The sequence below is a fragment of the Maribacter sp. MMG018 genome, assembly GCF_018100785.1.
Classification (GTDB): Bacteria; Bacteroidota; Bacteroidia; order Flavobacteriales; family Flavobacteriaceae; genus Maribacter.
Map to the genome: position 1 here is coordinate 1,614,801 of NZ_JAGJEC010000001.1, position 57,671 is coordinate 1,672,471.

Genomic DNA, 57,671 nt, shown 5'->3' on the forward strand with positions numbered 1-57,671 from the left:
TCCTGTAGGTACAGACTGTGACTTCCCGCACCACAACCAATATCTAAAACAGAACCTTTACATAACTGTAAAGCTTTTTGTTCTAATGGAGGCATTTGATCGTAGCCCCTAAATAAATAGGGTAGTGGAAGGGTATCCTCTTCGTCTAAAGATGAATAGGTCTTTATATCTTCGGTGTAATTTCCTCTTTGGTAATCTAATAGGGCCTTGCCCAATATATCTGTTTGCAATCTATTTGTTTTTGTACTACAAAAATCCCTTTTTTTAGAACCACTTTGCTAGTTTTGATGCATTAATTTTGAGTTATGGAAGAAGTTTTGCGACAATTACCGATAAAGGCAAAGGAGAAACATACGGAAAACAAGAAGTTTTTTGCAAAACTAAGAAAGAGACCGCCCAAGAATTTAGACTATCAAATGCAAGAAATGCATGAGCGGGAATTTGAAAGAACGGATTGCTTAACCTGTGCAAATTGTTGTAAGACTACCGGGCCATTGTTTACAAATGCAGATATTGAACGAATATCTAAATTCTTTAAACTAAAGCCTAGCAAGTTTATAGAAACCTATTTAAGAATAGATGAGGACAACGATTATGTGCTACAACAAGTGCCCTGTACTTTCTTGGGCGTCGATAATTACTGTTCTATATATGAGGTAAGGCCAAAGGCATGCCGTGAATTTCCACATACCGACAGAAAGAAGTTTCAGCAGATAAGCCACTTTACGCTAAAAAATGTATCCATTTGCCCTGCGGCATTTAATATTGTGGAAGAGATGAAAAGAAGAATAAACATGTAGGGGAAGCTTTGTTCTTAGATATAAACTACTGTTGTACTTATAGTTTCTATAAAACCAAGTATTGTCTATAGAACCGTGATCTTGTATATTTAAGACATGGAGCAGATTATAGACTATTTTGAAAACATACCTACTTTACACCGCTCTTTAATATTGGTCGGCGGTATTACCTTTTTCTGGATTTTAGAGGGTATGGCCCCACTTTTTAATGTTAAGTACAAAAAATGGAAGCATGCCGTGCCAAACCTATTTTTTACATTGACCACGATAATCGTGAATTTTCCACTTGCTTTTCTATTGCTTAAAACTTCCGATTGGGTCGTTGCCAACGATTTCGGAATAATTAATTGGCTGCCACCAATGCCGTTATGGTTATATGCCCTATTGGGACTAATGTTGTTGGATCTGATAGGTGCTTACCTTGCCCATTGGGCAGAGCATAGAATAAAACCTTTGTGGATGGTACATTTGGTACATCATTCCGATCATCATGTAGATACCACTACGGCCAATAGGCATCATCCCCTAGAGTCGCTTGTAAGGTATGTGTTTACCCTGATCGGAGTATTTGTGGTCGGGGCACCCGTGGGTATTATTATGTTGTATCAAAGCTTGTCGGTGGTGCTGTCCCAGTTTAACCATGCCAATATTAAACTACCTGTAAAAGTGGATAGGTATTTGAGTTGGTTTTTGGTTTCTCCAGATATGCATAAAGTACACCATCATTATGTATTGCCTTATACGGACAGTAATTATGGGAACATTTTTTCTATTTGGGACCGTTTGTTCGGTACCTATAGATATAAAGAAAGAGACACCATCATTTATGGCGTTGACACCTTCCCCGACGAAAATGAGAATTCAAGTATCAAAGGTCTGCTACGACAACCTTTTCATAAATATAGAAGGCCTACTACTGCCGCTTCGAACCAAGATTGATCATTCGTAATACGGCGCGCTGGCCTATCCTCGTAAGAGGTTACTCGTACATTAAATATTTTGCCCTTATTTTTTTGAACTTTGACAAATCGTCCGACCAGGTCCGTTGAATTTCCTTTGCAGAAAGGCCTGCTTCTATTTGTTGTTGAAGTTCTGTGTTTCCGGCATGTTTTGTGAATCCGGAGGTAATAAAAAAATGACTCTTGTCAGGGGTGTTGTTGTAGGCATCTACGATCCATTGTAAAGAAACCTCGCTCATTCTTTCATAATCTGATAGGTCTTTACCGTAACATGTTTTTCCTTCTTCCTTCGGGTGTTTGGATCCAAAATTTGGTTTGGGTACATAAGAAAAACTGTAGGCCGTAGAATCCATAAAAGAAGCTCCATATCTTTGAAATTGAAATTCGGTTCCCCGTCCGGCGTTTACATTGGTGCCTTCAAAAAGCCCCAAACTAGGGTATAGGTTAATGGCCGTGTCGTTCGGTAGGTTGGGCGAAGGCCTTATCGGTAAATGGTAAACAGTAGTGTGTGTCCAATTCTCTAATGGAACGACCGTTAAATCTACTTTTTGTGAACTTTTTAACCAACCCTCGTTATTGATCATTTGCGCATACTCGCCAATGGTCATCCCATATACCAATGGTATCTCTGTCATCCCTAAAAATCCGGTGTGCTCTTTTTTCATCGTAGGCCCGTCTACATAATGGGCATTGGGGTTGGGGCGATCAAGTACAATTACAGGAATGTTACTGTCGGCGCAAGCCTCCATTATTAATTGTAAAGTGGCTATATAGGTGTAAAAACGTACGCCGACATCTTGTATGTCGAACAATACAACGTCTAGTTCGTTTAATTGCTCTGTAGAGGGTTTTCTGTTTTTGCCATATAGCGATATTAAGGGCAACCCTGTTTTTTTGTCGGTACCATCGCTTACTTTTTCACCTGCATCGGCCTGGCCCCTAAATCCGTGTTCGGGCGCAAATACCTTTTTTATCGTTATTCCAGCATTTAAAAGTGAATCTACCAAATGGGTGTGCCCCTGTTCATTAAAAATAACCGATGTTTGGTTGGCGACTATCCCTACATTTTTGTCTTGTAACATGGGAATGTAGGCCTCGGTTCTGTTCGCTGCTACCCGAACAGGTTTCAGTGTGTCGGCAATTATTGTGGTGCTGATATTTTCAGTTTTTTTATCATTTTTATCATTTGTGTTTCCACAAGAGATACATAACAAAAAAGATAAAAAAAGGGTATTTTTGAAATGGTATAAAAATAACATCATTTGAACCTAGAATTTTTTATCGCCAAACGGCTTATTACGGGTAAGGAGCATAAAATTAGTATTTCCGCACCAATAATAAAAATAGCTATTGCAGCCATTGCGATCGGTGTGGTTATGATGTTGATAGCCATTGCTACCGGAGTAGGCCTTAAATATAAGATACGCGAGAAAGTAACAGCTTTTAATGGGCATGTGCAAATCACGAACTATGATAATAATAGTTCAGAGGTTTCTGTAGTACCCGTTTCTAAAAATCAGGATTTTTATCCAGAGTTTAAAGATGTAGATGGTATTGTCCACGTACAGGCGGTGGCTACAAAGGCAGGTATTATAAGAACACCAGATACTTTTGAGGGGGTGATTGCCAAAGGAGTTGGGCAAGACTTTTATTGGACGCCTCTAAAGGAATATTTGGTTAAGGGTTCTTTGCCCGACTATACCGGAGAATTAAATAGCGATGTGCTTATCTCCCAAATAACGGCCAACCGTCTAAAGTTGGATGTAGGTGATTCTTTCTTTACTTTTTTTCTGCGCGACGATGATACCGAAAAGATTCCGAATCAGCGTAAGTTTATTGTAAAGGGAATTTATGATAGTGGTTTTGAAGAGATAGATAGTAGGTATATTTTTATAGATATTCGCCATATTCAGCAAATGAACAAGTGGAAAGAGGATGAGGTAGGTAATTTTGAGGTCTTTTTGGAGAGTTTTGATGATATAGACGAAAAAAGTGCTGAAATCTACGGAAAAACACTCTCTAATTTGGATACCAAAACCTTGAAGGATAAGTATTATAAGATTTTTGAATGGATAGGTCTCTTCGATTTCAATATTGGCCTTATCATCGGTATTATGATCATAGTTGGGGGCATAAATATGATTACCGCCCTTTTGGTGCTGATTTTAGAGCGTACGCCTATGATCGGTATTTTGAAGGCATTGGGTACCACAAACTGGAGCATTAGAAAGGTCTTTTTGTACAATGCCGCCTATTTAATAGGGGTAGGGCTGTTTTGGGGAAACCTGATCGGGTTGGGACTTATCTTTTTACAGAGTAAATATCGAATGTTCAAATTTCCAAATCCAGAGGAGTATTATATCGAGTATATTCCTGTTCATATTGATGTGGTAACGGTGCTGATACTAAACATAGGGGTGTTGTTCCTGTGCCTTGTAATGTTACTGATACCTTCTTATATTATTACCAAGATAACCCCTGTTAAAGCGATTAGGTTCGAATAGTTGTCCGTAGATACCGGTTTTCTAGGTGTATGCGGTATGGAGTTTCCTCTTTTTAATTTCGTATTGCCCTAGTTTTGGGTAAATTTGGTACAACCAAACAATTATGATGAAAAAGTTATTTGTATGCCTGGTATTTCTGGTATGGGTGCTACCTGTTTCGGGGCAAAAACTATCTAGAACCGAAAAGAAGATTATTAAAAGTATAGAAGCGAACAACGCTGAGGCCATTCGGTTTTTAGAGAAGGTGGTTAACATTAATAGTGGTACCCTTAATCTAGAGGGGGTCAAAAAGGTCGGCAGCGAATTCGGTACCGCTTTCGAGTCCATCGGTTTTGATACGAAATGGATACCGATGCCCGAAGAATTGAATAGGGCCGGTCATCTTTTTGTGGAGACCAAGGGGTCTAAAGGAAAGAAAATATTATTGATAGGCCATCTAGATACAGTTTTTGAAGAAGATAGTCCCTTTCAGACCTTTACCATGATAAACGATAGTATAGCCCATGCTCCGGGAGGTAACGATATGAAAGGCGGAAATGTAATTATCCTGTATGCCCTAAAAGCGCTACAGGAGAATAATTTATTGGAAGATGCCCAAATAATCGCGGCATTTACCGGGGATGAGGAAAGTGCGGGAAAACCTTTGGAAATTAGTAGAAAGGATTTGATAGAAGCTGCGAAAAGAAGTGACATTGCCTTAGGTTTTGAGACTTCTACCGGATTTAATTATGCTACCGTGGCCAGAAGGGGATCTTCTGGTTGGAAAGTTGAGGTAGAGGGCAAAAGAGCACATTCTTCGGGTATTTTTAATGATGAGGTAGGGGCTGGGGCCATTTTTGAAATGTCACGAATACTTCATCGGTTCTATACTGATGTAAAAGGGGAAGACCTGTTGACCTTTAATCCAGGAACTTTGCTGGGCGGAACATTTGTCGAGTTTGATGATATGACCAGTAAAGGAACCGTTTTTGGAAAAACAAATGTTGTTGCCCAAAAGGCCGAAGTTAGAGGTGGTCTTCGGTTTATTTCAGAAGAGCAGAAAGAAAGAACACGTGAAAGTATGCGGAAAATCGTTTCAGAGAATCTTCCCATGACCTCCGCCAAAATTACCTTTACGGATAGTTACCCTGCCATGGGCCCTACTGATGGTAACAAAGCCCTGTTGGCAAAATTGAATCAGGTGAGTTTAGATTTGGGCCAAGGAGAGGTAATGGCGTATGATCCAGGAAAAAGAGGTGCGGCCGATACTTCTTTTGTTGCACAATATGTAGACTGTTTAGATGGTTTGGGCACTATGGGGTCTGGGGCCCATACGCCCGAAGAAACCGTAAACCTGAATACAATAGAGGCGCTGACCAAAAGAACGGCCATTTTGATCTATAGATTAATAAACCAATAATATGGTCATACTTTCTTTAGGTAACCAAGAAGTTACCATAGATAATGGTGAGCTGATCAGTTATAAGGTGAACGGCCACGAATATATACACCAAAAGGGAAGTCCGGGGTGGCGTAGTTCGGATACCGAAATGTTTCCGATCATAGGTCCTACCAATGAAGCGGATTTTACAGTCGAAACGGAAAAAGGAAAAGCTGTTCAAGATCAGCACGGACTGCTGCGGGAAATGACCTATGAAAAGCAAGAGCATTCAAAAACCAAAGTGGTGTATAAAAAAAGTTATACAGCTAACGATACCGTAAAAAACTCGAAATTTCCAGAAAAATCTACCAAAGCAGCGCTTTTTTGGCCTTATGATTTTGTTTTTGAGAAAACTTTTGCCCTAGGCGAAGAGGGTTTGGGGGTCACGTTCCAAATTTCGGGAGAAAAACGAATGCCCTTTATGTTAGGGTACCATCCTGCATTCAATTTAACTACCGGCGATGTAAAAATAATAGCCGGTGAAAAAGACATTACATTGCCCGAAGTTTTGGCGGTTGGTAGTAGGGCCATGCCCGTTTTGAGTACCTCTAAAATATCCCTAGTCGATGGCGAACATGGTTTAACGATCACGACTCAAGGTTTTCCTCATTTTATGCTATGGACAGAAGTGTCAAACATGGTTTGTATAGAACCCATTACTTTTTATCCATATGCGGTAGACCAGAAAGATTTACATTGGGGATTCGACTATTTATCGGACAATAACGGAACTTTTCATGTGTTTCTGAAACCATCATAATGTCAGTTTTTAAGTGATACCAGCAGATGGCCTATAGCGAATATTTAGTGGATCGGGTTAGAAATCGTTTAAGGGGAATCGGTTTTCTAGAGGAAAAGAAAATGATGGGAGCCCTTGTGTTTATGCTGAACGGGAAGATGTGTATTGGTGTTGATGTGGATAAGGCTACAACTAATGATCGTTTGATGGTAAGGGTAGGAAAATTGAATTACGGGAAGCTTTTGGGTGAAAAGGGTAGCAAACAAATGAATTTTACGGGAAAACCTTCGAAAGGATTTCTTTATATATATCCAGAAGGCTTTGATTCTGAAGAAGACCTGGATTTTTGGGTAGAACAAGCGATTAAATTTAATAAGTTACTGGTGTAGTTTAGCAAGTGTAATCTAATTGATTAATTTTGGGGAGTGAGGCGATTTTTACCTTTTTTGGTTTGGATAACCACCTATAAAAAAGAATATTTCACGAAAGACTTAATAGCGGGTCTTACTGTCGGAATAGTGTTGGTACCCCAAGGTATGGCGTATGCCATGATTGCAGGGTTGCCACCGGTATATGGTTTGTATACCTCGTTATTTCCCATTTTAACATACGTGTTTTTAGGAACTTCTAGGAAAGTTGCTGTGGGGCCGGTTGCCATGGATTCGCTTTTGGTGGCGGCAAGTCTTTCGACCCTCGCTATTTCAGGGGTAGAGAACTATATAGCCATGGTTTTGGTTCTTACACTAATGGTAGGGGCCACCCAATTATTGTTAGGGATCTTACGGATGGGGTTTTTGGTCAATTTCTTGTCCAAACCGGTTATAAGTGGGTTTACTTCCGCGGCCGCATTTATAATAATGTTCAGCCAATTAAAACATTTGTTGGGGTTAGAAGTGGCCGGAAGTAACAAGTTTCATGAAATCATACAGTTTACTTTTGATAAGATAACGGATACCAATCCTGTAGATTTGGCTATAGGTCTCATAGGAATCTTAATCATTCTCGCCTTCAAGAAATGGAGAAAGAGTTTTCCGGCCATACTTTTGGTCGTTGTACTGGGGATCGTAGCTGTATTCTATTTAGACTTGGGTGAGTACGGTGTAAGATTGGTAGGTGAAGTTCCCAAAGGCTTTCCATCCTTTTCGGTACCCAATGTTAATTTTGTGAATCTAGAACAGTTATGGCCAATGGCTTTAGCTTTGGCGCTGGTGGGGTATTTAGAGACCGTTTCAATAGGTAAGGCCATGGAAGAAAAGAGCGGGGAGGAAACCATTGACGCCGATCAAGAGCTTGTGGCATTGGGCAGTTCTAATATCGTTGGTTCTCTTTTTCACGGGTATCCTTCAACGGCAAGTTTCTCTAGGTCTGCCATTAACTATGCCGCAGGTGCGCAAACCAATTTGGCAGGTCTGTTCAGCGTTGTGTTGGTAGTGCTTACATTATTGTTCTTTACGCCCATATTTAGGTTTTTGCCCAATGCAGCTTTGGCAAGTATCATTATGGTTTCCGTTTTTGGTTTGATCGACCTTAAATACGCTAAAGTACTTTGGGCGGATAGAAAAGATGAGTTTGCGGTATTGTTACTGACTTTTCTGATTACTCTTTTTGTTGGCATAACCCAAGGTATTCTGATCGGGGTGCTTTTGTCGTTGTTGCTAATGGTGTATCGTACGTCAAAACCCCACTTTGCCGAATTGGGCAATGTAAAAGGGTCCGATTATTATAAGAACATCAAAAGGTTTGATGATGAGGTGATAATACGAAAAGATCTCTTGATCGTACGGTTCGACTCTCAATTGTATTTTGGTAATTCGGCATATTTCAAAAAAGAGTTGTTGAAACAGATAAAGGGTAAAGGCCCAGACCTAAAAGCGGTTATTTTAAACGCGGAGGCCATTAATTATATAGATGCCACTGCAGCGGATACACTTTCAAAGCTAATACACCAAATTCATGAAAATGGACTGCAATTTTATATAGCCGGGGCTATTGGTCCTATGCGCGATATTATTTTTAACAGTAAAATTATTCATGAACTACAAAAAGAGTTCTTGTTCGTAAAAACGAAAGAGGCCGTTGATTTTTATGATAATCCAGATAAGGTTCCAATGATTACCACCAGGGTCGCCCATGAGAACAGTAAGCTCAAATAGTTGCGTACCTGTTGGTGTTGTCCATATCCTACTAACCCTTTAAGGTTCATATTATGACCAATGTCATAAAATGAAAGCATGCAACCGATTATTTTTATCATTGAGAATTTGTATTATAATTCTTTAATAACCTGCTAATTGAATAATTGAATAGATATGGAAAATTTGGTACCCTTGGTCAACTGGAGTTACGGAATAGTTATAATCGGTGTTTTTGTGGCGGTAGTGGTCATTTTAATACTGGTATTGGTCAGTATGATGAACAGTGGAAAGAAAAAAGAGTAAATATGTCTTTTTTCGATAAGCAAAAACGTTAGTTTAATTGATAATTGATTCGTATTTTATGGCAAGGATTTTATAAATACACCCTAATTGTTAAAAATATCTTAAATTTTTTTAAGATAACGTCTTATATTTTAATACCTTTAAGTAGGATTTGTATTACACAAGATGATTAAAAATTTTATTCAGCGTATAGGATTGATAAATTTTATAATGCTTTTGGTAGTCTTATCCATTATAATCGTATCCGAAGTATTGTTTTTAAGGGGAGACCAGCTCGAAGCTATATTTATTGCTCTATGGGCCCCGACAATTCTAGGTTTTATGAATTACTTAAAGTATCGTAAATAGTGGACTTTGTTTTAATCTATTCGTTGATTGTCGGCTTTATCTTTTTGGTATGGCTTTTTTTCGTGATACGGATGTATAATAAAATGAAATAGCAATACCCGTCTTTAGCGGGTGGTTTCCGCTGTGAACTTCAATATTTTAGGCTCTTTTTTTCTTATAAACGATTCTAGTATGCGTTGTGCTTCTAGGGTACTTTGCTGCCTTATCAAATAGTTTTCAAAATCGTCCAAATGTGTGAGGCTGGTTTCTTTTGAAACAAAACCATAGCCTACATAGATATTTCTTCTTGTAAGTACAAATGCTTCTTCATCAATGGTTCTGCCCTTGGTCTTTATAACGTAATCGGTTTTGGTCTCCTCTAGCGATTCTATGGCGGTAACCACCCTTTCATTATATTCTTTTGTATATGATAGATCAGAACATATGCCGATGCATTGTTTGATCTTATAGTGGGAGCAGCTTTCAACATTTTCTTGTAAGTGACAATATTTAGGACACAGCTCAAATGTTTCACAGAGCGATTCTAAAAAAAGCCTACATTCCGTTATGCTATAAAATATATGCAACGGATTGGGGGCCATTTTTAATTTGTTGAAAGCTAAATGAAGAATACCGTTCCGGTCTTCATAGCTAAATATGGCGTACTGTTGAACCTGTCTTTTTTGGGCCCTGTTAAACTTGGGATAGTGTCTTTTTATTTCGGCCGATTCCTGTAGAAGGGCGATCAGTTCACTTCCGGTTTCTTCATAGTCCAAGTATGAGGTCTCAGAACAAAGGGTAACCTCTTTTGTTGATTTGTCGTAAAAATGGCTTAGCACCCTCTTTTTAATATTAATGGCCTTACCTACGTATATAATTTTTCCCTTACTGTCTTTAAAGTAATAGACACCGGGGGTGGTGGGTAACTTTTCGAACTCTGCCTTTGGCAGTGAAGGTGGTAGTGTAGCTTCTTGCGATTTGGCGTTTAAGAAAGATTTGAAAACCTTATCTGCATTGGGTGTTCTTAATAATTTATGAAACAACAACATGGTGGCGTGTGCATCGCCCCTGGCCCTGTGCCTGTCTTTTAAAGGTATACCTATGGCAGAACATAGCTTGCCCAAGCTGTACGAGTTATAACCCGGAATCAGTTTTCTGGAGAGCCTTACGGTACATAATTTCTTTCGAACAAAATCCAGCCCTATCTGTTGAAATTCGTTCTTTATAACGTTGTAGTCAAAATTTACGCTATGGGCAACAAAAATGGTATCTGCCGTAATTTCTAATATTTTATGGGCTATTTCGTCGAGCTTTGGGGCATTTCGCACCATATCGTTATCGATGCCGGTAAGGCCGGTTATAAAATAGGGAATCTCACATTCTGGGTTTACCAATGATGTAAATTCGTCTATGACCTCATAACCATTGGTTTTAAAGATGGAAATTTCTGTAATACGGTTGCCTTTTATACCGTTGCCGGTGGTCTCTATGTCTACAATGCTATACAAAAATCGGAATTGTTTACTATAAAGTTAGCGCATTTTTACATCTTATAAGCCGATTTTTAAATAACGAATACACAAATGCTATATGTTGTAGTTTCTTTCTAAATGAACAATGATCGATTTGCTAATAGGGGTATTGCTCTTATCCGCAAAATGGTTGTGTGGTACTATGATATTGGTTTCGGGAAAATAGGCGGCCAGGTTGCCTTTTGGTATGTTATAGGGTATGATCAAAAATTTCTCCGCGCGTCTTTCCTTATTTTCATAATTGCTGATCAAATCGACAACATCAAATTTTTTGTAACCGAAACGGTTCATGTCCGCAATGTTCATAAAAACCACACGACGCTCGTTTTTAATGCCCCTGTACCGGTCGTTAAGTCCGTAAATAGTGGTGTTGAATTGATCGTGAGACCGTATCGTCATCAATAAAAACTCGTTGGGTCTTAATCGGTGCTGTGCCAATCGGCAGATACTGAATTGCGCTTTTTTATTAGGCAATTTATTAAAATCCAGTTCTCTAACATTATTGGGTAGATAGTAACCGGCTCCTTCCGATGCTTTTTGTACTTCTTTAAAACCCTTGATCGTTTGGGATATTTTTTCTCTTATGAGGTCATAATCGTTTCCTAGTCGTTTCCATTCAACAGGGTGGGTTCCCTTAAAATAGGCATCGGCAATACCAGCAATAATTTCAGGTTCACTTTTTAACTGTTCTGATTTAGGTGTTAACAAACCTTTGGTTCTATGTACCTTTCCCATGCTGTTCTCAACAGTTAAAAATTGTGATTTCCCATTTTTTGAGTCCTTTTCCGAACGCCCTAAAGTGGGTAGGATCAATGCTGTTTTTCCTGTTATTAAGTGGCTGCGGTTAAGTTTGGTGCTTATCTGTACCGTTAAATTACATTGTTGCAGGGCTTCTGCGGCATATACGGTATCGGCCACGGCAGAAATAAAGTTGCCGCCAAGGGCAACAAAGACTTTCGCCTTGTTTTGGTGCATGGCCTCAAGGGCATGTACCGTGTCTAGCCCCTCTTTGTCGGGTGGGGTAAAACCAAAAATATTTTTTATGGCTGTATTAAGCTCTTCGGATACATGGTGCATAATACCCACTGTTCTGTCACCTTGTACATTACTGTGCCCCCTTACCGGACAAGTACCGGCACCGGGTTTGCCCAAACTACCTTTTAAAAGCAATAGGTTTACACATTCCTTAATGTTATCAACACCATTTTTGTGTTGCGTAAGGCCCATGGCCCAACAAATGATCACTTTATTGTTCTTTGCCAAGAGTTCAACAGTCTCGGTGATTTTTTCATCTGAGACCCCACATGCCTCTAAAAGTTCATCTTCAGAAAAATTGGCGAGATCGGCCAAAAGCACCTCATAACCTTGGGTGTGTTTTTTAATAAAATCAAGGTCAAATACTGTATTGTCGGTCGTAGCCAACTTGGCAAGTCTCTTAATGATCAGTTTTAAAAGAGCTACATCTTGGTTTATTTTTACCTGTAAATGAATGTCGGTGAGTGAAGTGCCCTTTGTTAGTCCCGAAATTGATTGGGGGTCCTTAAAACGAATAAGCCCCGCTTCTGCCAAAGGGTTAATGGTAATGATCTTACCTCCGTTATTTTTACATTTTTCTAGGGCCGATAACATTCTGGGGTGATTGGTGCCGGGGTTTTGTCCTATGACCATTACAACTTCGGCTTTGTGGAAATCTTCTAGTTTTACCGAGCCTTTTCCTATTCCCAATGTTTCTGAAAGAGCGACACCACTGCTCTCATGGCACATGTTTGAGCAATCTGGCATGTTGTTGGTGCCAAAGGCCCTTATAAAAAGACCGTATAAAAACGCAGCTTCATTACTAGATCTTCCCGAAGTATAAAAAATACCTTCATCGGGAGAATTTAAAGCCCTTAATTCATGGGCGATAAGCGTATAGGCATCTTCCCAAGATATGGGGCTGTAGTGAATTTCCCCTTCACGCAGTATCATGGGCTGGGTTAAACGACCGCTTTTTCCAATTTTAAAATCGGACCAATTGGAGATTTTTTCGACACTATATTTTTTAAAAAATGCTTCATCGACTTTTTTGTAGGTTGCTTCTTCTGCCAGTGCTTTTGCCCCATTTTCACAATATTCTCCTAGTTTAGAAGGTTTGTCGGGGTCTGGCCATGCGCATCCGGGACAATCGAATCCTTCTTTTTGGTTCATATGTGATAGGGTAGACAATGCTTCTAAGGCACCCATTTCTTTAAAAGTATGTTGTACGGCTACTTTTACGGCAGGTATGCCAGCTGCGAAATTTTTGGGTTCTTTAAGGGTGATTCCTGTAAATTCTATATTTCCTGTCAAGGATATGTTTCTTTTGTTGGATGTGGACATTGCGTTCCCCTTTTTTTGTATTTGATTCCAAGTTATTACAAATAGAATTAAACCCCATAGGAGCTTCACTATTATTTTAACTATTGGAATATAACAATCTGTTTATATTGTGGAGTCTACGAAAAAATAATGCCAACTGTTATTGGCGAAACGGAAGAAAATAGAATAATGGTCGACGGTGTTGTCTAAGGTAGCCTGCTAATGCAAACAGGCCCGATACGGAATACTTTTAAAATAGAGGTCTATTCTTGTTCCGTTAGTTCTTTAGAATCGGTAATTTGGTCAGTATTGATCAAGTTGGTAGAGGTAACATCTTCTGAAATCACAAATTCGGAAACCAAATCGTGTTGTTTGTTGCAAGAAGTTAAGTTTAAAAGAAAAGAAATAGAAAGTAAAGAAAACATTAGGGACTTTAGGGAGACTTTTTTCATTTAAGACTTAATGCTAATTGATTGATAATTGGTTGAATGGGTTTCTCAAAAATATCCATATGATTCTTTTAAACGATTAAAAGACCAATTTTTTCGATGAAATGCACTTAAAAAGTTATTACGATAAATTGTTAATAAAATTATCGATTGAATATTGTTGGTTAATTTTTTATTGATTAATAGATTTTGGGTGAAAAACTAAATGTTAAACGGGGCTTATACCAACTTAATTATATAGCAAATATGAATACCAAAATTTTAGTATCGTTATTATTGCTTCTCAGCAGTGTGCCAGAGGTTTATTCGCAAGAAGATAATACCAAGGTAGTATTGATTACGTTGGACGGTTTTCGTTGGCAAGAAATGTTTTCGGGGGCAGATCCACAACTTATAACCAATCGGGAGTATGTACACGATACAACGGCACTTAAGAAAAGATTCTGGAGGGAAACACCGGAAGAACGTAGAAAGGCCTTACTTCCCTTCATATGGTCAGAGATATATGAAATAGGTCAGATTCATGGAAATCGTGCATTGGGGAGTAAGGTGGATTTAACGAATACCATGTGGTTTTCCTATCCTGGCTATAACGAAATATTAACGGGAAAAGCAGATGATAAGCGTATTGTTAGTAATGATAAGATACCTAATCCGAATAAAACTATTTTAGAATTGGCCAATAAAAGCGTAAGGTACAATAACAAGGTCTCGGCCTTTGGTAGTTGGGACGTTTTTCCTTTTATCATTAACGAGGGTCGCTCTGGTGTACCCGTAAATGCTGGTTTTGAAATAGCTAAAGAGGAAAATTTAACGGAAAGGGAAAAGTTCTTGAACCAATTGCAACCCATAGTACCCAGTCCGTGGAGCACTGTTAGGTTAGATGCTTTCACCCACCATTATGCTATCGAGGAAATGAAAAAGAACCATCCGGAATTCATTTATATATCTTATGGGGAAACAGACGATTTTGCCCATGATGGTGATTATGGGGCCTATTTAAAATCGGCACATACGACAGATGCGTTAATAAGGGAACTTTGGAATTTTACACAATCGGATGGGTTTTATAAGAACAAGACCGTTTTTATGATCACCACGGATCATGGTCGTGGAACAAAGCCCCTAGATACATGGAAAAGCCATGGTGGCGATATCGTCGGAGCGGGTAGTGTGTGGTTTATTGCCTTTGGTAAAGGGGTAAGTCCGAAAGGTGAGATAAAAAATGAAAAGCAACTTTTTAGTAATCAGATAGCGCCAACGATTATGAATGTTCTAGGGTTAAAAATAGATAAGGATAAAATGCCGGCAGATATTCTTGACTTAAACTAAACTTCACCTTGGGGTAATTGTGTAATAACAATTGCGAGCCATCTTTGCTGTGAGGTTTAGAATCAGTTTAAGTTAGTTTATAACCGGTATTTTCTTCGGGATCTACCGGTTATTTTTTAGATGTTTATTGGGGTTGAAATGTGTGTTGGTCGGTAAAAAAAACAGTTGTAAATTAAAGTGTAGACCTTAAAAATTTACTTCAATTTCTTTGACTTTCATGGTTTGTTCCCTTAGTAGGTTTTGAAAGATAACCACTGTTCTTTCCTGGTATTTTTCAGGGATTCTCCCACCGATCATCCAATTTTTGGTTATAGCCTTTTTGTTGTCCAATTTAAACTCGGACATTAGGCACGATAGTGCCGTATCTCGGGTGTAATCGTTCATTTTACTGAACATTGTTTTGATGTTTTCGATCATTCTATTGGTAATGGTAGGTATTCAAATATAAATAAATATTGAAAAAGTAAAATGAATTTTAATGAACATGTTTTTAACAAATCGCTGTAAAACAATTATTTGTAGTTGATAAATTACAGTTGATCAGGGTTTATACTGTATAGATGTCACGAATGAACATTCGGTATTGATTTTGTTGTGCTCGTAAATGGGTAAAACTTACTGCATCCGTTATTTTTTTGATTAGATATTAACCTTTATTTTTATCGCCATTCATTTTAATAGGTTTGCATTGAACGAAAGAATATCACCCTCGAAAAAGAAGGAAGAAATTAAAATAATGTCGCCCGGAAGAACTTGTTTGTTTGGGGATCATCAAGATTATCTGGGGCTGCCCGTTGTTGCTTGTGCCATAGATAGGCAAATATCGTTGACGGCCAGGCCCAACGGTTTAGACTCGTTTGTCATAAACATGCAAGATATTGGCAAGAAAAGGGTCATATCAATATCCGATATGTTCACTGAACTAGAACCCCGTGATTACTTTGGTTCTGCACTGCGGGTGTTAAGAAGAAGGGGTTGTGTTACCGATCAAGGTTATGATGTTCATATAACCGGTAATATACCTATCAATTCCGGCAATTCCAGTTCTTCGGCCGTGCTTTTGGCCTGGATCTATTTTTTGGTAGAGGCTTTTGGTGTAGATGATACCGTAGATAAGGATTATTTAGCGGAATTGGCGTATTCGGCAGAGGTGTTGGAGCATAATGAGCCAGGTGGTATGATGGATCATTTTAGTATCGCGGTAGGGGGTATCGTAAAAATTAAGACTTCAAGGCCGTATAAATGTCAGCCTATAAAATCGAACCTTAATGGTATGGTATCGGGAGTTTCTGGTGTGCCAAAAGAAACGGTAGGGCTTTTGTCCCGTGTAAAGGGGAGTGCCTTAAAATCTATTGAGATCGTAAAAAAAGAGTTTCCTGGGTTCGACTTGGCCAAAGCAGGCCCAGATGATCTAAAGGCCTATAGAAAGGTGTTGCCACAAGAATTTGTTCCTTATTTTGAAGGTGCGATAGAAAACCATCATATAACCCAACTGGCATTGAAAGAGCTGGAAAAGACAACTCCCGATTTAAAGGTTTTGGGCGATTTGATGAACCAACACCATGTGATACTGAAAGACAAACTTCAAATTACCGTTCCTAAGATAGATGCGATGATCAGTGCGGCACTTGATAATGGTGCATATGGTGCCAAAATTGTCGGTTCTGGTGGAGGTGGAAGTATCGTTGCGATTACCGAACCAGGTACCGAAGATAAAATAATTGAAGCCATGTTAGGGGCAGGGGCCAAAGACGCATACGCTATTTCTGTAGATCCGGGCCTTCGAACCTTCGCTTAATCTTGCTTGGGTGACCAGAATAAAATAATCCATAGGGTTTAGATGTATGGAATATGGTGATTCTAGTAAACAATGCTGTCCGTTTTAAGGGGCGGCAAGTTGTAATTTCCGTATTCGATAGTTGTGCTACCTTCGTTGATAAATTCTGTTCCCGATTTATCTAATTTGGGATTAAATAGAAAAACACTTTCCAATGCAGGAAACCCTTTTAACTTGTCCAGATTTTCTTTTTTAAAATTGGTGTTCGACAGGTTGATGGATTTAAGGTGCTCTAAGTTTTGTAACAACTCAATATATTCTCCGGTAATTACGGTGTTGTCCAGTTTTACAATAGTGAGGTTTGGTAGGCTCGCTAAATCTTTGATAAGGGCATCCGTAATTTGTGTGCCGCCAAGGTCCAGTATTGCGATCTGGGGGGCAATGGATTTTAATAGTTGAAAATCGGTATCTGCAAAACTAGGCAGGTTAAGAGCCGATACTTGAAGATAGTTGGTGCTTTCGCTAATGGGGTCTATATGAAGTCCACTGTTCTTTACCTTGCTGATGCTGTCTTGTGGAGCTGCCGTAATTTCAATATTAGGATAATTCGTTTTTGTCGTTTTTGGGAAGAAGGATTGAAAAAGTGATTTTTCTAAACCTAGCTCTCCAATGGTTTTATCAAAAGAAAGTCCATTTTCTATCCAAACACCTATGAGTTTAATGGCTTCTTTAGATGGTTGTGTCTTTCCGTCCGGAGGCATATGTTTGTCATCTTCCACAGGAAGTTCCATTCTGGTAAAGAGCTCACTTTTATTGGGGTGATCGGCCAATATTACAGGTGCGTTTTCTCCACTTTTCAAAATACCTTCTCGGGTATGTAACAGTAATTCACCTTTTGCCTTTTTTGGATTATGGCAACTTACACAGTGATTGTTGAGTATAGGTTGAACAACATCGGTGTATAAAACGGCCGTTTCCCAATTTTCGTCCGTAAGCACAATTTCTTTTTCTTCGAACACTTCATAACCGAGTGCCGATTTTATGGAGTTTGGTAAGGGTTCTGCCAAATAATCTTCGCCATGGGTGATATTGCCTCCTTGATGTCCGGTAAATGAAATAAGGGCAAAGAATAACATGGATAAAACTACCAACGGAGTTTTTGAAATTAGCGTTGTTTTAAGGGCATCTTTCAATTTGGCCCACATTAAAAAGCAAAACAATGCGGTGGCTATACCGGACCATAAATGTAGTTTAACGGAATCAAAAGAATAACCTTCCCCTAAATACTGCAAATACCCGGTAATACAGGCTAAAATGGCAAAATATCCGGCCCATAGGTAAATCAGCGATATTACTTTGTTATGTTCCTTTAGCTTTCTATCGTACACCTGTAAAATCAGGCCGATGATTATAAAGCCAATAGGCAAATGAACGATAAGTGGATGTAGTCTTCCTAAAAGTTGTTTTAAAACATGCATGCGGTCAACGGTTTACTCAATATTCATTCTGTCCTTGATAACTTTCATCATATAGAGATTTGCTTTCCACTGATCTGCTACGGGTACCCTGGTGTAGGGTAGGGTAGGCATATAGTCCGCAGGTCCAAATTCTGTGGTCAGGGTAAATACCTTGTTGGTTTTCCAGTGGTTCCTAATAACTTTTTCCCAGATATCCATGTGCCTGTTTACCGCTTTTTTCCACTCTGGAGCTTCCGGGTCGTTTACTTGTGGACCTTCTGCATAACCAACACGGGCGTGAAGGTGATGTGTACGCTTTAGTATTTCTTCGAGTTCTTTATCTTGATTTTCCAATAATGATTCGTGTACGACCATCCAATGGCTAATGTCCAGATTTAGTTGAAGTTTCGGTATTTTGTTGATATAGGTTTTTGTATCTGGAAGGTTAAAGCTAAAACGCCCCCTGTGTGTTTCGTGGTATATGGGTATGTTGCTTTCCTTTGATATTTGGTTGGCTATATCTATAAAGGCCTTGTTTTGTTCAAATGTAAAAAAATCGCTTCCCGTGTGGCAGTTGATGTAAACGGGAGACCAAGTGGTCAACATCTTTAAATGTTCGCCATAGGTTTTTAAACTTTCCTGAAAGGGCATTGATTTATTGGTGCCGTTCAAGAAACCTACTTTTAGGTCGTGTTTTTTAAGAGCGGCTTTTAGGTTTTTTTGGTCCTCCGCATCTTTTGGAAACCATATTTCAATACCGTCATATCCGGCGGCCTTGGTTTTTTCGCAAAAAGTATCCCAAGAAGAGGTACGCCCCCAATCTGTCTGAAAAAATAGGATTTTGTTTTCTTCTTGTCCTTTTCCCGATAAGACAGTTAGAAATATCATAAAAGAAAGTAAAGGTCGAAGTATGTTCATGCGCAATGGGTTTGTTTTTTATGGATTAAGCTAAGATTTCGTGTATTACTTCGCCCTCTACATCCGTTAAACGGAAGGGTCTGCCTTGAAAATCGTACGTAAACTGTTCATGGTCAAAACCTAGTAAGTGTAAGATGGTGGCATGAACATCATGAACGGATACCCTTCCATCTACACCAGAAAATCCGATGGCGTCCGTTTGTCCGTGAGAGGCTCCTTTTTTAATGCCACCACCGGCCATCCACATGGTAAAGGCATCACCGTGATGATCACGGCCCTTAAAGCCCATTGTTTTACCTTCCCTATTTTCTTGCATGGGGGTTCTGCCAAATTCTCCTCCCCATACAACCAAGGTGTCTTCTAGTAGACCTCTTTGTTTTAGGTCCAATAACAAGGCGCTCATAGGGCGGTCGATTTCTCTACATTTATTTTTGAGCCCTAAATCTACGGCTGTGCTGGCATCGGTGCCATGTGCATCCCATCCCCAATCGAACAACTGTACAAAGCGAACCCCGTCCTCTACCAGTTTTCTGGCTAAAAGGCAATTGTTGGCGAAAGATTCCTTACCAGGTTCTACACCATACATTTCTTTGATGTGATCGGGTTCGTTATTGATGTTCATTACCTCCGGAACCGCAATTTGCATTCTATAGGCCATTTCGTACTGGTTGATACGGGCCAATATTTCCGGGTCGGCATATTTTGAATACTCTTTCTTGTTGATTTCGTTAATTGCCTTGATCGTATTCTTTTTTAGGTCGCGCGAGATGCCATCGGGGTCTTCGATATATAATACGGGGTCGCCTTTAGATCTACATTGAACTCCTTGGTATACAGAGGGCAAGAAACCACTTCCCCAAACACTTTTACCGGCACTAGGTGCCTTTCCGCCAGAGGTAAGTACTACAAAGCCGGGTAGGTTTTGATTTTCAGAACCTAGGCCGTAAGTTACCCAAGAGCCAATACTGGGTCTTCCCAATCTTGGGCTTCCCGTATGCATGAACAATTGGGCCGGACCATGGTTGAACTGATCGGTATGCACCGCTTTTAAGAAGGCCACTTCGTCTACCACTTTTTTAAAGTGAGGCAAGTTGTCGGATACCCAATTTCCTGATTCGCCCTCTTGCTTAAATGTTGCCTGTGGACCTAGAAGCTTGGGGGTGCCCCTTATAAATGCAAATTTCTTTCCTTCCAATAACGATTGTGGACATTCTTGATTGTTAAGTTTTGCCAATTCTGGCTTATAGTCGAACATCTCTAATTGAGATGGGGCTCCGGCCATGTGTAAATAAATTACATTTTTAACCTTGGGGGCAAAAGGAGGTGACAGGGTGGCCAAAGGATTAAGGTCTCTCTCGGTAAAACCGGTGTGTAGATTGTTGTTGTTTTTTGATGGGCTTAAAGGGTCGCAGCCCATAAAGATAGATCCCAAGGCTAGTCCCCCCATACCGGTGGCACATTGTTTTATAAAGTGCCTACGGGTCTGGGTCTCTATTTCTCTTTTCAGTTTTTCTGCTATGAGATTCTCTATGTTGTTTTTCATAGTAGTTCTTGGTTTGTATAAGGGTTAGGCCTTGGTCAAAAATTCATCTAGGTTCATTATGGCATTGGCTACAATGGTCAATGCGGCTAGTTTTGCACTTGGTTTTTCCTTTAATCCTGCAAAATTTTCCCGGTATTCGTTTGTTGTTTCAAACTCTTCCAATGCCTGATCGTACAGGTTTTTTAATACGTCCAGTTTTTCGCTATTGATTTCTGAGAATGTCGCTTTTTTATATCCTATCGAGATTGCCTTTTCAATACTCTCCGCCTCCATCGATTTTGCTAGCGTGTAAGCAGCTTCCATATAAACGGGGTCGTTTAAGGTAACCAATGCCTGTAGCGGTGTATTGGTCACCGTACGACGAATAGTGCATACCTCTCTGCTACCGGCATCGAATGTGATAAAGGAAGGGTAGGGGCTGGTACGTTTTAGATAAGTGTATATAGCTCGCCTGTATTTATCCTCTCCTTTGCTTTCTACCCATGACTCGTTACTGTATACCGATTGCCAAACCCCGTCTGGTTGGGGAGGCATAACCCCTGGGCCGTACATTTTTTTACTTAACAATCCGGAAATCGCCAATGCTTGGTCCCTGATCTGCTCAGCGCTTAAACGTAGTCTTGGGCCGCGGGCATAAAGTTCGTTATTGGGGTCTTTTTGGTACAGTTCTGGCGTAGCTACGGAACTTTGCCTGTAGGTGCCGGACATAACAATGTTTTTTATAAGTGCTTTCATACCCCAGGCATGCTCGTTCATGAACCGTAAAGAAAGCCAGTCCAATAATCTAGGGTGGCTTGGAGGGTCTGATTGTGTTCCCATGTCTTCCAAAGACGAAACAATACCTCTTCCGAATATTTGATGCCATACACGATTTACCAACGTACGGGCGGTTAACGGGTTCTCTTTGCTTACCAGCCATTTAGACAGTCCAAGACGATTGGCAGGCCATTCTTCGTTGTAGTCGTTAAGAATTTTTGGTGTACCTGGTTGCACCGTGTCGCCTTTTGCCAGCCAATTGCCTCGTTCAAAAATTTGAGTGGACCTCGCCATATATCCAGGATTTTCTACCATGATCGGAAGTTCTTGGGTATGTGTGTTCAATAGTTCTAAAAAAGATTTGTTTATCTGGGGGTATCCGGCTTCCGTATCTCCCGGAATGTCCTTTAAAAAAGCAAACCAAGTGATAAAGCTCGTAGAGACCTGCTTTCCGATTCGATCGTTGTCCGATTCAAAATAAAGGTCGGTTGGTTCGTTGATTTTTTTGAAAGGTATTTTTCTTATGATATTTCCTTTTGTTTTATTGATCTTGAACTGGGCCAAAATTTCACCTTTGCTATTGTTTTTTCTAATAGTCATGGTGGTGCCGTCCATAAAAGCTTTGTAGTTCATGTACATGGCCGAGGCGCCTTGGGTGTTTACGTTCTTTAATACACAAGAACCATCGTCCCAAAGTGCCAAATATTTGGTGTCGGCAAGTTCTCCGTTTACAAAATCGGTTGCGTCGTGGGCCAAATATTTTGGCTCCATATAGGATAAAAATTCTTCATACAGTTTTGCTTCTTTTTTTGAACCGTATTTTTCTACCCAAGAGATAATCTTGTTTTTCTTGTCGTTTTGTTCATCGGTATAAAAACGTATGTTCGGACTTTCATCCGGAGTATCCTCATCGGCCGTATTGTTGAAATAGGCAAAGCTTTTATAGTATTCTTCAAACTTAAAAGGGTCGTATGGGTGGCTGTGGCATTGAACACATTCCATAGTGGTGCTTTGCCATACAGAAAAAGTTGTATTTACCCTATCCATCACCGAGGCTACCCTGAACTCTTCATCATCGGTACCGCCTTCATCATTGTTCATGGTGTTTCTGTGAAAGGCCGTGGCGATCAGTTGATCTACCGAAGGGTCTGGTAGTAGGTCTCCGGCCAATTGTTCGGTCGTGAACTGATCATAGGGCATGTCTTCGTTAAAGGATTTTATGACCCAATCCCTATAGCGCCACATACTTCTGCCGTTGTCTTTTTCGTACCCTTTGGTATCTGCATAACGGGCCAGATCCAACCACCAACTTGCCCATTTCTCACCGAACGTATCTTGTGCCAAAAGGTTATCGACTGCCTCTTCGTAGGTGATTTCACCTTTTGTAAATGCTTCGTATAGGTTATTGGTAGGCGGTAGTCCGGTAATATCAAAAGATAATCTTCGGATCAATGTACTTTTATCTGCAGGGTGGTTTGGGGGAAGGTCGTTGTCTTCTAAACGATTGATTATGAATTTATCGATATCGTTCTGTAAAAAATCATTTTTCTCCTTTATGATTAAACTGGCTTCTTCCGTTATTGCGGGTACCGTAACTTCTTTGGGTAAAGAATAGGCCCAGTGCTGCCCCCATTTGGCACCTTGGTCTATCCATTTGGTCAGTAAATCTATCTCTTCTTTGGAAAGCTTCGGTTTTTCATAGGGCATTCTTAACTCGGGATCCTCCTCGTGAAGTCTCTTTATAAATTCACTTTCGCTTGCATTGCCCGGTATTATTGCGGGTTTGCCCGATTCGGTTGCCGCAAAAGCCTCTTCTTTAAAAAGTAAACTGAATCCACCGCTTTTTTTTACCCCTCCATGGCAGCTAATACATTTATTGTTTAAGATGGGTTTTATCTGAGTGCTAAAATCTATTTGTTCCGATGAGGTATTGCAAGAATAAATTAAACTGATAGCTATCAGGGATATCCAGATTTTAGCATATGATAAGAGTTTCTGTCTATTCATTTTTATCAGAACTTTTTCAGTTGCCAATAGCGATTATGGTCTATTTAAGTTTGGTTTACGGACTCATTTTTGAGTAACATAATATTAAGGATTAATCTGAAAATAGATATGGATTAATAAACTATAGATATGGATTTTATTACACAATGCTATTTTTTAACACCTGTATTTGTTAATCTAATAGAAAAACTTTGTAAATATTCTTATTTATGTAATAAGGGCTTTAGTTTTTGCTATAAAGAATGGTTTCCGTTCCGTTGGCATCAAGAACCGTTATCTTTTCTTCTTTTCCCGAAAGTCGGATGTTTTGTGTGGATTGGGACAAGTAACCAGATCCATGATAAAATTCATGGGCACGTGTTTTTCCATTATCAAGAAGCACTTTGCCAAAAACACTTGTTCTGGGTACTTCCAGTATTTTGCCCATAACATTGTCGTTATTGACTGTATATGATTTTAGGTCGGTATTATTGAATCCGAAAATATGGCTCAAGGCACCATTTGTAACGATAGAGACGGCTCCTCTGGCATTGCCTTCGGTGAGTAGTCCGCTCTGTATTGGTGGTACCGGTAAAAAATCACCTGTTCCTGTACCTTTTAAATAGAGTCCTTTTGAGGCATCGTACCTACCTATACCTACTTCGGTCCCATAATCGTTTCCGGATACCACTACGTCTAGATTGCCATCGTTATCAAAATCGGAAATTAATATTCCGTAGATAGGAGAAAATTGGGCCCGTGTGGGTAATGGCCTAATTTCAAATGTACCGTTCCCTTGATTTATGAGAATGGAAGAGGCCAGTTGAAATACTTTGGCGCTATATGCACTGCTTTTTTCTTGTGGTGTTAAAATATCGGAAATGGTGGCACGGGCATAGCTCGCATAGTCCGGAAATTTTTTCTTTAAAGAAGGAATTTGCTTGATAAGGTCGTCCCTAGAATGAACGGGATATTCTTTACCTTCGTTATAGGTGGTTATGATAGGGTCTATGGTACCATTTTTATCATAGTCCAATGCATAGATAGATAGTGGCTCTTTTGAAGTTGCCCTGTATTTGGAGTTTAGTCCGAGATTGCCCACTATATAATCTATGTCGCCATCATTGTCGAAATCTCCACCATTTATACTGTTCCACCACCCAGAGGTATGGCTGAGCCCGGTGTTTTGCGAGCTACTTACCAATGAGCCATTTTTGTTTTCATAAAATTCGATGGACATAAACTCACCGACTACGATCAAATCTACATCGCCGTCGTTGTCATAATCTGTCCAAAGGGCATCTGTAACCATACCGGGTTTTCTAAGCGAGGGAGCCAATTTGTTAGTGACGTCGATAAATTTGCCTCCTTCGTTGATCAATAAGTAGCTTGTGGATGGTAACGGGTATTTTAAAGGGGTTAGCCTACCGCCTACAAATAGATCCAAGTCCCCATCTTTATCAAAGTCGGCGGCACGTACACAAGAACTGCTGGTCAACATAGAAGGTAATATGTCTTTTGCCAATTTAAAATTACCTTTTCCGTCATTGGTGTAGATACGATCTTGGTAATACTCCGATTTTTCGTAAAATTCATTGCTGCCACTGGCAATATATAAATCTAGGTCTTGGTCGTTATCGTAATCAAAAAACAGTACCCCCGTGTCTTCTTCATATTTTTCATTTTCATTGGGTGTTAAAGGTCTTCTTTTAAAGGAGCCTAAGTTTGAGCCAAAAAATAACTGACCACTATGGTTGTAACCACCTCCCATAAAAAAATCTTCATAACCATCACCGTTTATATCGCCGACGGCCAATCCGGGTCCTTGTTCAGATAGCTTGTGCGGTAACAGATACTCTCTGTTAAAATCATAATAAATGGTTTCTCCGTGAGGTGTTTTTAAGTTTAAAGAAACGGTAACATCTTTAAAATAGGTCTCTTTTTTATGATGTACCGGTCTGGTAGAACTAATGCCCTCATCTTTTGTGACCACTAAATTTTGGTCCGCCTTAGGGTTAAGTATTTTTTTGACGTCGCCATCTGGCCATATGATCAATAGACTGTCTATTTTATCGCTAGTTCCCAAGCCAAAATGTAGGGTGTTGTCTACGGCCGATTGGTATCCTCTTGTAACGGCGAGTCTTGTTAATTGTGTTTTGCCGTCTTGAAACAACTTTATTTGGGTTCCGGTACCAAACCGATTTAGGCTATCACCGACCAAACGGATGTTCAGGTAGTGGTTGTCGTCTATACTATCGGATAGATTTTTGTAAATAGAGGCGGGCTGGTTAATATTGTTGATTACCAGATCCAAGTCTCCGTCATTATCTAGATCTGCATAGGCGGCACCGTTGGACAGCGATGGGTCGGCTAACCCCCATTCTTTGGTGTTGTCGGTAAACGTTAGGTCTCCGGTGTTCTTGAAAATATAATTGGATATTTTAATAGATGGCATTTCTTTAGACTTTTGCTTCAATACATAGTCTAAACTGTCGTGTGTAACCGCGCCATACAAGGTGCTGGTGTAGTTTATAAAATCAAGGTCGGTTATATCTCTTAAATACCCATTGGTAACAAAAAGGTCTTTTAGGCCATCGTTATCAAAATCTGCAAGTAAAGGGGCCCAGCTCCAGTCGGTGGCATCTATTTTGGCAAGCTGTCCAATTTCCGAAAACTTGGGTTCGCCGTTACTACTGGGGCCTGTGTTCAGTTGTAGCGTATTTCTCATGTACTGTGGCATGTATCCTATTTGAAGAGATCTTTCGAAAAGGTCAAAATTGAGGGGGCCGGACATTTTCTTTTCATGAAAATTATCTTTTGGCCTCATATCCATGGTCACAAGGTCGTATAATCCGTCATTGTTAAAATCGGCAATATCGTTTCCCATACTAAAATGACTTACATGGTTTAAGTACGATTTGGCCATTTCTTTAAAGGTGCCGTCTTGTTGGTTAATATAAACGTAATCGTTGGCAACAAAATCGTTGGTGACAAAAATATCGTCCCAACCGTCGTTGTTAAGGTCTGCGATACTTAGGCCGAGTCCAAGGCCGTCATAATGAATGCCGGCCGAATCTGTAACATCGGTAAATTTTATGCCCATGCCCTTGTCTTCATCATTTCTGTAAAGCCGGTCATTGGCGGGGCCACTACCATCGGAAATTAGGGGCCTGATGTTATTGGGGTCCCTAATGGCATTCGTATGGTTCAATAAGTACATGTCAAGGTCACCGTCTTTATCGTAATCAAAGAAAGCGGCTTGGGTAGAATAGCTGTCATCGGCGAGGCCATATTCTTCGGCCTCTTCTTTAAAAGTTAGGTCACCCTGGTTTATATATAAGAGGTTTTTACGTTTTTCTTTTTTAAAATTGCCAGATCTACAAACATAGATGTCAAGTAAACCATCGTGATTAATGTCTACCATGGTCACACCTGTAGACCAACCGTTGTGTTTGTTGTTTAGGTTGGCGCTTATATCCTTGAATTTTAGGTCTCCAAGGTTTACGTAAAGGGCGTCGTGTACCATGTTGCCCGTAAAAAAAATATCGGGTAGGCCATCGTTGTTTAAATCACCCGTGGCTACTCCAGCGCCGTTGTATACGTAAAAATAATCTACCATGTTAAACTGTTCGTTTTCAGTGATCTCGTTGTTGAAAACGACATTGCTAGTGTCTGGATGCACTAGGCTAAATCGTGATTTGATTACTTCTGTGCTCTTAAGTGAGGAGTTGTTGGTATTACAGGCACTTAAAAGAATTAGCAGGGTGTAAAAGGTAATTTGCTTTAAGGCACTTATTTTCTTCATGGTCTATAGCCTTTTTTGGATATGGTCGGTAATTTAAGGAAAAATAAAAACCTGTCTGAGAAGACAGGTTTTTAAATTAAAATTAATAAACTAACTCAACACATTACTCATACTCTGGATTTTGGGTAACGTTCGGATTTCCTAAAACCTCGTTCAATGGAAGTGGTAATACGTAGTCTTTTGGAGACAATGTTCTGTCAACACCATAAGTGTCTATGAAATCTTGGATATATTCACCAAGGTAGTCAGGAGAACCACCAAACGTACTTTTTCTTTTTAATTCGGGATAAACCTCGCATTCCATCGCAAATTCCATTACTCTTTCGTTTACAATGGCATCTCTTAACTGCTCTTTGTTCAATCCGGAAAGAGGGTCAAGACCAGCTCTTCTTCTTACTTCGTTGATACCGTAATAAGGATCGCCGGTGCCACTTTCGTTAGCTGCCTCTGAATGTCCCAGAAGTACATCTGCCAAGCGAAGGTAGACTATGTTCTTTTCGGTCAAATTCGAATTTGATATACCCATTTCGGTGTATTTAGCCGACCATCCGTTCGAGAATATCAACTCATCTGGGTTGTTAGGGTCAGCATCAGCAGCAACCATTCCACCAAAACGACTAAGGTTATAAGGTGCTTCGGCGCTCCACTTAACGACGGGTCTCTCTCCTTCAGAATTCGGGCCTACCCTGGTAGTTGGATATTCTTCGATAAAGGTACCTGCGATTCTTTTGTCGGTTGGGTCATATTTTTCGCGGAATGCCTGAGTAGAGTTCAGCCAGTGCCAGCCCACACCTCCTAGATCGTTAGGTAAATCACCAGGAATAAAATGCTGGTGGTAATTTTGGTTTTCTCCAGAATTTGCGGAAGCGGATACTTGTGCTTCAAAAATTCTAGGTCCGGAATTCTCGTTCTCTACAGAAAAAGTATCGGCGAAATCCTCGAACAATACCATACCGCTTTCACTAATGAACGTTTGTGCGGTAGTATAGGCCTCGTCCCATTTTTCGTCTTGTAGGTACGCTTTTACCAATAACGCTTCAGCTGCCCATTTTGTGGCTCTTCCTACATCTCCAGAATCATAGGATTCCGGTAAAATGTCTGCGGCAATGGATAGGTCCGACTGTATCAGGTCAAGAGCCAGTCTTTTTCCGTTTTCATTTGAAGGAAGGTCTTGGTCACTTGCTGTTTTTGTTGTTGTTACCGGTATATTATCAAAATAGCGAACAAGGTTGTAGTAGTAAAATGCCCTTAAAAATTGAGCTTCTGCCTTTACCCTGTCTATTAATGCGCTGTTAGGAACCCCCTCTGCCTTAAGGTCATCGGCTTTTTGGATAATAGCGTTGGCCCTGTTTATGTTCTCGTACGAGATTCTCCAATAGGTGGAAATATACTCGTCATCTGGAGAAACATTACCGTTTTGGTAGTTAAGAGGACCTTTTTCCCATCCTACTTGGTATCCTGCCAAGCATTCGAATACAAATCTATTGTAATAATGGTTAAACCAATCTTGACCATATCCAATACCATCATAGATAGCATTTACGCCTAGTTCTAACTGCTCGGCGGTGCCAAAGAAATTATCCTCGGTCGTAAAATCCGGATTTTCATCCAAGTCGGTACAGCCTACTATACTTATCGCAATAAATAGGAGGGGGATGATCCTCCATGAAATTGCTTTTGTGTACTTCTTCATAATTTTATTTTTTTTAATTAAAATTCTAAGTTAATTCCGATGGTCAAAGTTCTTGATCTTGGGTATGCATCGTAGTCATCGCCCCTGTTCAAGTTGTCTTGGCCTCTATTGTTTACTTCTGGATCAAAACCAGAGTAATCTGTAATAGTGAGCAAGTTTTGGCCACTTACGTAGATTCTCGCTTTTGTAATCAAATCGTTGAAGTGGGGAAGGGTGTATCCTAAGGATACATTTTGCAACCTGATGAAAGAACCGTCTTCTATAAAGTAGTCAGAATCTCTGTAAGAGTTTGCAAAATCACGATTACCATCTATAACAGGTCTCGAGGCGCTGGTATTGGTAGGTGTCCAAGAATCGGTAAGAATAGTACTGATCTGATTTATCTTCTGAACACCGTCACCTAATTCAGATGCCTGTAGGTTTCTAACATCAAATCCTTGAGAACCTCTGAAAAATAATCCCAGATCAAAATTCTTGTAGGTGAAGGTAGAATTTAACCCCCATGTAAAATCTGGGTTCGGATCACCGATAATGACATAATCGTCGGGCGTAATTTCGCCGTCACCGTTGACATCTCTATATTGAGGATAGCCCGGTTTGTCTCCCGATCTTGATGGATTGTTCGCTATTTCTTCTTCGGACTGAAAAATGCCGATGTAATCATAACCTCTCCATACACCGATAGGGTTTCCTGCTTCTACCCAGCTACCTTCTACACCAAGGTGGCCACTGGTAGTTTCTGAGAAAAATGGCGTGCTATCGCCCAAATCGGTAAGTTCGTTTCTTAAGATGGATATGTTACCGGCAACATTCCATTTAAAATCTTCGTTGTCTATTACATAACCGTCCAGGCCAACCTCGAATCCTTTATTTTCCAATGATCCGGAATTTTTAAGAATGGATTCAAAACCAAGACTGCTAGGTATGGATACAAAGAGCAATAGGTCTTCGGTTTTGTTGCTGAAATAATCCAACGTTAAGTTTAGTCGACTGTTAAAGAAAGAGGCATCTAGCCCAATGTTCCTCATTGTAGTCGATTCCCATTTTAGATCAGGGTTGCTAAGTCTGGCATCCGCAAGACCCAGTACCAAACCTCCGTTAAGTACGTAGTTGAACTCGCTCAGGTTAGCCAAAGAATTGTAGACCGGAATTTCGGAGTTACCCGTTAATCCCCAGCTACCTCTTAATTTAAGATTGTTGATCACGTCAGATACACCGCCTTCAAAGAAACTTTCGTTAGATATGTTCCAACCAAGGGCAACAGATGGGAAGTTGGCCCATTTGTTCTTGCTTCCAAATCTGGAAGAACCATCACGTCTAAAGGTTACGGTAGCCAAATATCTACTGTCATAATTGTAATTTACCCTTCCTAGTAAAGATTCCAATAACCATTCTCTTCTTTCTGAATAGGGGGTTAATATGTCTGGACCTCCTTGTAGTGTGGCTTGATCCACAGAGGCAGCGGTAATACCACGGGTAGTACTGCTAAAATACTTATTTACCTCTTTTTGGTACGTGTAACCTACTACGGCATCTACAAAGTGTTTGTCGTTAAATGTTTTTGTGTAGGTTAATAGATTTTCGTTCAGAATGTTGGCCGAATTTCTGTTTGCCAAAGTCAGTTCTCCTGCATTGTCTCTTCCTATTCTTGTGTTTACGGATGGGAAAAAACTAGTTCTGTTAATATTAAGGATATCTGCACCTATACTGGTTTTAGCCTTTAGGTTTTCGGTTAGGGCAAATGTAAACGTAGTATTTCCGAGTACCCTGTTGGTAATATCCTGGTCGGTGGCATATTTTAATTCCTGTAAGGGGTTTATATTGAATCTACCATCGTAGGAAGCTAGGGCGTATGTACCGTCTTCGTTATAAACGGGTACGGTAGGATCTAAACCTAAAGCGGTGATGATGATACCTCCAGGACCTCCTTGATCCGTTGGTGCATTGTTAGAAACCGTTCTGTTGTACGACCAGCTAGAACTTACATTTAAAAAGTTGTCAAATGCCGAATTATCTACATTTAAACGGATACCATATCTTTGAAAGTCGGTCATTTTAATGATACCTGCGTTATCGTGATAGTTTCCGGTAACGGCATATTTATGGTCTTCGTTTCCACCAGAAAATGTTAGTTGGTGGTTTTGAATAGAACCGACCCTTGTTACTTCATCTAACCAGTTTGTTCCTTTTCCAAATGCATCTATTTGTGCTTGAGTGTAAATTGGAGCACCTCCTTGACTTGTTTCCAAAGTGTTAAGGTAAGTGGCAAACTCAGAACCGTTCAATACATCTATTGGGTTAGAAATTGTTTGTGTGGAATAAGAGCCTTCGTAACTGATCTTGGCTTTTCCGGCCTTTCCTCTTTTGGTGGTGATCAAAACAACACCGTTAGAACCCCTTGACCCATAAATGGAAGTCGCGGAAGCGTCTTTTAATACTTCTATAGATTGAATGTCGTTAGGGTTGATGGATGCTAGAATGTTAGTGGCCTGTCTTGAGCCACCTGCACCATAGGCACTATTGTCCGGATAAATAGGAAAACCATCTATAACATATAAAGGTTCACTACCACTGTTAATGGAATTGGAACCTCGAATACGTACAGACACTCCACCACCTGGAGCGGCAGAGGTTTGGGTTACTTGTACACCGGGAGCCCTGGCTTGGATCGCTTGATCTACCGATGTTACCGGTAACTCTTTAAAAGCATCTCCGTCTATTGAAGATACAGAACCTGTGAGGTCGCTCTTTTTAACGGTTCCGTACCCAACAATGACAACCTCGTCCAAGGCTTCACTTTGTGGGTCCAGTGTTACGTTAATGGTTGTACGGCCATCAATGCTTACTTGTTTAGGGGCAAAGCCCAGAGATGAAAATTCAATGACCTTAACATCGGCTGGGACGGTAAGTTCGTATTTTCCATCAAAATCGGTGATGACACCTGTGGTTCCGGCAATTACGTTTGCGCCTGGTAAGGGTGTTCCGGTTTCCCCGTCCGTTACCGTACCACTAATGGTTGTTTGGGCATTTAATGCTAGGCCGCTCCATAATAATGAAACTCCCCACAATAAAAGTTTGAGTTGACTTGTGAATAGAGATAACTTCATACGTTTAAAATTGGTTTTATTTTATTTAGGTAAGAATTGTCTTGTTATAGGAAGACAAAATCCTACCAAACAATATTAAGAAGATATTAAGATTTAAAAATGGACGATTATTGCAAAAACATGGACTTTTTGCAATAAAAAAAATAATTTGTCATAATAATGGGTGTTTTTGAGGGTTAAATTAAATTTTAAGTCCTTAAAAATATTAAATCGATAATGGTGGTGTAGGAAGTAGTTTGTTAAAAAAATGTTAAATAAATATGAATAACTTTTATTCTTGTTGTTCTTTTCTGTAATCTTTTGGTGAAATTCCGAAGTATTTTTTAAAGGTTCTAGAAAAGTATAAAGGATCTTGAATACCTACTTTGTAGCTTATTTCCTTTATGCTTAAATCTGTATATTTAAGATATTCACAGGCTTTTTGAATCTTTTTTAGATTGAAAAAATGAATCAATGAGTAACCTGTTCTTTTCTTGAACAAATTAAATAGATAAGAAGGTGAGCAGTTAAATTGTTTGGCTATTTCATCGGATTTATAGGTCTTGTCCAAATTGGCCGTTAAAAAATCGATGACCGAATTTATCATATTTGTATGCGAGGTGGTTTCCGAAGCAAATTCTTTGGTGGTATATATAAAGGAGCTGATGAACTGTAATCCTAAAATATTGGCGAACTCCAATTTTGGAACGGTGTATTCACTTTTGTACATCAAAAATATTTCATTGAACATTTTAATTCGATTGTTCTCAAAAGCGATATTGCCATCCGTACTTCTAAATTCTAGATAACGCTTGTAAAGGGCATCTGAAGAGTGTCCTGAAAAATGCAACCAGTAAATGCTCCACGGTTCGTTTTCATCCGATTTATATTCGTGGGGGGTGTTTTTGGGTATAATATGAAAAGAATTCGGAAGTACTTCTATGTTGGTGTCGTCGATCTTCATTTTTCCCTTGCCCTCTACACAGTACATAAAAATATACTCCTTTGATCCCTTTTTTCTGGTTCTATAATGGTGGCGTGCATTCGGGTAAAAACCAATATCGGTAATATAGAAGGGTTTGCATATGCTGTTTTCTTTGAGCTCCTTTTTTATGGAGTCTGGTAAGACAGTCATTTTTTGACCTAAAAATCCCTCTTTTAGTTTGGAAGTGTCCACTTGTCGGTACTGGTTTTATGGTTAAGTAATAGAATTGGTCAACATGGGTGTTATTGGTGTTTTTTTTCTTTCCCAAAAAATGAAAATAGAATGATAATTCCCTTTGGGGTCTAAAATATTAAATAAAAATAGGAATGTCCATATTTATCTATATAAATTCCATATTGTAAACTGTTATATTGAATAAATTCGCAAATAGTAGTGTTTGATATTAATATTATTGTTGAAATGATGGTGTGTTTTTAAGGCTATGTTAAGGCGTGGTGTTTTTGAGTTTTGTTCCGATAAATTAAAAAATCCATGTTTGATTAAGTTTGTCTTGTTTCATTACAAGCGAAATGGCGGTTCTTAAAACATAATGATGGTATGAATTTAAGTTGTAGAAAATTAAAATATGCAACGCGGTATAGTTGCTTAAAAATAAATAGGTAAAGATGGTCAATAGAAAATTATTTGGTGTTTTTTTGGTGTGCTTCCTTATTAATTTTACAAGTTGTAAGGATGAGGTATCACCTGTCGAAAACAAAAAACCGAATATTGTTTTTATACTGGCGGATGACCTAGGGGCGCATGACCTAAGTTATGCCGGTAGTACCTATTATGAAACCCCTAATATAGATGCCATTGCAAAAGAAGGGGTGAGTTTTGTACAAGGGTACGCCGCAGCACAAGTTTGTAGCCCGTCGCGGGCAAGTATTATGCTCGGGCAGTCTACGGCCCGTCATGGAATTACAGATTGGATAGGGGCCTCTACGGGTAAAAAATGGGGAGACGAACGTAATACAAAAGTACTGCCTCCCGAATATGAAAGGGCCTTAAAAGAAGAAGATATTACCATTGCCGAGGCTTTAAAAGCAGAAGGGTATAAAACCTTTTTTGCCGGAAAATGGCATTTGGGCGATGAGCCATACTCACCTGAAAACAATGGTTTTGACATTAATAAAGGAGGCTGGGAAGTCGGTAGCCCTAAAGGAGGGTATTATGCTCCGTGGGACAATCCGAAGTTGGATTATAAGCACGAGGGCGAAAGCTTAACAAAGCGGTTGGGGCAAGAAACTGCCGATTTTATTTCGAACAACAAAGACCGGCCCTTTTTTGCTTTCTTATCGTTCTATGCCGTACATGGGCCTATAGAAACTACTGAGGACAAATGGAGAAAATATCGCAATAAGGCCGAGGAGATGGGCATTAAAAACACTGGGTATGAAATGGAGCGTATTTTGCCTATTCGTACCGTTCAGGACAACCCTATATATGCCGGATTAATAGAAACTATGGACGAAGCCGTAGGCATTGTGATGCAGCGACTAAAAGAGCTGGGGTTAGATGATAATACCATTGTTGTTTTTACTTCTGATAATGGTGGTGTGGCAAGTGGCGATGCTTTTTCTACAACTAATTACCCTTTAAGGGGCGGAAAAGGCTATCAATGGGAAGGTGGCATCAGGGAGCCGTATCTGATCAAGGCGCCCATGTTCAAAAACACGCCCAAGGTGGTGGATTATCCCGTATCGGGAATAGACTTTTATCCGACTCTTTTAGAATTTGCAGGGGTTGATATACCTAAAAACCATCTCTTGGAAGGGGTGAGTCTAGTGCCTTTGTTAAAAGGGGAGACCCTTACCGAAAGACCTTTGTTTTGGCATTACCCACATTATGGCAATCAAGGAGGGGAACCTGTTAGTATTATCAGAAAAGGTGATTGGAAACTCATTCATTATTATGAAGATGGCCGTGATGAGCTATATAATTTAAAACAAGATTTAGACGAAAAAGAAAATGTGTTGGGCAAGCATCCTCAGTTGGCACAAGAACTTAAAAAGGAACTCACCGATTATTTGACGCAAACGGGGGCTAAAAGACCTGAAGTCAATGTAGATTATGATGGTATAAAGGCTGCCGAGCTTCAGAAGAAAAGAAAAACTGAAATGCTTCAGAATTTAGAAAAGCAACGAAAAGAATTTCTAAAAAGTGATTTTGAACCAAATAAGAACTGGTTCGATAGCAAAACAACCAAAGATTAAGGAACAAAGTTGATTTATATACTATGAAAAACCCACAATACAATTTTGCTTACTTACTTTTTCTGGCGTTGGTCTCTGCCATGGGTGGATTTCTGTTCGGTTATGACTGGGTGGTAATAGGAGGGGTAAAACCTTTTTATGAGCTCTATTTTAATATAGCCGATATACCCACGTTACAAGGTTGGGCCATGAGCAGTGCCTTGGTGGGGTGTATTTTTGGAGCGATACTTTCAGGACTCTTGACCGATAAATGGGGGCGAAAAAACAGTCTTATATTGGCGGCGGCACTGTTTTCCTTATCTGCTTTTGGAACAGGATATGCCGATGATTTCACCCTTTTTGTTGTGTATAGGGTCTTAGGCGGTCTGGGTATAGGGTTGGCTTCTACATTATCGCCTATGTACATTGCAGAAGTGGCACCCGCAGAGTATAGGGGGCGATTTGTAGCTATAAATCAATTAACGATCGTGTTGGGTATTTTGGTGGCGCAAATTGCCAACTGGGGTATTGCCGAGGCCATACCTGCCAATTTTAACGATACGGATATACTGAACTCTTGGAACGGTCAAACCGGTTGGCGGTATATGTTCTGGGTAGAACTTATACCTGCATTACTTTTCTTTTTTCTAATGTTCGTGGTGCCCAAAAGTCCAAGATTTCTTGCCAAGGCCGGTAAAGAAGAGGATGCCAAACAGGTGTTGTTTAAGATCGGTGGTATGGGGTATGCCGAACAAGAGTTCGATAACATGAGGTCGACCCTTAACGATGATGAGGGCAAAAAGATTTCCATTGCTGAATTAAAGGGAAAAAAGGTGTTTCCTATTCTTGTTATAGGTGTTGTGTTGGCGGTATTTCAACAATGGTGCGGTATCAATATCATTTTTAATTATGCGGAAGAAATATTTTCCGCTGCCGGTTATAGTGTTGGTGATATGCTCTTTAATATAGTGATCACGGGCAGTGTTAATCTTATTTTCACTTTCATGGCCATGCGAACGGTAGATAGTTGGGGCCGTAGAAAATTAATGCTCTTTGGGGCGGCAGGGCTCGCCATTATTTATGCATTGTTAGGGGGGGCTTATTTCTTTGAGTTCAGTGGTTGGCCGGTTCTAGTTTTAGTAATTACGGCAATTGCGATTTATGCCATGTCTTTGGCGCCGATAACCTGGGTGGTGCTCTCCGAGATTTTTCCGAATAGATTAAGGGGATTGGCTATGTCTATAGCAACATTTTCATTGTGGATAGCCTCATTTATCTTGGTATTTACTTTCCCTATCATGAACAGTGAATTGGGGTCGTACGGTACCTTTTGGGCGTATAGTATTATTTGTGTGGCCGGTTTTGTTTTCGTTAAAAAAAGATTGCCGGAAACAAAGGGCAAGAGTTTGGAGGAAATTGAAATAGAGCTTACGAAAGAAAAATGAAAATAAGCCTTAAGGTCATAGTATTCATTGCTTTTACCATACAAAGTACCTATGCTCAAACCGATATGGGGAAGATGGATTATTTACGTGATGTGACATCGGAATTGCGTAAAGAGTGGCCGAACAATAAAACCATCAATCTGGTTTTTCACGGGCATTCCGTGCCTTCGGGATATTTTAAAACCCCCAACGTAAACACATTGGAGGCGTATCCGTACGTAACATTAAAAAATATAAAGCGGGTATACACCTCTGCTGTGGTAAATGTTATTACGACCTCTATTGGTGGGGAGCAGTCGGAGCAAGGCGAAAAAAGGTTCACGGAAGAAGTATTGGTGCACCGGCCCGATGTACTGTTCATAGACTATGCCTTAAACGATCGCAGCATTGGGCTCGAAAGGGCAAAAATAGCATGGGAAAAAATGATCCTTCAAGCAAAGGCATACGGTACAAAGGTGATTCTAATGACGCCCACACCCGATGTAAAGGAAGATATTCTGTCCCCCAAATCGGAACTGTCCAGGCACAGTCGACAAATAAGGGACTTGGCAAAAAAATATGAAATAGGTCTGGTGGATAGTTATCGGCTGTTTCAGAAAATAGCCGAAAAAGAGGATATAAAAATCTACATGGCCCAAAGTAACCATATAAATGAAAAAGGGCATAGGGTTGTTGCAGATGCCATATTCGATTTTTTCAGCGAAGATTATAAATAATAATAATACGGTTTTATGAAAAGTAAGGTCTTGATACTGCTAATGGTATTGTTTGCTTTGTGTTCTTGCCAAAAAGAGGATCCAAAGGAAATGGACCTGTCCGGCGAGTGGCAATTTAAGATAGATTCGTTGGATCAAGGGGTTAAGGAAAAGTGGTTTTTGAAAACTTTGGACGACACAGTTCAATTACCGGGTTCAATGGCGGAAAATGGTAAGGGAGATGATATAACCGTTAATACACATTGGACCGGAAGTATGTGGAACGATAGTCTTTGGTACAAAGATCCAAAGTATGCTAAATACCGTCAGCCTGGCAATGTTAAGGTTTCCTTTTGGTTGAGCCCAAAAAAGGTATATAACGGTGCGGCATGGTACCAGAAAAAAGTAGTTATACCGCAATCATGGCAAAACCAACATATAAACTTAGGGTTGGAAAGACCGCATTGGGAAACAACGGTTTGGGTAGATGACCAAGAGGTTGGTATGCAAAATAGCTTAGGCACTCCGCATGATTATAATTTAGCTAAATATCTTACTCCCGGTGAGCATACGATTACCATAAGAATAGATAATAGGGTGAAGGATATAAACCCGGGCGTAGATGCGCATAGTATTTCTGATAATACCCAGACCAATTGGAACGGCATTGTAGGTGATATTAAATTAACGGCGACACCACCTGTTGTTTTTCAAAATGTAAAACTATTTCCCGATGTAAAGGATAAGAAGGTTACGGTAAAAGGTAAGGTGGTCAACTCTTCGGGAAAGCCACAGAAGGGTAAAATTATATTGCAGGCAATAGAATCTATCGGCACTAATAGTTTGCCACCGTTAGAGAAAGAAATGGAAATAGAGGTGGAAGGTGATTTTGAAATCGATTACCCCATGGGGGACGATCCTTTGCTCTGGGATGAGTTCGACCCTAATTTATATACCATGAAATTGCAATTGGAGTCCGATTTGGGCACAAGTGAAAAAGAGGTGGTTTTTGGTATGCGCAGTTTTGAAGTAAACGGCAAACACTTTACCGTTAATGGAAGACCTGTGTATTTACGGGGAACATTGGAGTGTTCCATCTTTCCCTTAACAGGGTATCCCGCTACCGATGTAGATGAATGGAAACGAATTTTTAAAATTATTAGATCGTATGGTCTTAACCACATGCGTTTTCATTCGTATTGTCCACCGGAAGCGGCTTTTAGGGCTGCGGATGAAATGGGGGTTTATGTTCAGGTAGAAGCTTCCTCTTGGGCAAATATAGGAGACGGTGAACCTGTTGATGAATGGATCTATAAGGAGGCCGAGGATATATTGAATACCTACGGTAATCATCCTTCTTTTGTAATGATGGCCTACGGTAATGAACCGTCGGGTAAGAACCACGAAGAATATCTGTACAAGTTCGTAGATCATTTTAAAAAGTTAGATAATAGAAGGTTGTATACCAGTGGTGCCGGATGGCCCTTGTTGGATAATTTGGATTATTACAATCATAAAGGGCCGCGTATACAGGGTTGGGCCCAAGAATTGAACAGTATTATCAATGCCGAACCACCACAAACAGAGTTCGATTATAACAAGTTGATACAAAAAACTCCCATGCCTTATGTTAGTCATGAAATGGGGCAATGGTGCGTGTATCCCAATTTTAAGGAAATGTCAAAATATACCGGTGTTTTAGAGCCGAAAAATTTTGAAATATTTAAAGAAACCTTAGAGGATAATCATCTTGGTCATCTTGCGGATAGTTTGTTGATGGCATCGGGTAAGTTACAGGTACTCTGTTATAAGGCCGATATCGAGGCTGCGTTGAGGACCAAGGATATGGCAGGATTTCAGTTGTTGGACCTACATGATTTTCCTGGTCAGGGTACCGCATTGGTCGGTGTTTTAGATGCTTTTTGGGAAGAAAAGGGGTATGTGACTGCAGACGAATTCAGAGAATTCAACTCAGAAACAGTTCCTCTTGCAAGAATGGCAAAACGTGTGTTCTTGAACGACGAAGACTTTACGGCAAAGGTAGAAGTTGCCCATTATGGCGAAAAGCCACTCAATGCCGTGACTCCTACTTGGGACCTTGTTGGTAAAGAAGAAAATACGTTCGCCAAAGGTGAATTTGCCAAGACCGATATACCTATTGGAAATGGATTTGGCCTAGGTGAGATTTCGGTTGATTTGAACGCCATCGATACGCCCCAAAAATTAACGCTTACCGTTTATGTCGGTGGTCATAAGAATAGTTGGGATGTATGGGTCTATCCTTCTAAAAACACCCCTATCGATACAGAAGATGATATTAGGGTGGTTCAAAAATTTGATGCTGCCACGATCGATTATCTAAAAAATGGAGGCAAGGTATTGCTTACTATCAACAAAGGGGATATTGCAGCTGACAAAGGGGGGGATATTGGTGTAGGCTTTTCCAGTATATTCTGGAACACCTCATGGACCAAAGGCCAAAAACCGCACACCTTGGGGATTCTTACGGATCCTCAACATCCTGCCTTGACCGAATTTCCAACAGAATATCATAGTAATTGGCAATGGTGGGATGCTATGAGCCATTCAAATGCCATTGTTCTTGATGATTTTACTCCCGATCTAAACCCCATTGTTCGCGTAATCGACGATTGGTTCGAGAACCGTAGAACGGCCTTGATTTTTGAAGTAAAAGTGGGCAAGGGAAAACTATTAGTTTCCGGTATAGATCTGCATTCCAATCTAGAAAATAGACCCGAAGCGCGTCAATTACTATACAGCTTAAAAAAATACATCGCCAGCAACAGGTTCGATCCTAAGGTAGAGCTACAACCAGAGGATATCAAGAATTTGATGAAATACTAAGGAATATGTTTAAATGATTCGATGCATGGCATCGGACTAAATGAAATTTGAAATGAGTACAGTAAAGGCTTGGAAAGATAAAGTAGTAATACCTACCTACGAAGTTGGTGAACCGGAAAAATATCCTGTTTTTTTGGACAAAAGGGTTTATCAGGCAAGTAGTGGTGTGGTGTACCCCCATCCTGTAATCGAAAAAATAAGTGACGAAAAGATAGATAAGGAATGGGATGCTATTTATATCGAAAACGATTATATAAAAATAATGGTTTTACCTGCCTTGGGGGGCAGGGTGCAAATGGCGTACGACAAGATCAGGGAGCGTCATTTTGTCTATTATAATAACGTTATCAAACCTGCCTTGGTCGGACTTACAGGACCATGGATTTCAGGAGGAATAGAATTTAATTGGCCACAACATCATAGGCCCAGTACCTACGACCCTACCGATTTTTATATTGAAGAAAATGAGGACGGTAGTGTAACGGTGTGGGTAAGTGAGGTAGAAAGAATGTTCAGGACCAAGGGGATGGCCGGTTTTACGCTGTATCCAGACAAGGCATATCTAGAAATTAAAGGGCAACTCTATAATAGAACCCCGGTGCCACAGACTTTTTTATGGTGGGCAAACCCGGCTGTGGCGGTTAATGATCATTACCAATCTGTTTTTCCGCCAGATGTAAATGCGGTCTTTGATCATGGTAAAAGAGATGTTTCCGAGTTTCCTATTGCCAAAGGTGAATATTACAAGGTAGACTATTCGCCAGGTACCGATATATCAAGATATAAGAATATTCCCGTACCCACTTCATATATGGCCATAACTTCAGAGTACGATTTTGTGGGCGGCTACGAGAATGATACCAAAGGCGGATTGTTGCACATTGCCGACCACCATATTTCTCCGGGTAAAAAGCAATGGACATGGGGCAATGGTGATTTTGGAAAGGCGTGGGATAGAAACCTTACCGATAGTGATGGTCCTTACATAGAATTAATGTGCGGCGTGTATACGGATAACCAACCGGATTTCTCTTGGATGCACCCCTATGAAGAAAAAAGCTTTAAACAGTATTTTATGCCGTACTACAATGTGGGAGTGGTAAAAAATGCCACCAAAGAAGCATTGTTGAATTTAGAGAAGGAAGGTGATGAGGTTCGGTTAAAGGTGTACGTAACATCACATTATCCAAATTCGAAGATAAGTCTTGGTTCTAACGAAAAGGTGTTGTTCGAATCGGTAAAAGACCTAGACCCTGCAAACGGATTTGAGGAGCTCGTATCTACGGGCAATGTCGATTATAATTCTCTTACGGCCACGGTAACCGATGCGGATGGTACGGTGTTGGTGTCATGGTCGCCCAGTAGTCTCAAAGAAAACGAAGTACCCGAAGCGGCCAAAGCTGCAAAAGAACCAAAAGAGATTACAAGTGTAGAACAGCTGTACCTGCGCGGCTTGCATCTAGAACAGTACCGCCATGCTACCTATGATCCGACCGCTTATTATCTAGAAGGGTTGTCGCGCGATCCCAAAGATGTACGTTGTAACAACGCTATGGGCCTTTGGTACTTAAAACGGGCGAAATATGAAAAAGCGTTGGAGTACTTTAACCAGGCCATAGATACGTTGACAGAACGTAACCCTAACCCTTACGACGGGGAGCCTTTTTTTAACAAAGGGCTGGCTTTGTCGTATTTAGACAGAAAAAATGAGGCGTACGATGCCTTTTTTAAATCTTGTTGGAATGCCGCTTGGCAAGATGCCGGTTATTTTAACTGTGCCCAAATAGATTGTGCGAACGGTAATTTGGAAAAATCATTGGAGCTTGTAGATAAATCACTTGTTAAAAACTGGCATAACCACAAAGCACGTCATCTTAAAATTGTGCTTTTGAGAAAGCTGGGCCGTATAGGGGAAGCAGTTCAACTAATAGATGATTCTTTGGCGATAGATGCCTTTAATTTTGGGGCGGTCTACGAGAAATATCTGATTTCGGGCGCATCCAGTGATCTCGATTTCTTGATGGAAATTACACGGGGTAACCAACATAATTTTATAGAGTTTTCTATAGATTATGCACAAGCGGGCCAGTTTAACGAAGCAATATCACTATTGAACGTTCTGGTGGAAAGCCAGTTGGCGAACTACCCAATGGTCTATTACTTTTTAGGGGATTATTATCTGAAAAATGGTGAAGTGAACAAGGCAAAAGACCATTTTAAAATGGGGAGTGAGATGCCTATGGACTATTGTTTTCCCAATAGGTTGGAAGAGATAGCCGCACTGAAAGCGGCTGTTGCACAGAACCCGAAAGATGCAAGGGCCTATTACTATCTGGGTAATTTTTGGTATGCATCCAAACAGTATGAAGATGCATTGGAATGTTGGGAGAAATCCGTAAAATGGGAAGACACAAATGCCATTTGCCATAGAAATTTGGCCCTGCTGTATTATAATAAACAGCATAAGGTTGAATTGGCAAAAACCCATTTGGAAAAAGCTTTTGAATTGGACCATACCGATGCACGGTTGTTGATGGAATTGGACCAATTGTATAAAAAGCTCAATGTAGATGTAGATACCCGTTTAAATATATTGGAAAAATACATGGAGCTTACGATGTCTCGTGATGATATTTATCTAGAAAGGGTAAGCCTATATAGTTTTAAAGGAGACTTTGAAAAAGCTTTGGATCTTATAGATAAAAGACAGTTTCATCCGTGGGAAGGGGGCGAAGGTAAAGTGCCCTTTCAATATGTTACCGCGAAGGTAGAGTTGGCAAAAAAGTATATAAAGAAGGGTGAATATACATCGGCGATCTGCCTGTTGAATGAGGCGCAGACCTATCCTGCCAATCTGGGTGAAGGTAAACTTTACGGCACTCAAGAGAACGATATATTTTATTGGTTGGGCTGTGCCCATGAAGGATTGGGGGAAATGGAGAAGGCCGTTGAAAACTGGAGGATCGCTTCAAAAGGGCTCTCTGATCCTAGTCCGGCGATGTTCTATAACGATCAACAACCGGATAAAATTTTCTACCAAGGCTTGGCATTGCTTAAATTAAAAAGACAAGACGAGGCAAACGAACGTTTTAATAAATTGATCGCATATGGCGAAGAGCATATGAACGATAAGGTTAAGATGGACTATTTTGCCATTTCATTACCAGATCTGTTGATTTGGGAAGAGGATTTGAATGTTCGTAATAATATCCATTGCAGGTATTTAATAGGATTGGGTAAGTTAGGGTTGAGAAAAATAGAGGAAAGTATAGAAATGTTGGACACCGTAATTCAAGATAATTTTTATCATTTACCGGCCTTTATTCATTTTAATATGGCAAAGGATATTGCCGACGACATTGTAAAAAAATAGCTATGAGAATATTCTTTACCCGATTTTTGATAGTGCTTTTAAGCGTTGTTCTATGTCAATGTGGAACAAAAACAGACAATCGGATTTCTTTGGCAGGTACTTGGCACGTTGCCTTGGATTCGCTGAATGTCGGGGAAGCCGAAAACTGGCCCAACACCCTGATCGAAGGCACTGAAGTAGAGCTTCCTGGTACCTTGGACGATGCGGGCATCGGGGAGGCCAATACCATGCAACCGGCCATTAACAACTATGTAATGTCCAACTTGGCCAGAAAGCATTATTATACCGGAAAAGCGTGGTATCAAAAGAAAGTAACGGTTCCCACGTCTTGGAAAGGGAAAGAGATTGCATTAATCCTCGAACGTATTATTTGGGAATCAAATGTATTTGTAGACGGTAAAAAAGTAGGTGCGGCCAATAGCTTAATAGGTAGTCATGAGTATAACCTGACCGATTTTATGTCTCCAGGAGAACATATTTTGACCATAAGCATCGATAATTCCAATAAATTTCCTTTGGTGAATGTCGCGGGATCGATGTATCCGGATGAAAGAAATAGGGATATGGCCCATGCCTATACCAATCATACCCAGATAAAGTGGAACGGTATTTTGGGCGATATGGTGTTAAAAGCTTCCGATAAGAGCACTCCGAGTAATCTACAGGTATATCCGAAGGTAGAAGAAAATGCTTTGCAGATAGCTTTTGATAGTGACGGGGCCGATGTTCCAAAGCAATTGGAATATGAAATATATGATCTACAAAGAAATATCATTTCAAAAGGAAGTGTAGATGAACCGCAGGTAAAGAACGGTACCGTAAGTTTTAGGCTTGAAAGACCGGAGCAGTTGGAGTTTTGGGACGAGTTTAATCCCGCTCTCTACTATGTGAAACTAAACATTGGCTACCATAGCCTAGAGACACGATTTGGTTATAAGAGCATTGGTAACAACAACGGAAATCTAACCTTGAACGGAAAACGGATTTTTCTGAGAGGAAATCTAGAATGCGTTATATTCCCGCTAACGGGGCATCCCCCAATGCAAAAAGAGGAATGGGCAAAATTAATTGGACAGGCCAAAAATTATGGGTTAAACCATTTGCGCTTTCATTCGTGGTGTCCACCAAAAGCTGCTTTTGAAGCGGCCGATGAAGCCGGGTTTTACTATCAGGTAGAACTGCCCCATTGGAGTTTAAGGGTGGGGGAAGATGAAAAAACAACGGAATTCTTAAAACAAGAGGCGGATAAAATTATCAGGGATTACGGCAACCATCCCTCTTTTGTTTTTATGGCAATGGGGAATGAGCTGCAGGGCGATATAGGTGTTCTTAATGAAATGACCGCGGACCTAAAAAAGAAAGATGATCGTCATCTGTACGCCACAACTTCTTTTTCCTTTCAAAAACCTACCGGTACAAGACCAGAGGTAGAAGATGAGTTTTTTATAGCGCAATGGACGGACAAGGGCTGGATAAGGGGACAGGGAATCTTTAATGACAAGGCACCGCACTTTAATGCCGATTATTCAGAAAACAGCGATCACATCAAAATACCGTTAGTTTCCCATGAGATAGGCCAATATTCAGTATATCCCGATTTAAGCGAGATTCCTAAATATACCGGAGTTCTGAAGCCATTGAATTTTATGGCCGTTAAAAATGATCTTGAGAACAAGAAATTGATCGATCTGGCGGAAGACTTTACACAGGCATCGGGGAAATTGGCGGCCATATTGTATAAGGAAGAAATAGAAAGGGCCCTGAAGACTCCAAGTTTTGATGGGTTTCAATTATTGCAGCTACAAGATTTTCCGGGACAGGGAACCGCCCTGGTGGGTCTTCTGAATGCCTTTTGGGAATCTAAAGGGATTATTTCGGCAGAAGAGTTTAGGCAGTTTAATAGTGAAGTGGTGCCTTTGATCCGTTTTGAAAAAGCAGTGTACGAAGACGGAGAGGTATTTACGGCCTCTATTGAAGTAGCTAATTTTTATAAGCGTTTACAGGGGCGATCATTGGATTGGAGTATTGCCGATGAAGAAGGGAATATCTTAAAAGAAGGAGCCCTCTCCAACATTGATTTGAATATAGGAAATAACCTGGATTTAGGGGTGATCGAGTATCCTATTAATGTGGGGGCGGCAAAAAAAATGACGGTGAACGTTTCTTTAAGAGATTCAAAATACAAGAATAGCTGGTCCTTTTGGGGGTATCCAAAAAATATAGCAATAAATTCAGATAAAGTAGTGTTCGCAAAAACCATAGAGGTAGCGCAAACGGCTTTAAAAGAGGGTAAGAAGGTGTTGTTCAATCCAGATTATAAAACCTTACAGGGGATAGAGGGGCGTTTTGTACCCGTATTTTGGAGCCCGGTGCATTTTCCGAATCAACCTGCCACAATGGGCTTGTTGCTAGATGAAAATCATGTTGCCTTCGATAACTTTCCTACAAGCTCACATACCGATTGGCAGTGGTGGGATCTATGTATCAATTCTAAGTCGATCGTTGCCGATTCTTTGAATGTGACACCTTTGGTGAGGGTTATAGATAATTTTGTGACCAATCACCATTTGACCAATGTTTTTGAAGCAAAAGTAGGGGAGGGTAGCTTGCTGTTTTCTGCCATTGATATTACAAATGATTTGGAAAACAGACCGGTTGCAAGGCAATTAAGGCATAGTTTAATACAATATATGGAAAGTGGTTCTTTTGATCCTGTCGGCACTATTCAAATAGATGATCTGTATAAACTAAAATTACAAAAAGAGGATAAGGGGTTTTCTTCAAAAGATATTTACAAATAATACGGAATGCCCATCTATAAAAACCAATGTCTAGGTTTTTCTGTCCGATTATTTGTCAAAACTTCATATCATCTTTTCTAAACCTTGAAAAATAGGGTTGCAAAATGTTAAAAATCAAATAAACATAAATGTTAATATTTTGTGAAATTGCTAATCGGTGTGTCAATTTTGATTTTTTAATTAAAATAAATGAAGGTGAGGGCTATTTTTCTGATTTATAGGTAGTTTTGGTCTTTAAATCAACATTTTACCACTTCCTAGTTTTATACGAAATTTCTTTTTTATGTAGTGAATATTGGTTTTCTTTACAAGAAAAGTAGGAAAAATATTATATTATTTTTTAATAAGCTTTTAGAAGGTCAATAATTATTAAATGCTAACCGCTATGAAAATTGATACTATTTGCATCATTGATGATGACCCCATATGTGTATATGGAACCAAAATCTTACTGAACCGAAATAGTTTTTTCGGTTCCGATATTCTAGTTTATGAAGATGGCTATGAAGCTTTGGTAAATCTTACCTCGCTCAGTAAAACCGAAGAAGGGTTTCCCGATGTGATCTTTTTAGATTTGAATATGCCAGTAATGGATGGTTGGGGTTTTTTGGATGAATTTGTAAAATTACCGCTAAAGAAGAAGCCACATATTTTTGTGGTAAGTTCTCTTTTTGGTCCGAAAGAGGTTAAGAAGGGCAAAAGTTATGGTATTATAGATGACTTTATTTCCAAGCCTTTGGTAGAGAGTAAACTTGCCAGTATATTCGAAAGGGTCATGGGAAAAAGTGAAAATATAATTGATTGAACAGTTGTTTGAGCACTGGTAGCCCCATTACTTTGGTGTGTTTTTTTGCTAGCCTTGTTTATAGGTTAGCTTATAGGGTGTGTAGACCTTTTGAAGCAGTTTTATAAGATTTATTGTACTTGCCTTTTTGTGGATCGTGAAGATTTCCTGAATTTCTGAAATATTGCCGCCAACAAGAAATAAAACAGAGCCAAGCCCCATAGTTTGGCCCATTCTTGATATACTTCGTTAAAGTTGGCCCCTAGTTGTGTAAGCTTGATCATACCTCTGGCCCCTGCGGTCGAGGGAATTAATTCACCGGCATATTGTGCCAAAGGGTTTAACCCTTCGGTAGGGTACGAGAGACCGCTCATCATTAGTGCAGGTAACACTAGAATGGATAAAAACAAAATCGCATCTTCCCTTTTTTGAAAGAAGTAACTTATAAATATTCCCATAAATACGAGTGCCAAAATATAGGGTAATGAAAACAGATAAATAGCGGCCAATGTTGTACGTAATGGGAAGGAAAAGAAATAAAAGACAAGCCCAAACTGAATGGGGATCACTACAATAAAAATAGAAAGGTACAAACTTGCCCTTCCCAGTAAACGGGGCATTAATTTTCTGGCACCTACGATTGCTTCTTTTTCATCATGCGCACGTAATTCGTTACCGGTTCCTCCCAAAATACCGATGGATAATAAGATGACCAATTGCAATATTAATACGGCAACGGTCGGAATAAGGTAGGTACCGTATCCTCCAGATGGATTGAATAGGTTTGTGGTATTAATGTTTAATGGTGAAATAGCGGTTAATCCGGTACCTGAGGCAATGGCCTTTTTAACTTTAATTCCACCATTATAATACGCTTGGGCAGTGATTGCAGAACCATAGACCGCCCTGTACAACAACATGTTTGCCGCATCTGCATAAATAGAAACGGTCGGTTGTCTATTGGTTCTTATGTCTTTTCCAAATCGGCTCGGTACTATAAAAATGCCCTCTATATCACCGGCGTACAAGGCCTTTTTCGCCGAGGCCAGATCTGCATATTTTGTAATGGTTTTAACTTGGGGGCTTGCATCTACCATGTTGATGAAGTCTCTACTAGATTTTGAAAAATCTTGGTCAATGGCGGCCACCGGTACTTCATATACCACTTCTTTGTTGTATATCATTGAATAGATCACCAATATGAGAAGTGACATGGAAATGAATGTGGATACTACCGCCTTATCGGTTGTTATAGATAACCATTCATCCCTATAAGCCTTTTTAAAGCTTTTACTCCAACTTATATTATCATTGTCTTGCTTCATTGTTATACAATTGACGGGTACTGGCCTTTTAGTAACATTTGTTTGTATTTGATTCCCCCGTATAGCAGCAGAACAAAAGTCATTATGGCCAATATGAACAGTCCGGGAATCACATAATAGACAGGAAAATTACGTTGTGTCTGTGCCAAAAACACCTTAAAAAAGTGGGTAAAGGGAAATAACTGCGCATACCATTTAAAGAATACGGGCATGCCCATAAGGGGAAAAGTAAACCCCGACATACCCAGCGATAAGGCGGCAATGGCATTTCCTTTGGTCATGGCTTCCCGCAAGCTTTTACTGGTGCTTACAAATAAGATGGCAAAACCTTGCGTGGCTACGATCAATAGAAACAGAGCCAATAAAAGAACCATTCGGTTGCCATGTTGTGGAAAATCCTGTAGTACGAAAAGACCATTATAGAGAACCAGTCCTAAAAGAAAGAACCAAAGGGTGTATGGCAACATCTTTCCCATTAGAATACTTAATAGATTGTTGTCGCCTATTTCTATAAGTTTATGTGTTTTTCCGTATTTCAGATCTACGCCTAGGCTATATACCGATGAAAGCATTACGAAGATTTGCAGAAATGCAAAAAGCAGGGCCGGAACCAGGTAGTACCTGTAATTCGTAAACGGATTTGATAAGGTGTGTGCCTGCAGGCGAACCGGTTGTAGGTTGGCTATGGCCTGGTCTATGGTATTGCCATGTGCCAGTTGTGCCTTTAGGGCTATTTGTGCCGACATTTCACCCACCACGGCACGCGCCGCCTTGCTTTCCAATCCTGCGGGAATTAAAAGACTGTTGTTAAATTCTGCCGTTACCGAAGGTTGTTTTGATAAAAAGATGTCTTTTTCAAAATTCTTGGGTATTATCACAAGACCGTAAGCATCGGTAGTCTCAATCAATTTTTCCCCTTCATTTTTTGAGGCCACGTTAAAGGCTACTTTTAGGGTAGGGGTAGCTTCTAAATTGGCGATCAGTTTTCTAGATGTAGTGGTATTGTCGTTGTCTACAATGGCAATAGGAAGATCTCTGACCACGCCAACCTTCATAAACCCATCAAAAAACCAAAACACCACAAAGGGTAATATGAGTACGAACACAAGTAGGGCCTTGTGTTTGAATAGGGCATTTATCTCATGTATGGCGACGTTTAAGATCGTTTTCATGACTTACTTGTCAAATTGAGAGCCATCTACCAAAATACTCATTCCGGGACGTAGGTTTTCATTTTGTTCTACCGGGCGTGCCTTTATTTCAAAGGTTCTAACATCGAACTCCCCTTTGGTCTTGGTGGCGTTCCAGGTTGCATAATCCCCGAGGGCGGAAATGTAGTATACCTTGAACCTTATCTCCTTGTTGCCCAATGCGGGTACGGTAGCGGTAAATTCAGAATCTTTATTAAAATAGATCAGATTGGTCTCTTTAACGTTCAGGACCACATGCGAATCTTTAAGGTCTACCAAATGCGCTACGGGCATACCGGCACCTATAAGTTCGCCCATTTCAGGTAGGTACTCCATGACCTCACCGTCTATGTTAGAAATGATATTACGTTCACCTTTCATGATCTCTAATTCCTGTAAGGCACCGGAGGCTTGACTTTCATTGGCCTTGGCGGCGGCAATATCTTCTCTTCTAACGGCTTTGGTAGCGATGAGATATTGGTTGTATGCCGCATTTTCATCTTGCAGGGCGGCTTGCATTTTTGCATAGGCCTCATCTCTATCTTGTGCGGGCAAAAGACCGTCGTTGTAAAGGTTTTCGATTCGTTTATAGGTTTTTTGCATGACCTCGGATGCGGCCTTGGCTTTTTCATAAACACTTTTTGCCGCTGCTATTTCCTCGGGCCGAGCACCTCTTATTGCCTTCTGCTTCATGGCTTCGGCAGCACTTTTTATGGCAAGGGCCTGTGACTCTTTGGCGTCTATTTCAGGACTCTCTAAAACAGCTAAAAGTTGTCCTTTGGTGACCGAACTGCCTTCCTCTACTTCTATGGATTTTAAACGAGATGTTATTTTGGCCGATAGGTAGACCTCCCGGGCCTCGATCCTACCCTGAAAAACCAGTTCCTCGGGTTTTAGAAATACCCATAACACGCCTAAAACAATAATAAGGACAACGATTACGCCCAATAGTGTTTTTATAAAACCTTTATCTTTCATAGTGAGTGTTTTTGATCTATTTGGTTAAAAATTCTTCGGTTTCGCCGATCTGTACCATTAATTCGCCTTTGGTCTTACTGAACTCATAGAGTGTCTGTAGTTTTAAAAACTGGATCTGCGACAATTTTACCGTGGCGTCCAATACCTCTAAAGAAGTGCCCAGGCCTTGCTCGAACGCACGGTCTCTCATATATTTTAATTTTTCGGCCAATTTTTCCTCTTTTTCCAAACTTTGATAGGCCTTAAACTGTTTTTCCATAGAACCGTAAAGCTTCTGTGTATAGGTCAATAGGTCCATTTTTACCTGTGACTTCATCGCACTTACTTGCGATTGGTTCAATTTGGCGGCATTTATCTTATGTTCTCTCTGAAAACCATCGAATAGGTTCCATTCCAGTCCGAGGCCTACATACCAGTCGAGTTGCCCAAGAACAAAGTTTTCATTAAAAAACTGGTAATTACCAATGGCGGCAAGACTGGGTAGATAGGCGCTTTTTTCAGCTTTTAACCCTGTCTCGGCCAATTCTGCGGTTTTGTCCAGTAAGGCCATCTGCACATTGTCGTTGATCATTTTCTCTTCATAGACGTTCAAAGGCGTCAACACTTCCGGTATTTTAAACGGTGTGGTAAGGTGATCGAAGTTTTCAAAATTTAGGATGTTCTTTAAAGCGGTCTCGGCTAGGTTTTTATCTTTTTCGGCCATCGAGAGATCACGTTCTGCTTGTGATAGGGCCACCTCTGCATTAAGGGTCTCCACTTCGGCAATAATGCCGTTCTCAAAAAACTTGTCGGCCCTGTTCTTGTGCAGTTTTACCAAGTCTAGTACCTCTTGTCTCAGTTTTACCAACTCATGGGTCAGCTTTACGCCATAATAGGCATTGATGAGTTGTATGGTAAGCTCGTTTTCTTGTTTGTATTTTTGGTCCTCAGCCATATCTAACTGTATACCTGCGGCTTTGTTGGCGGCATTGATCCGGCCACCGGTAAATAGGGGCCAGGTAATATTGGCGCTGGCAAAGGCAAAGTCCTGCATTTGTAGCACCCCGGACCAATCTCCTAGCGCATTGGGATCCTCTACCTCTAAAAGCCCCGCAGCCATATCGCGTTGGGCATTTAGGTCTATTGATATATCGTCTTGCAGATGCAGGTATGTTCCAGAGATGTCAAGGCTAGGGTAGTGCAATCCCTTTTTTTCCTTTTTTTGTTCAGAGGCCTTTTCTGTGTTCAACCGTGCCGACTCGTACCTACCGTTGTTTTCCAACAGTAATTTTTTGGCCTCTAAAAGAGAAAGGTCTTGGCCAAGGCCCTTTTGTATGGGCAGGTATAAAAACGCGAGTAAAAAACAATATCTTAAGAAAGCACTGGATCCATAATGCCTTTCTGTAGAGAAAACCCCGAAATGAGGTTTTTTGTATATTCTCTGTTGATCGATTTTCATTATCATTTAACTTTTATAAGGTCTGTTTTATATGTTTCTACGACCAAAAATTAATCTAAACACAAGGTTTTTTATCTGGGGCCATTTATCTTAAATAACAGACTGCCATACAAGGCTATCGTTCGTATGATCTTTATATGATGGACGTATCGATTATCTTATAACCTACCAAGATCGTCTCGGTACATTATATGGGGCAAGTTGCTGTATCTAATTAAGGTACGCAATGATTTAAATCAGATAAGCCGCTTGTTGAACGTCGATTCGCCCACTTTTAATTTATATGCGTCTTTCGCAAAAGACAAACGGCAAAGTTATGGTGGTAATAAGTGTGAAAAATTAACCTATGGTAAAAAATGAATGCTAGATGTTTTTTCTGATCCTGCTCAAGCTTTGTGGGGTAATGCCCAGATACGATGCAATATGTGTAAGTTTTGTTTTTTGAAACAGATAAGGGTGTTCGGCGATTAGGTTCAGATATCTTTCTTCGGCGGTTTGGGTATGAAGGTTCATGATGCTCCTGCTCCAGAACATGGCAATATCCAGGTATAGGCTTCTAAAGGCCTCTTCCAATTGTTTTGATCGGCCGATAAGGGAGTTGAACTGTTCTAAGGTGATCAAGATCAGTTCTGTGTCTTCCAAGGCCTCAAAATATAAAATGTTCTCTTCAGATTTAAAGAAGCTCAGAGGGGAAGTGATCATAGAATTTTCTGGAGCGAACCAATGTGTAATTTCCTTGCCGTTCAAGTCTAGGTAATAGATCCTCATAAAACCTTTGAGAACAAAAAAGGAATAATCGCACGGTTGGCCTTCCTTTAGAACCAATTCCCCTTTTTTTACCGAGCGTTTGGTGAGTCCGAGGTTGTATTCGTCATCCCATTCGGCAAGGTCTTTTGCGGTAATGTATTTATCGGTTCTGACCATCTGTTTAATTTATATCTGAAACATGCCAAATTTAGCAAAGTGAAGTTAAAAATAGGTATAGGTGATAGAAATACGTTTCGTAAAAATAATAGGCGGGTGGGGTAGGGCATGTGCCGAAATGATAAGGCTTTGTCAAAAGAGGTTGGTCTGGTAAATTCCCCATTATGGGTGGTCTATGGGTCGTATATAGGAAATGGGCGTACAAAAACAAAACTGGAGATAGGGTGTTTTTTTACCTAAAGAAAGAAGAAGGTACTGTAAAAGTATCTTGTGACACCGATACTTGTTTCGGTGCTATTTAGATAGAAGAAATGTATGGCTGGTATCGGTTTTAGAAAAAAGGAAAAGATAATGAAAGGGAAATTTGATGCCATTGCCCTGAAATAATTAATTTTAGGGTTTAAGTCAAAAAGTACCCTGATTTTGTCAAAATCGGGGTTCCGAAGACGAAATTCACAAAAGGGCATTTTAAAACGGACACAAGTCTTTTGTGAATGACAATCATTTAAACCAAAAACATAAAAAACAGCTTTTTCGGTCATATTTCTCAAGACCGAATGAGTGATACAAACAACCTTTCTACTATGAGAACACTATTTTCAACATTACTGATCGCGCTTACGGTTACCTCTATATGGGGCCAAAAAAAGGTACTGGACCATCCAGATTTTGATATATGGAACACCATTGAGGGAAAAACAGTGTCCGCGAACGGAAAATATATTATGTATTCTCTTGAAAAGGGCGAGAAGGATAACTTTTTAAAAATAAAAGATGCCAAGGCACGGACCGTTTTTGAATACGAACGCTCTGAAAATGGTGTGTTTACCTACAATGATAACTATGCGTTGTTCGCTATAAAGCCATGGAAAGATAGTGTGGTGGAACTGAAGAGGGCAAAGGTAAAAAAAGACGATTTGCCTAGTGATACCCTTGGTATTTATAATATAAAGACAAAGATGCTTACCAAGATACCCAATGTTAAATCGTATAAGATACCAGAAAAATGGGAGGGTTTTGTAGCGTGTTTGGTAGGTGAGGAAAAGTCGGGTAAAAAGAAGGACAAAACCGAATCAAAAAAGGATTCTGTCCAAAAAAAATCTAAGAAAAAGAAGGTCGGAAAAGAAAACGGATATCACTTGGTAATCCATAATCTGTCCACATCAAAAAACGATACGGTAAAATTTGTGACCGATTATACCTTTGCGAAAGAAGGCAAGACCTTGGCCTATGCAACAACCGGGCAAGATGCTACGGATAAAGCCGGGGTTTTTGTGCTTGATCTTGAAAACAATGAGAAAAGGCAGGTTTACGAAAATGAAAAAGCGAAATTTTTTGAGTTAAGCTTAAGTGATTCGGGAGAAAAATTGGCCTTTGTGGTCGATACCGATACTACTAAGGTGCAAATTAGACCCAATGAATTGTACTTATGGAAAGAGGGCGCCGAAAAGGCGGAAAAGAAATTGGATACCGAAAAGGCCCCAAAAGGATATCTGGTTTCGTCGGACGAAAAGGTCTATTTCTCCAAAGACGAATCAAAGTTGTATTTCGGCCTAAGAAAGCCACCCGTTGTAAAGGATACCACTTTAATAGACGAGGAAATTGTGAATGTTGAGGTGTGGACATATAACGAGCCCGAATTATATACGGTACAGGAAGTAGCGCTGAAGAAAGAGCAAAAACGATCTTATACCACCATTTTAAACCTGGCAACCAATAAGCTGGTGCAAGTGGGCACCGAAGCTTTTCCCGATGCCAAGATAGGTAATGAGGGGAACGCCAAATTTGCATTGGCAGGTACCAAGCTACCTTATAAATTGGAAAGACAATGGAAAGGGTATAGTTCTTCAGATTATGTGTTGGTGGATACGGGAACGGGGGAAACCAGTGACATTTTAAAAAATGTGGCTGGTAATGTCCGTTTTAGTCCAGAGGCCAAGTATGTATACGGGTATCATTCGGTAGATAGCACTTGGTTTACTTATTCGGTGGCCTCAAAGAAACTTGTAAAACTGACCGAAGGAAAGGTTTTTTACGATGAATTGAACGATAGCCCCAAACACCCCAGAAGTTATGGTGCTGCCGGTTGGACCAAAAATGATGAGGCTTTGTTGCTTTATGACAGGTTTGATATTTGGAGTTTTGACCCCGAAACGGGAAAAGCTGAAAAATTGACCAATGGTAGAGATACCCGTACCGTGTACCGGTATGTGAAATTGGACGACGAAGAACGCTTTGTAGATGCCGATAGATGGCTGTTAAGTACTTTTAACGAGGTAAATAAAGAAGCGGGTTTTGTGCAGTACGATCCCAAAAAGAAATCGTTTAAAAAATTAGTTTCGGGCCCCTATAGGTATACAACACCTATAAAGGCTAGGGAAAGTGATGCCTTGATTTATACGAGGGAATCGTTTACCGAGTTTCCCGATATTCGCCTTGCCGATCATAATTTCAAAAAAGCTACGGTGATCAGTAACGCGAACCCACAACAAAGCGAATACAATTGGGGTACCGCCGAATTGGTCGAATGGACCTCTTTAGACGGTATAGAATTGAAGGGGATTCTTATTAAACCCGAGAATTTTGATCCTTCTAAAAAATACCCGATGATCGTTAATTTCTATGAAAGAAGTTCCGACAATTTGTACAGGCATAGGGCACCAAGCCCCGGGCGATCTACCATTAATTACAGTTTTTATACGAGTAGGGGCTATCTGATCTTTAATCCAGATATACAATATCGTGTTGGGTATCCCGGTGAAAGTGCCTTCAACTGTGTAATTCCGGGAATTACCTCGTTGATAGAAAAAGGTTTTGTAGATAAAGATAACATAGGTGTTCAAGGGCACAGTTGGGGAGGTTATCAAATAGCATATTTGGTAACGAAGACCAATATATTTAAGGCTGCGGAATCGGGGGCGCCCGTAGTGAACATGATCAGTGCTTATGGGGGTATTCGTTGGGGCACCGGTTTAAGTAGAGAGTTCCAATACGAACATACACAAAGTAGAATAGGGGGTACCCCTTGGGAATATCCTTTGAGATACATCGAGAATTCCCCCATATTCAACATAGATAAAATAGAAACGCCCCTGTTGATCATGCATAACGATTCGGACGGACATGTGCCTTGGTACCAGGGTATCGAATTTTTTATGGCCTTAAGAAGATTGCAAAAACCGGCATGGATGTTAAATTACAACGGAGAACCGCATTGGCCACTTAAATTGCAGAACAAGAAAGATTTTAATGTACGCATGCAACAGTTTTTCGATTATTATTTAAAAGGGGCGCCAAAACCTGTGTGGATGGACAGGGGCGTACCCGCTATTGAAAAAGGGATTCATCAAGGGTATGAACCTGTGAGCGATAAATAGCATGGTGATGGCTGTAATGGCGTAACCAAAAATAGTTAAACCTCAGGTCAATTATTGACCTGAGGTTTTTTGTTAAATCATGCCGCCTATATCATCGTTCTATTACTATGACTAGTTGTTCGGTATAACGGTCACTTATAGTTGGACCGTGTGTAGGTATTTTAGAATATAGAATATCCTAAGATTATTGATATTGATTTATATTTCGAACTCCAATTGTAATAATTAAAATTATCTAAAATTTTTCTGGGTGATTGATACCTGAGTTCTATACTGTATTTTTTATAATTATAACCTACTCCATAAGCCGTATTGTTTCTTGTTTCAATGTTTAGCGAATAAAGACTTGAACCATCTTTTCTGGTAAATTCAATGGGGGATTTTGAATAAAAGTCAAAAACGTAAGAAGCATTTACAAAAATTTTGGAATTGTTATTTAAAAAGAAGTAATGTCTAACACCTACAGGCACTTCAATAGATTGATAATCAATATTTGCTATTGTTACTCCGCCAGAGATGTTTTCTGTTTCAGTTGTTTTTTCTGATTTATAATTTTGATAAGATGGCTCAATTATAAAAGACCATTTGTTTTTGTTGAACGGAAGAATATATTCTGCTTCTATACCAAGACTAACACCCATTTCATTATCAAAATCGGTGTTTCTAGAACTAGAAACGGAGTTCTCAATTGTTAATGAAGAGCTGTTTAAGCGAGGTCTGATTGTCAAATTAAATAAATCTCTTTTTTGCTTTGCTTCAAAATTCACATATTCTTGATCATTACAATTGTTATATTCTACAAAGAAATTGACTAGGTCTTTTTTTGCATAATTCAATCTTTCAATTTTACTCATTGTGAATTTTGGGCATTTAAACTCCATCCATAATTGTTGCTTATATCTATTGTTCTCGTAAATTTTGTTTACATTTTTTTTGTAAAGTTTGAAAATTAACTGTTCAATATTGGAGTCGTTTTTCTCATAAAAATATCGGGTCAAATTACCGTCAATATATTGGTATAGAGTAGTCTTACCTTCTACTAGTACTTTTAGAAATAGCTCCTCGTCTTTAAATTCTGGGTTTTTATAAATGCTTATGTGATTTATTTTATCGCTTGACCTATCAATTTTTACAGATCTTTTGACATATTTTGAAACGTTATTAATTCCAAATTCTTTAACTGAGCTTAATGTTTGCGTAATTGGTTCACTGTTTGCCGATAGTTTGTATTGAAATTCGGTCGGATTATTCGCCCAGTCGATATTTTTAATTAAACAGTTGATTTTTTGATTGGTGTTGTCAATGTAATACCCTTCTTCAAACGTGATTTGGGAATAGCTATTAAAACTTAAAATTGTTGTTAATAGTACTAATAATTGTCTTTTCATTATTTATTGGTATTTAAATGATTGTGCTTTAATAACACATAATGGTTTGT

General features: G+C 39.9%; 37 protein-coding genes and 1 pseudogene (1 of these 38 only partly in view). 18 read left to right on the top strand and 20 right to left on the bottom strand.

Going from position 1 to position 57,671, the window contains the following annotated elements; all coding sequences use genetic code 11:
* Positions 1-230 carry the start of a class I SAM-dependent methyltransferase gene (locus J8L85_RS06935; RefSeq protein ID WP_211015830.1) on the bottom strand. It extends 481 nt beyond the left edge of the window, so 230 of the gene's 711 nt are visible here — the first part of the coding sequence; its start codon is at positions 228-230; its stop codon lies beyond the left edge, outside the window.
* Positions 231-305: 75 nt separating this feature from the next.
* On the opposite strand from J8L85_RS06935, the gene J8L85_RS06940 reads away from it, so the two are divergent.
* Positions 306-800, top strand: coding sequence for a YkgJ family cysteine cluster protein (locus J8L85_RS06940; RefSeq protein WP_211015832.1), 495 nt, complete (start codon positions 306-308; stop codon positions 798-800).
* 96 nt (positions 801-896) lie between these two features.
* Positions 897-1,739, top strand: coding sequence for a sterol desaturase family protein (locus J8L85_RS06945; RefSeq protein WP_211015834.1), 843 nt, complete (start codon positions 897-899; stop codon positions 1,737-1,739).
* Positions 1,740-1,779: 40 nt separating this feature from the next.
* Here J8L85_RS06945 and J8L85_RS06950 read toward each other — a convergent pair whose 3' ends face one another.
* The gene (locus J8L85_RS06950; RefSeq protein WP_211016337.1) at positions 1,780-3,018 is read right to left on the bottom strand and encodes a DUF1343 domain-containing protein; all 1,239 of its coding nucleotides are present in this window, start codon (positions 3,016-3,018) and stop codon (positions 1,780-1,782) included.
* A gap of 3 nt (positions 3,019-3,021) precedes the next feature.
* On the opposite strand from J8L85_RS06950, the gene J8L85_RS06955 reads away from it, so the two are divergent.
* The 6 genes from J8L85_RS06955 (at position 3,022) to J8L85_RS18055 (ending at position 8,860) form a co-directional block, all read left to right on the top strand.
* Positions 3,022-4,263 (top strand): FtsX-like permease family protein, encoded by a 1,242-nt coding sequence (locus J8L85_RS06955; protein ID WP_211015836.1) that lies wholly within the window; start codon positions 3,022-3,024, stop codon positions 4,261-4,263.
* Positions 4,264-4,366: 103 nt separating this feature from the next.
* Positions 4,367-5,662 carry a M20/M25/M40 family metallo-hydrolase gene (locus J8L85_RS06960; RefSeq protein ID WP_211015838.1) on the top strand — a complete coding sequence of 432 codons (1,296 nt, stop codon included), beginning with the start codon at positions 4,367-4,369 and terminating at the stop codon, positions 5,660-5,662.
* 1 nt (position 5,663) lies between these two features.
* Entirely contained in the window at positions 5,664-6,443 is a 780-nt protein-coding gene (locus J8L85_RS06965) for an aldose 1-epimerase (protein ID WP_211015840.1), read from the top strand.
* Between the two features lie 26 nt (positions 6,444-6,469).
* On the top strand, positions 6,470-6,811 hold the full coding sequence (locus tag J8L85_RS06970) for a TfoX/Sxy family protein (protein ID WP_211015842.1): 342 nt from the start codon (positions 6,470-6,472) through the stop codon (positions 6,809-6,811).
* A gap of 36 nt (positions 6,812-6,847) precedes the next feature.
* A complete protein-coding gene (sulP, locus tag J8L85_RS06975; protein WP_211015844.1) occupies positions 6,848-8,575 on the top strand; it encodes a sulfate permease in 1,728 nt (575 codons plus the stop codon).
* Positions 8,576-8,731: 156 nt separating this feature from the next.
* Positions 8,732-8,860: a hypothetical protein gene (locus J8L85_RS18055; protein WP_282103019.1), complete on the top strand. Its 129-nt coding sequence runs from the start codon at positions 8,732-8,734 to the stop codon at positions 8,858-8,860.
* Positions 8,861-9,312: 452 nt separating this feature from the next.
* Here the strand turns inward: J8L85_RS18055 and J8L85_RS06980 are convergent, their stop codons facing one another.
* The 3 genes from J8L85_RS06980 to J8L85_RS06990 all read right to left on the bottom strand — a co-directional run bounded on the left by J8L85_RS06980 (position 9,313) and on the right by J8L85_RS06990 (position 13,508).
* On the bottom strand, positions 9,313-10,695 hold the full coding sequence (locus J8L85_RS06980; protein ID WP_211015846.1) for an exonuclease domain-containing protein: 1,383 nt from the start codon (positions 10,693-10,695) through the stop codon (positions 9,313-9,315).
* 78 nt (positions 10,696-10,773) lie between these two features.
* On the bottom strand, positions 10,774-13,077 hold the full coding sequence (locus tag J8L85_RS06985; protein ID WP_211015848.1) for an FdhF/YdeP family oxidoreductase: 2,304 nt from the start codon (positions 13,075-13,077) through the stop codon (positions 10,774-10,776).
* Between the two features lie 242 nt (positions 13,078-13,319).
* Entirely contained in the window at positions 13,320-13,508 is a 189-nt protein-coding gene (locus J8L85_RS06990; protein ID WP_211015850.1) for a hypothetical protein, read from the bottom strand.
* 243 nt (positions 13,509-13,751) lie between these two features.
* On the opposite strand from J8L85_RS06990, the gene J8L85_RS06995 reads away from it, so the two are divergent.
* Positions 13,752-14,837, top strand: coding sequence for a phosphoglyceromutase (locus tag J8L85_RS06995; RefSeq protein ID WP_211015852.1), 1,086 nt, complete (start codon positions 13,752-13,754; stop codon positions 14,835-14,837).
* Positions 14,838-15,023: 186 nt separating this feature from the next.
* Here J8L85_RS06995 and J8L85_RS07000 read toward each other — a convergent pair whose 3' ends face one another.
* Positions 15,024-15,254, bottom strand: a complete 231-nt coding sequence (locus J8L85_RS07000) for a hypothetical protein (protein WP_211015854.1) — start codon at positions 15,252-15,254, stop codon at positions 15,024-15,026.
* 271 nt (positions 15,255-15,525) lie between these two features.
* Here J8L85_RS07000 and J8L85_RS07005 point away from each other — a divergent pair, with 271 nt between their 5' ends.
* Entirely contained in the window at positions 15,526-16,635 is a 1,110-nt protein-coding gene (locus J8L85_RS07005) for a galactokinase family protein (protein WP_247656570.1), read from the top strand.
* A gap of 62 nt (positions 16,636-16,697) precedes the next feature.
* Here J8L85_RS07005 and J8L85_RS07010 read toward each other — a convergent pair whose 3' ends face one another.
* From J8L85_RS07010 to J8L85_RS07045, 8 genes are all read right to left on the bottom strand, one after another.
* Entirely contained in the window at positions 16,698-18,092 is a 1,395-nt protein-coding gene (locus J8L85_RS07010; protein WP_211015856.1) for a c-type cytochrome domain-containing protein, read from the bottom strand.
* Between the two features lie 12 nt (positions 18,093-18,104).
* Complete coding sequence (locus tag J8L85_RS07015) at positions 18,105-18,989, bottom strand: sugar phosphate isomerase/epimerase (protein WP_247656571.1); 885 nt, start codon at positions 18,987-18,989, stop codon at positions 18,105-18,107.
* 25 nt (positions 18,990-19,014) lie between these two features.
* Positions 19,015-20,532, bottom strand: a complete 1,518-nt coding sequence (locus tag J8L85_RS07020) for a DUF1501 domain-containing protein (RefSeq protein ID WP_211015858.1) — start codon at positions 20,530-20,532, stop codon at positions 19,015-19,017.
* A gap of 24 nt (positions 20,533-20,556) precedes the next feature.
* Complete coding sequence (locus tag J8L85_RS07025; RefSeq protein ID WP_211015860.1) at positions 20,557-23,295, bottom strand: PSD1 and planctomycete cytochrome C domain-containing protein; 2,739 nt, start codon at positions 23,293-23,295, stop codon at positions 20,557-20,559.
* A 223-nt stretch (positions 23,296-23,518) separates the two neighbouring features.
* Positions 23,519-27,079 (bottom strand): VCBS repeat-containing protein, encoded by a 3,561-nt coding sequence (locus J8L85_RS07030; protein ID WP_211015862.1) that lies wholly within the window; start codon positions 27,077-27,079, stop codon positions 23,519-23,521.
* A 103-nt stretch (positions 27,080-27,182) separates the two neighbouring features.
* A complete protein-coding gene (locus J8L85_RS07035) occupies positions 27,183-28,772 on the bottom strand; it encodes a RagB/SusD family nutrient uptake outer membrane protein (RefSeq protein ID WP_211015864.1) in 1,590 nt (529 codons plus the stop codon).
* Between the two features lie 17 nt (positions 28,773-28,789).
* Positions 28,790-31,879 carry a TonB-dependent receptor gene (locus J8L85_RS07040; RefSeq protein ID WP_211015866.1) on the bottom strand — a complete coding sequence of 1,030 codons (3,090 nt, stop codon included), beginning with the start codon at positions 31,877-31,879 and terminating at the stop codon, positions 28,790-28,792.
* 271 nt (positions 31,880-32,150) lie between these two features.
* Positions 32,151-32,993, bottom strand: a complete 843-nt coding sequence (locus J8L85_RS07045; protein WP_211015868.1) for an AraC family transcriptional regulator — start codon at positions 32,991-32,993, stop codon at positions 32,151-32,153.
* 476 nt (positions 32,994-33,469) lie between these two features.
* On the opposite strand from J8L85_RS07045, the gene J8L85_RS07050 reads away from it, so the two are divergent.
* The 7 genes and pseudogenes from J8L85_RS07050 (at position 33,470) to J8L85_RS07080 (ending at position 47,022) form a co-directional block, all read left to right on the top strand.
* Entirely contained in the window at positions 33,470-35,059 is a 1,590-nt protein-coding gene (locus tag J8L85_RS07050) for a sulfatase (RefSeq protein ID WP_211015870.1), read from the top strand.
* Between the two features lie 17 nt (positions 35,060-35,076).
* A pseudogene (locus J8L85_RS07055) lies at positions 35,077-36,483 on the top strand (sugar porter family MFS transporter); the annotation flags it as partial.
* Positions 36,480-37,199 carry an SGNH/GDSL hydrolase family protein gene (locus tag J8L85_RS07060; protein WP_211015874.1) on the top strand — a complete coding sequence of 240 codons (720 nt, stop codon included), beginning with the start codon at positions 36,480-36,482 and terminating at the stop codon, positions 37,197-37,199. The pseudogene J8L85_RS07055 and the gene J8L85_RS07060, both read left to right, overlap by 4 nt.
* Positions 37,200-37,214: 15 nt before the next feature.
* Entirely contained in the window at positions 37,215-40,043 is a 2,829-nt protein-coding gene (locus J8L85_RS07065; protein ID WP_211015876.1) for a sugar-binding domain-containing protein, read from the top strand.
* A gap of 52 nt (positions 40,044-40,095) precedes the next feature.
* On the top strand, positions 40,096-43,416 hold the full coding sequence (locus tag J8L85_RS07070) for a DUF5107 domain-containing protein (protein WP_211015878.1): 3,321 nt from the start codon (positions 40,096-40,098) through the stop codon (positions 43,414-43,416).
* Positions 43,417-43,418: 2 nt separating this feature from the next.
* Positions 43,419-46,217, top strand: a complete 2,799-nt coding sequence (locus tag J8L85_RS07075; protein ID WP_211015880.1) for a sugar-binding domain-containing protein — start codon at positions 43,419-43,421, stop codon at positions 46,215-46,217.
* Between the two features lie 385 nt (positions 46,218-46,602).
* Complete coding sequence (locus tag J8L85_RS07080; RefSeq protein ID WP_247656572.1) at positions 46,603-47,022, top strand: response regulator; 420 nt, start codon at positions 46,603-46,605, stop codon at positions 47,020-47,022.
* A 110-nt stretch (positions 47,023-47,132) separates the two neighbouring features.
* On the opposite strand, the gene J8L85_RS07085 is transcribed toward J8L85_RS07080, so the two are convergent.
* The 5 genes from J8L85_RS07085 to J8L85_RS07105 form a co-directional block, all read right to left on the bottom strand.
* On the bottom strand, positions 47,133-48,326 hold the full coding sequence (locus J8L85_RS07085) for an ABC transporter permease (protein WP_211015884.1): 1,194 nt from the start codon (positions 48,324-48,326) through the stop codon (positions 47,133-47,135).
* Between the two features lie 2 nt (positions 48,327-48,328).
* Complete coding sequence (locus J8L85_RS07090; RefSeq protein WP_211015886.1) at positions 48,329-49,498, bottom strand: ABC transporter permease; 1,170 nt, start codon at positions 49,496-49,498, stop codon at positions 48,329-48,331.
* Positions 49,499-49,501: 3 nt separating this feature from the next.
* Complete coding sequence (locus J8L85_RS07095; protein WP_211015888.1) at positions 49,502-50,494, bottom strand: efflux RND transporter periplasmic adaptor subunit; 993 nt, start codon at positions 50,492-50,494, stop codon at positions 49,502-49,504.
* 16 nt (positions 50,495-50,510) lie between these two features.
* Positions 50,511-51,932 (bottom strand): TolC family protein, encoded by a 1,422-nt coding sequence (locus J8L85_RS07100; RefSeq protein ID WP_211015889.1) that lies wholly within the window; start codon positions 51,930-51,932, stop codon positions 50,511-50,513.
* Positions 51,933-52,295: 363 nt separating this feature from the next.
* Positions 52,296-52,856, bottom strand: a complete 561-nt coding sequence (locus tag J8L85_RS07105) for a Crp/Fnr family transcriptional regulator (protein WP_211015891.1) — start codon at positions 52,854-52,856, stop codon at positions 52,296-52,298.
* 584 nt (positions 52,857-53,440) lie between these two features.
* Between J8L85_RS07105 and J8L85_RS07110 the strand changes: the two genes are divergently transcribed.
* Positions 53,441-56,233 (top strand): prolyl oligopeptidase family serine peptidase, encoded by a 2,793-nt coding sequence (locus J8L85_RS07110; RefSeq protein ID WP_211015893.1) that lies wholly within the window; start codon positions 53,441-53,443, stop codon positions 56,231-56,233.
* A 161-nt stretch (positions 56,234-56,394) separates the two neighbouring features.
* On the opposite strand, the gene J8L85_RS07115 is transcribed toward J8L85_RS07110, so the two are convergent.
* Positions 56,395-57,621 carry an autotransporter outer membrane beta-barrel domain-containing protein gene (locus J8L85_RS07115; protein WP_211015895.1) on the bottom strand — a complete coding sequence of 409 codons (1,227 nt, stop codon included), beginning with the start codon at positions 57,619-57,621 and terminating at the stop codon, positions 56,395-56,397.
* Positions 57,622-57,671 lie beyond the last annotated feature (50 nt).

Excerpts from the sequence above, each read along its gene's own strand:
- J8L85_RS07025 (WP_211015860.1), bottom strand. The coding sequence starts at position 23,295 with ATGAATAGACAGAAACTCTTATCATATGCTAAAATCTGGATATCCCTG.
- J8L85_RS07075 (WP_211015880.1), top strand. The coding sequence starts at position 43,419 with ATGAGAATATTCTTTACCCGATTTTTGATAGTGCTTTTAAGCGTTGTT.
- J8L85_RS18055 (WP_282103019.1), top strand. The coding sequence starts at position 8,732 with ATGGAAAATTTGGTACCCTTGGTCAACTGGAGTTACGGAATAGTTATA.
- J8L85_RS07090 (WP_211015886.1), bottom strand. The coding sequence starts at position 49,498 with ATGAAAACGATCTTAAACGTCGCCATACATGAGATAAATGCCCTATTC.
- J8L85_RS07040 (WP_211015866.1), bottom strand. The coding sequence starts at position 31,879 with ATGAAGTTATCTCTATTCACAAGTCAACTCAAACTTTTATTGTGGGGA.
- J8L85_RS06965 (WP_211015840.1), top strand. The coding sequence starts at position 5,664 with ATGGTCATACTTTCTTTAGGTAACCAAGAAGTTACCATAGATAATGGT.
- J8L85_RS07020 (WP_211015858.1), bottom strand. The coding sequence starts at position 20,532 with ATGAAAAACAACATAGAGAATCTCATAGCAGAAAAACTGAAAAGAGAA.
- J8L85_RS07105 (WP_211015891.1), bottom strand. The coding sequence starts at position 52,856 with ATGGTCAGAACCGATAAATACATTACCGCAAAAGACCTTGCCGAATGG.
- J8L85_RS07110 (WP_211015893.1), top strand. The coding sequence starts at position 53,441 with ATGAGAACACTATTTTCAACATTACTGATCGCGCTTACGGTTACCTCT.
- J8L85_RS07050 (WP_211015870.1), top strand. The coding sequence starts at position 33,470 with ATGGTCAATAGAAAATTATTTGGTGTTTTTTTGGTGTGCTTCCTTATT.
- J8L85_RS07010 (WP_211015856.1), bottom strand. The coding sequence starts at position 18,092 with ATGCATGTTTTAAAACAACTTTTAGGAAGACTACATCCACTTATCGTT.
- J8L85_RS07115 (WP_211015895.1), bottom strand. The coding sequence starts at position 57,621 with ATGAAAAGACAATTATTAGTACTATTAACAACAATTTTAAGTTTTAAT.
- J8L85_RS06950 (WP_211016337.1), bottom strand. The coding sequence starts at position 3,018 with ATGTTATTTTTATACCATTTCAAAAATACCCTTTTTTTATCTTTTTTG.
- J8L85_RS06940 (WP_211015832.1), top strand. The coding sequence starts at position 306 with ATGGAAGAAGTTTTGCGACAATTACCGATAAAGGCAAAGGAGAAACAT.
- J8L85_RS07085 (WP_211015884.1), bottom strand. The coding sequence starts at position 48,326 with ATGAAGCAAGACAATGATAATATAAGTTGGAGTAAAAGCTTTAAAAAG.
- J8L85_RS07100 (WP_211015889.1), bottom strand. The coding sequence starts at position 51,932 with ATGAAAATCGATCAACAGAGAATATACAAAAAACCTCATTTCGGGGTT.
- J8L85_RS07095 (WP_211015888.1), bottom strand. The coding sequence starts at position 50,494 with ATGAAAGATAAAGGTTTTATAAAAACACTATTGGGCGTAATCGTTGTC.
- J8L85_RS06990 (WP_211015850.1), bottom strand. The coding sequence starts at position 13,508 with ATGAAAAAAGTCTCCCTAAAGTCCCTAATGTTTTCTTTACTTTCTATT.
- J8L85_RS07030 (WP_211015862.1), bottom strand. The coding sequence starts at position 27,079 with ATGAAGAAAATAAGTGCCTTAAAGCAAATTACCTTTTACACCCTGCTA.
- J8L85_RS06985 (WP_211015848.1), bottom strand. The coding sequence starts at position 13,077 with ATGTCCACATCCAACAAAAGAAACATATCCTTGACAGGAAATATAGAA.
- J8L85_RS07065 (WP_211015876.1), top strand. The coding sequence starts at position 37,215 with ATGAAAAGTAAGGTCTTGATACTGCTAATGGTATTGTTTGCTTTGTGT.
- J8L85_RS06995 (WP_211015852.1), top strand. The coding sequence starts at position 13,752 with ATGAATACCAAAATTTTAGTATCGTTATTATTGCTTCTCAGCAGTGTG.
- J8L85_RS07080 (WP_247656572.1), top strand. The coding sequence starts at position 46,603 with ATGAAAATTGATACTATTTGCATCATTGATGATGACCCCATATGTGTA.
- J8L85_RS06945 (WP_211015834.1), top strand. The coding sequence starts at position 897 with ATGGAGCAGATTATAGACTATTTTGAAAACATACCTACTTTACACCGC.
- J8L85_RS07070 (WP_211015878.1), top strand. The coding sequence starts at position 40,096 with ATGAGTACAGTAAAGGCTTGGAAAGATAAAGTAGTAATACCTACCTAC.
- J8L85_RS07015 (WP_247656571.1), bottom strand. The coding sequence starts at position 18,989 with ATGAACATACTTCGACCTTTACTTTCTTTTATGATATTTCTAACTGTC.
- J8L85_RS07035 (WP_211015864.1), bottom strand. The coding sequence starts at position 28,772 with ATGAAGAAGTACACAAAAGCAATTTCATGGAGGATCATCCCCCTCCTA.
- J8L85_RS07000 (WP_211015854.1), bottom strand. The coding sequence starts at position 15,254 with ATGATCGAAAACATCAAAACAATGTTCAGTAAAATGAACGATTACACC.
- J8L85_RS07045 (WP_211015868.1), bottom strand. The coding sequence starts at position 32,993 with ATGACTGTCTTACCAGACTCCATAAAAAAGGAGCTCAAAGAAAACAGC.
- J8L85_RS06960 (WP_211015838.1), top strand. The coding sequence starts at position 4,367 with ATGATGAAAAAGTTATTTGTATGCCTGGTATTTCTGGTATGGGTGCTA.
- J8L85_RS07060 (WP_211015874.1), top strand. The coding sequence starts at position 36,480 with ATGAAAATAAGCCTTAAGGTCATAGTATTCATTGCTTTTACCATACAA.
- J8L85_RS06970 (WP_211015842.1), top strand. The coding sequence starts at position 6,470 with ATGGCCTATAGCGAATATTTAGTGGATCGGGTTAGAAATCGTTTAAGG.